Origin of the sequence: Gilliamella sp. wkB195 (assembly GCF_001690445.1) — a bacterium.
GTDB lineage: Bacteria > Pseudomonadota > Gammaproteobacteria > Enterobacterales > Orbaceae > Gilliamella > Gilliamella apicola_E.
Genome location: NZ_LZGP01000011.1, coordinates 403,701 through 445,408 on the forward strand (window position 1 = coordinate 403,701; position 41,708 = coordinate 445,408).

At 34.6% G+C, this 41,708-nt stretch carries 34 protein-coding genes, 3 tRNA genes and 2 rRNA genes (1 of these 39 only partly in view); 12 read left to right on the forward strand and 27 right to left on the reverse strand.

All coding sequences use genetic code 11. The features are described 5' to 3' along the window. The 3 genes in view from A9G08_RS03940 to A9G08_RS03950 are tightly spaced (at most 1 nt apart) and all read right to left on the reverse strand, a layout consistent with a single transcriptional unit that may run on beyond the window. Window positions 1-269 carry the beginning of an NADH-quinone oxidoreductase subunit 5 family protein gene (locus A9G08_RS03940; protein WP_065562423.1) on the reverse strand. 1,579 nt of this gene lie to the left of the window's left edge, so only the first 269 of its 1,848 coding nucleotides appear in the window; the start codon lies at window positions 267-269; the stop codon falls past the left edge of the window. Then, window positions 266-568 carry an NADH-quinone oxidoreductase subunit NuoK gene (gene nuoK, locus A9G08_RS03945; RefSeq protein WP_065562424.1) on the reverse strand — a complete coding sequence of 101 codons (303 nt, stop codon included), beginning with the start codon at window positions 566-568 and terminating at the stop codon, window positions 266-268. Before nuoK ends, A9G08_RS03940 begins: the two co-directional genes overlap by 4 nt. 1 nt (window position 569) lies before the next feature. Beyond that, complete coding sequence (locus tag A9G08_RS03950; protein ID WP_065562425.1) at window positions 570-1,061, reverse strand: NADH-quinone oxidoreductase subunit J; 492 nt, start codon at window positions 1,059-1,061, stop codon at window positions 570-572. Between the two features lie 324 nt (window positions 1,062-1,385). Between A9G08_RS03950 and ppc the strand changes: the two genes are divergently transcribed. Continuing rightward, on the forward strand, window positions 1,386-4,028 hold the full coding sequence (gene ppc, locus A9G08_RS03955) for a phosphoenolpyruvate carboxylase (RefSeq protein ID WP_065562426.1): 2,643 nt from the start codon (window positions 1,386-1,388) through the stop codon (window positions 4,026-4,028). Window positions 4,029-4,042: 14 nt separating this feature from the next. Here ppc and A9G08_RS03960 read toward each other — a convergent pair whose 3' ends face one another. The 5 genes from A9G08_RS03960 to aspS all read right to left on the reverse strand — a co-directional run bounded on the left by A9G08_RS03960 (window position 4,043) and on the right by aspS (window position 9,469). After that, window positions 4,043-5,113, reverse strand: a complete 1,071-nt coding sequence (locus tag A9G08_RS03960) for an SEL1-like repeat protein (protein WP_065562427.1) — start codon at window positions 5,111-5,113, stop codon at window positions 4,043-4,045. A gap of 192 nt (window positions 5,114-5,305) precedes the next feature. Beyond that, window positions 5,306-6,769 carry a 4-hydroxy-3-polyprenylbenzoate decarboxylase gene (gene ubiD, locus A9G08_RS03965; protein ID WP_065562428.1) on the reverse strand — a complete coding sequence of 488 codons (1,464 nt, stop codon included), beginning with the start codon at window positions 6,767-6,769 and terminating at the stop codon, window positions 5,306-5,308. 50 nt (window positions 6,770-6,819) lie between these two features. Beyond that, window positions 6,820-7,236: a hypothetical protein gene (locus A9G08_RS03970; protein ID WP_065562429.1), complete on the reverse strand. Its 417-nt coding sequence runs from the start codon at window positions 7,234-7,236 to the stop codon at window positions 6,820-6,822. A 15-nt stretch (window positions 7,237-7,251) separates the two neighbouring features. Beyond that, window positions 7,252-7,701: a dihydroneopterin triphosphate diphosphatase gene (gene nudB / locus A9G08_RS03975; RefSeq protein ID WP_065562430.1), complete on the reverse strand. Its 450-nt coding sequence runs from the start codon at window positions 7,699-7,701 to the stop codon at window positions 7,252-7,254. A 10-nt stretch (window positions 7,702-7,711) separates the two neighbouring features. Next, window positions 7,712-9,469, reverse strand: coding sequence for an aspartate--tRNA ligase (aspS, locus tag A9G08_RS03980; protein WP_065562431.1), 1,758 nt, complete (start codon window positions 9,467-9,469; stop codon window positions 7,712-7,714). A 285-nt stretch (window positions 9,470-9,754) separates the two neighbouring features. On the opposite strand from aspS, the gene A9G08_RS03985 reads away from it, so the two are divergent. From A9G08_RS03985 to dusC, 6 genes are all read left to right on the forward strand, one after another. After that, complete coding sequence (locus A9G08_RS03985) at window positions 9,755-10,300, forward strand: cysteine hydrolase family protein (RefSeq protein WP_065562432.1); 546 nt, start codon at window positions 9,755-9,757, stop codon at window positions 10,298-10,300. Window positions 10,301-10,332: 32 nt separating this feature from the next. Then, entirely contained in the window at window positions 10,333-11,109 is a 777-nt protein-coding gene (locus A9G08_RS03990) for a DUF3100 domain-containing protein (protein ID WP_065562433.1), read from the forward strand. Window positions 11,110-11,119: 10 nt separating this feature from the next. Beyond that, window positions 11,120-11,569, forward strand: coding sequence for a hypothetical protein (locus A9G08_RS03995; protein ID WP_065562434.1), 450 nt, complete (start codon window positions 11,120-11,122; stop codon window positions 11,567-11,569). A gap of 20 nt (window positions 11,570-11,589) precedes the next feature. Then, window positions 11,590-12,909 carry an amidohydrolase gene (locus A9G08_RS04000; protein ID WP_065562435.1) on the forward strand — a complete coding sequence of 440 codons (1,320 nt, stop codon included), beginning with the start codon at window positions 11,590-11,592 and terminating at the stop codon, window positions 12,907-12,909. Between the two features lie 71 nt (window positions 12,910-12,980). Continuing rightward, a complete protein-coding gene (locus A9G08_RS04005) occupies window positions 12,981-13,760 on the forward strand; it encodes a molybdopterin-synthase adenylyltransferase MoeB (RefSeq protein ID WP_065562436.1) in 780 nt (259 codons plus the stop codon). Further along, complete coding sequence (gene dusC, locus A9G08_RS04010) at window positions 13,751-14,701, forward strand: tRNA dihydrouridine(16) synthase DusC (protein ID WP_065562437.1); 951 nt, start codon at window positions 13,751-13,753, stop codon at window positions 14,699-14,701. The genes A9G08_RS04005 and dusC overlap by 10 nt, the downstream gene beginning before the upstream one ends. Here the strand turns inward: dusC and A9G08_RS04015 are convergent. The 5 genes from A9G08_RS04015 to A9G08_RS04035 form a co-directional block, all read right to left on the reverse strand. Beyond that, window positions 14,698-15,633 carry a hypothetical protein gene (locus A9G08_RS04015; RefSeq protein WP_065562438.1) on the reverse strand — a complete coding sequence of 312 codons (936 nt, stop codon included), beginning with the start codon at window positions 15,631-15,633 and terminating at the stop codon, window positions 14,698-14,700. The two genes, dusC and A9G08_RS04015, sit on opposite strands and share 4 nt — an antisense overlap. Before the next feature lie 31 nt (window positions 15,634-15,664). Then, window positions 15,665-17,200 (reverse strand): murein biosynthesis integral membrane protein MurJ, encoded by a 1,536-nt coding sequence (gene murJ, locus A9G08_RS04020; RefSeq protein WP_065562439.1) that lies wholly within the window; start codon window positions 17,198-17,200, stop codon window positions 15,665-15,667. Window positions 17,201-17,338: 138 nt separating this feature from the next. Next, complete coding sequence (locus A9G08_RS04025) at window positions 17,339-18,694, reverse strand: citrate/2-methylcitrate synthase (protein ID WP_065562440.1); 1,356 nt, start codon at window positions 18,692-18,694, stop codon at window positions 17,339-17,341. A gap of 17 nt (window positions 18,695-18,711) precedes the next feature. After that, complete coding sequence (gene icd, locus A9G08_RS04030) at window positions 18,712-19,974, reverse strand: NADP-dependent isocitrate dehydrogenase (protein WP_065562441.1); 1,263 nt, start codon at window positions 19,972-19,974, stop codon at window positions 18,712-18,714. Between the two features lie 19 nt (window positions 19,975-19,993). Then, entirely contained in the window at window positions 19,994-22,258 is a 2,265-nt protein-coding gene (locus tag A9G08_RS04035) for an aconitate hydratase (RefSeq protein ID WP_065562442.1), read from the reverse strand. Window positions 22,259-22,650: 392 nt separating this feature from the next. Here A9G08_RS04035 and A9G08_RS04040 point away from each other — a divergent pair, with 392 nt between their 5' ends. Together A9G08_RS04040 and pepT are read left to right on the forward strand one after the other, a co-directional pair. Next, window positions 22,651-24,210, forward strand: coding sequence for an AbgT family transporter (locus A9G08_RS04040; RefSeq protein ID WP_065562443.1), 1,560 nt, complete (start codon window positions 22,651-22,653; stop codon window positions 24,208-24,210). Window positions 24,211-24,231: 21 nt separating this feature from the next. After that, window positions 24,232-25,461 carry a peptidase T gene (gene pepT, locus A9G08_RS04045; RefSeq protein ID WP_065562444.1) on the forward strand — a complete coding sequence of 410 codons (1,230 nt, stop codon included), beginning with the start codon at window positions 24,232-24,234 and terminating at the stop codon, window positions 25,459-25,461. A gap of 52 nt (window positions 25,462-25,513) precedes the next feature. On the opposite strand, the gene A9G08_RS04050 is transcribed toward pepT, so the two are convergent. The 9 genes from A9G08_RS04050 to znuA all read right to left on the reverse strand — a co-directional run bounded on the left by A9G08_RS04050 (window position 25,514) and on the right by znuA (window position 36,853). Then, window positions 25,514-27,619 carry a TonB-dependent receptor gene (locus A9G08_RS04050; protein WP_065562445.1) on the reverse strand — a complete coding sequence of 702 codons (2,106 nt, stop codon included), beginning with the start codon at window positions 27,617-27,619 and terminating at the stop codon, window positions 25,514-25,516. 317 nt (window positions 27,620-27,936) lie between these two features. After that, a tRNA-Lys gene (locus tag A9G08_RS04055) sits at window positions 27,937-28,012 on the reverse strand. Between the two features lie 136 nt (window positions 28,013-28,148). Next, a complete protein-coding gene (ybgF, locus tag A9G08_RS04060; protein ID WP_065562446.1) occupies window positions 28,149-28,892 on the reverse strand; it encodes a tol-pal system protein YbgF in 744 nt (247 codons plus the stop codon). 67 nt (window positions 28,893-28,959) lie between these two features. Beyond that, complete coding sequence (pal, locus tag A9G08_RS04065; RefSeq protein ID WP_065562447.1) at window positions 28,960-29,433, reverse strand: peptidoglycan-associated lipoprotein Pal; 474 nt, start codon at window positions 29,431-29,433, stop codon at window positions 28,960-28,962. Window positions 29,434-29,604: 171 nt separating this feature from the next. Continuing rightward, entirely contained in the window at window positions 29,605-30,900 is a 1,296-nt protein-coding gene (tolB, locus tag A9G08_RS04070) for a Tol-Pal system beta propeller repeat protein TolB (protein WP_065562479.1), read from the reverse strand. 358 nt (window positions 30,901-31,258) lie between these two features. Then, window positions 31,259-32,068 carry a bifunctional DNA-formamidopyrimidine glycosylase/DNA-(apurinic or apyrimidinic site) lyase gene (gene mutM, locus A9G08_RS04075; protein ID WP_065562448.1) on the reverse strand — a complete coding sequence of 270 codons (810 nt, stop codon included), beginning with the start codon at window positions 32,066-32,068 and terminating at the stop codon, window positions 31,259-31,261. A 13-nt stretch (window positions 32,069-32,081) separates the two neighbouring features. Further along, complete coding sequence (mrcB, locus tag A9G08_RS04080; protein ID WP_065562449.1) at window positions 32,082-34,406, reverse strand: bifunctional glycosyl transferase/transpeptidase; 2,325 nt, start codon at window positions 34,404-34,406, stop codon at window positions 32,082-32,084. 123 nt (window positions 34,407-34,529) lie between these two features. Continuing rightward, window positions 34,530-35,891, reverse strand: coding sequence for a murein DD-endopeptidase MepM (gene mepM / locus A9G08_RS04085; protein WP_065562450.1), 1,362 nt, complete (start codon window positions 35,889-35,891; stop codon window positions 34,530-34,532). Between the two features lie 29 nt (window positions 35,892-35,920). Then, window positions 35,921-36,853 (reverse strand): zinc ABC transporter substrate-binding protein ZnuA, encoded by a 933-nt coding sequence (gene znuA / locus A9G08_RS04090; protein ID WP_065562451.1) that lies wholly within the window; start codon window positions 36,851-36,853, stop codon window positions 35,921-35,923. Window positions 36,854-36,947: 94 nt separating this feature from the next. On the opposite strand from znuA, the gene znuC reads away from it, so the two are divergent. From znuC to A9G08_RS04105, 3 genes are all read left to right on the forward strand, one after another. After that, on the forward strand, window positions 36,948-37,718 hold the full coding sequence (gene znuC / locus A9G08_RS04095) for a zinc ABC transporter ATP-binding protein ZnuC (protein ID WP_065562452.1): 771 nt from the start codon (window positions 36,948-36,950) through the stop codon (window positions 37,716-37,718). Beyond that, window positions 37,718-38,518: a zinc ABC transporter permease subunit ZnuB gene (znuB, locus tag A9G08_RS04100; protein WP_065562453.1), complete on the forward strand. Its 801-nt coding sequence runs from the start codon at window positions 37,718-37,720 to the stop codon at window positions 38,516-38,518. Before znuC ends, znuB begins: the two co-directional genes overlap by 1 nt. Window positions 38,519-38,637: 119 nt before the next feature. After that, on the forward strand, window positions 38,638-40,161 hold the full coding sequence (locus tag A9G08_RS04105) for a YifB family Mg chelatase-like AAA ATPase (protein WP_065562454.1): 1,524 nt from the start codon (window positions 38,638-38,640) through the stop codon (window positions 40,159-40,161). A gap of 4 nt (window positions 40,162-40,165) precedes the next feature. Here the strand turns inward: A9G08_RS04105 and A9G08_RS04110 are convergent, their stop codons facing one another. From A9G08_RS04110 to A9G08_RS04130, 5 genes are all read right to left on the reverse strand, one after another. Then, window positions 40,166-40,504 (reverse strand): DUF413 domain-containing protein, encoded by a 339-nt coding sequence (locus tag A9G08_RS04110; protein ID WP_065562455.1) that lies wholly within the window; start codon window positions 40,502-40,504, stop codon window positions 40,166-40,168. 134 nt (window positions 40,505-40,638) lie between these two features. Next, a tRNA-Trp gene (locus A9G08_RS04115) sits at window positions 40,639-40,714 on the reverse strand. 8 nt (window positions 40,715-40,722) lie between these two features. After that, window positions 40,723-40,799: transfer RNA gene (locus A9G08_RS04120), tRNA-Asp, on the reverse strand. A gap of 32 nt (window positions 40,800-40,831) precedes the next feature. Next, window positions 40,832-40,947: ribosomal RNA gene (gene rrf / locus A9G08_RS04125) — 5S ribosomal RNA — on the reverse strand. A gap of 151 nt (window positions 40,948-41,098) precedes the next feature. Continuing rightward, window positions 41,099-41,708 (reverse strand): 23S ribosomal RNA (locus A9G08_RS04130); the annotation flags it as partial.

Below are 41,708 nucleotides of genomic sequence, written 5' to 3' on the forward strand. Positions count from 1 at the left end.
AGCGATAACCCATCCAAAGTTAAGGAAATCGGAACTTCAAAATCACCGACAGAAAACCAAGTCCATAGATTTCTTGTATAAACGAGTGTCATATCTGGGACGGTATTGGTAGAAAAATCAATACATGAAAATATTGTTATTAAACCAACAATAAATATAGTACTAATTCCGATTAACTTAACATTAATGGATTGTATTTGTCGCCCAAAACAAACCTGTATTAGAAAAGATAGTAATGGAACAATGATAGTTAAATAAAGTAAATTCATCCTTTCATTTCGCTCAATGAATCAATATTAAAGTTTTTACGTCGATAAATTAATTTAACAAGTAAAGCAAGCCCGACACATATTTGAGTTAAGACAGTAATTACCGCTAAGATAGCTAAAACCCCACCATCTGATTGCTGCCAATAACTACTCGCGACAAACAAAGCTGCTATTGCTCCATTGTTCATAATAATAAGGCTTAATAATAAAAAATAGAGATTTCGTCTAATCATTACACCTAACAGCCCGATTACAAACAAGATAGAAGCAAAAATTAGCCCATGCATAAGTGGTATCACGTTATTTCTCCGAAAACATTCGATGCATAAAATGATAAGATATAACTACTGCACCTAATAACAAAAATGCAGCTAACTCCGTCATCAAAATATAAGCATAAATAGACATTTGATGCATTAATTCATGTGTTTCTTTAAGTTGTGAATAGTCAGTGCTTACTACACCATATATAAGAATAACTAACAATATGAATGCTAAAACTAATGGCCCCAGCCAAATCTTAGGACTAATGCCATGTTTATTATTTTCAACATTATCATTACGAATTTTAAGCTTTAAAGAAACACCCCAAAAAAGGATTATGCCACCGCAAATAAAAAAGAGGATATATAAAGCAGCTGAAATATATGTCTGTAACAGAATAAATATTAATGCTGATGCAAAAAGTGAAATAGCGAGATATAAAATTGCCTTCTCTACCCTTCTACAAAAAATCACTTTTAAACTAGCAATAATAGCTATTATCGATGCAATATAAAAAACAACGATCATTAGATAATCCAATACTTATTCATAATGACATTAGTATATACCCAATCGACGACAATATACAGTTTACTAACGTTTCGTTAATACAAAAAATTCTTTCTAAATAATTTATTATCTTTATATAGTCAACAGAATGTTATTTTTACCAAATATAATAAAAACGATGGAAATAATAAAAACTATAAGATTTTATTATTTAAATTCAATACAACATTGTTATAAAGTATATATCCTGAGCAATTAACTTATATTTATACCTTTTTCTTTAATTTTTGGTCATACAGCTTAAAGGCTCTTAGGCAAAATATAAACAAAGTAGAGAATAGAATGAATAGCCAATACTCATCAATGCGAAGCAACGTCAATATGCTAGGTACATTATTGGGCGATGCAATTAAACGAGCAACAGGGAATGAAACTTTCGATTTGGTCGAAAAAATAAGGCAGTTATCAAAATCAGCTCAACAAGGTAACAAACAAGCACATAATGAATTACTAAAATTGATTGAAAATCTTAATGATCAAGATTTACTCCATGTTGCACGTGCGTTTAATCAATTTTTAAACTTAGTTAATACTGCTGCTGAGTATTATGGAATTTCACCACATGGGGAAGCATCGAGCAGCCCTAAAAAAATGACCGAATTATTTAAAACACTTAAAAATTTAAATTTCGCGCCTAAAACAATTGAACAAGCTATTGATAATTTATCTATTGAGTTAGTGCTTACTGCACATCCAACTGAAATCAATCGCCGAACAATGATTAATACTTATACCGCTATTAATAATTGTTTGTCACAACTTGATCATAACGATTTAGCGGATTATGAAAGAGAACGTATCATGCGTCGCCTTAAACAACTTGTTTGCCAAGCATGGTACACCGACGAAATTCGTAAAAAACGCCCTACTCCTCTTGATGAAGCTAAATGGGGATTCTCTGTAATTGAAGATAGTTTATGGGAAGGCGTCCCGTTATTCTTACGTGAGTTTAATGACCAATTAGTTGATGCATTCAATGCTGAACTATCTGTTGAACATGTTCCAGTGAAATTTACCTCTTGGATGGGGGGAGATCGAGACGGCAACCCAAATGTAACAGCTAAAGTTACAGGAAGGGTGATGTTGCAAGCTAGATTAAAAGCAATTGAACTATTTTTAGCTGATATTCAAATTTTAGTTCGTGAATTATCAATGACTGAATGTAGCCAATCAGTCATTGACTTATTAGATGAACAAAATAAAACAGCATCAGAGCCTTATCGGGCTGTCATGAAGCAGTTACGTTCACGTTTAACTAAAACCCATAGCTACATAGTTGCATTATTAAATAATGAACAAGTTTTAGCACCTAATGATCTTTTAATAAAGAATGAACAATTATGGACACCACTTTATACATGTTATGAATCATTAATTGAAAACGGAATGTCAACTATTGCTCATGGCCCACTATTAGATACATTAAGACGTATTAAAAGTTTTGGATTGCAATTAGTTAGATTAGATATACGTCAAGATAGTTCAGTGCATACTGAAGCGTTAGACGCCTTAACTAAAGAGTTAAACTTAGGCAGCTATGCTTCATGGTCAGAAGAAGAAAAACAAGAATTTTTATTAACTGAATTACAATCTAATCGACCATTACTACCCTATAATTGGCAACCAGATGAAATGGTTAAAGAAGTATTAGATACTTGCCGTGTTATCAAAAAAGCAGGTGAAGAATCGATTGCGTCTTATGTCATTTCGATGGCAAAAGCACCTTCTGATGTCCTAGCTGTTTACTTACTTTTAAAAATTGTTGATTGCCAAAAAAATATTCCTGTTGCACCTTTGTTTGAAACCTTAGAAGATTTAAATAATGCAAAATCTGTTATGCAAAAGCTTTTAGATATTCCTTGGTATCGTGAAAAAATCAATGGCAAGCAGATGGTTATGATTGGCTATTCTGATTCAGCAAAAGATGCAGGAACTCTCGCAGCATCATGGGCACAGTATCGTTCACAAGAAGAATTAGTTAATTTATTTGAACAATATAATGTTAACTTGGTGTTATTTCATGGTCGTGGAGGTTCAATCGGACGGGGAGGCGCTCCTGCTCATGCCGCTTTACTGTCACAACCACCAGGATCATTAAAAGGTGGCTTACGTGTTACAGAACAAGGTGAGATGATTCGATTCAAACTTGGTTTACCTGAAGTTGCACTTAGTAGCTTAATGCTTTATGCATCAGCTATTTTACAAGCTAATTTATTACCACCGCCTGAACCGAAGCAAGTCTGGCGTGATATTATGGATGAAATGTCTGATTATTCATGCCAATGTTATCGTAGCTACATAAGAGAAAAAGCTGAATTTGTTGATTATTTTAGATCAGTTACACCAGAAACCGAACTTGGAAGATTACCTCTAGGCTCTCGACCACAAAAACGTCGTACCGGCGGAGGAATAGAAAGTTTACGAGCAATTCCGTGGATTTTTGCTTGGACTCAAAATCGCCTAATGGTTCCATCATGGCTAGGTGCAGGAAGCGCACTTAGGCAAGTTATCAATGAGGGCAAAAAAGAACAACTTAAAGATATGTATCATAATTGGCCATTTTTTAATGCCCGCTTAGGTATGTTGGAAATGGTTTACGCTAAAGCGGCGCCGAATATTCATGAGTACTATGAACAAAGGCTAGTTTCTCCTACATTATGGCCATTAGGAGAGGAGTTAAGAAATTTATTAACCGAAGATATTAATACCGTATTAACGATTACTGATGATATTAGCTTGATGGCAGACTTACCTTGGATTGCGGAGTCTGTTGCATTACGTAATACATATATTGAACCACTTAATTTATTACAAGCAGAATTATTAAGTCGTTCCCGTAAAAATGACAACGAAAATACTATAGTTGAACAGGGATTAATGATTACCATTTCTGGTATTGCGGCAGGAATGCGAAATTCAGGATAAGAAAAAAGGGCTTATTAGCCCTTTTTATTTTTTTTAGCTATCTCTTCTAAATAAGCCTTAGCGTCGGTATCCCCTTGCTCACTAGCTTTAGTAAACCAATAAACTGCTAGGTTATTATTTTGTTTAACGCCTTCACCTTCTAGATATTTAATACCTAAATTATATTGCGCATCAACACTTCCTTGCTTGGCTGCTTTGGTATACCAATCTATTGCTTTTTGTTCATCTTTAGGAACACCCCCGCCAACATCATACATAACCGCTATATTATATTGTGCATCAGCGTTACCACCTTCAGCAGCTTGAGTAAACCAATATGCGGCTTGAGTGTTATCTGGTCTTGTTCCTGTTCCGGTTGCATACATAATGCCTAAATTGTACATTGCTAGTACATAACCGCGTTCGGCAGCTTGAGTATAAAAATAAAGGGCAGCAACATTATCCTGAGTTAAACCGTCACCAGTTTGGGACATTAATCCTAAATAGTAGTGTGCTTCTGGATTGTTATCTTTTGCGGCTTTACTAAACCAATCAGCTGCTACCAGGCGATCTTTATCAACGCCATCACCTGCAAAGTACATAATGCCTAAATTTAAATAAGCATCATAAATACCTTGATCGCCAGCTTGGGTAAAATAATCAATTGCGGTAGACGTTTTTTTTTCTACGCCTTCACCATTTTTATACATCAAAGCTAAATTATATTTAGCTAAAGCATAATTTTGATCGGCAGCCAATTTAAACAATTTGAATGCCTCAGATAAATTAGCTTTAGTCCCTAAACCATTTTGGTACATATAAGCTAAATTATTTTGAGCTTTAGCTAAACCTTGATCAGCGGCTTTCTTAAACCAGAAAAAAGCCTTTAGATCATTAACCTCAACCCCTAAACCCTGCTTATAAATTGTTCCTAGCGTATATTGTGATTGCATATCACCCTTTTCAGCAGCAATTAGCAACGAAGGAATTAATGAACTAGGGTCACTTACTTTTAGCTCAGTATCCGATTGTGTTTTAGCTTCGCTTGCAGCTGCTCCACAAGAGATAGATAACATCAAAGCCAATATAATTTGAAGTTTTTTCATAATTTTTTAAATGTCATAATATTAGCAATAATTATACATAATTGATTAAAAGGGGAATAGTTTTGTTTTTTTAAATATACTTTTTTTTATTATTTAATTGAAAGTTAAAGTTATTTAAATATTGTAAATATTATTAAATCGCTTAATCGGACTCATTATAAAAAAATATAATTAATTATTTAACAAAAGCTATCACAATCCAAGTTCATCCCAAATTTCATCAATATGAGCAACTACTTTAGCGTCTTTAGTAATAATTTTACCCCATTCACGATTAGTTTCACCCGGCCACTTGTTAGTTGCATCAAGTCCCATTTTAGAGCCTAAACCGGAAATAGGTGAAGCAAAATCCAGATAATCAATTGGCGTATTATCAACAAATGTTGTATCTCGATGTGGATCCATTCTTGTCGAAATAGCCCACATAACATCTTTCCAATCTCTAGCATTAATATCGTCATCACAAACAATAATAAATTTAGTATACATAAATTGTCTTAAATAAGACCATACACCCATCATCACTCTTTTGGCATGCCCTGGGTATTGTTTTTTGATTGTGACAATGGCAATACGATAAGAGCAACCTTCAGGAGGTAGATAAAAATCAACAATTTCAGGAAATTGTTTCTGTAATAAAGGGATAAATACTTCATTTAATGCTAAACCCATTACAGCCGGCTCATCTGGAGGTCTACCCGTATATGTAGAATGATAAATTGCATCTTTACGTCTGGTTAAATGTGTAACTGTAAAGACAGCAAATTTTTCGACTTCATTGTAATAACCAGTATGGTCACCATAAGGCCCTTCAACAGCTTGCTCATGGGGATCAATATAACCTTCTAAAATAATTTCGGCGGTTGCAGGAACTTCTAACTCATTTGATAATGATTTGACCACTTCTGTTCGGCTATTACGCAATAATCCAGCAAAAGCATATTCTGATAAGGTATCTGGTACTGGTGTTACTGAACTTAATATTGTTGCAGGATCAGCCCCAATAGCTACACTAATAGGAAATTTTTCATTTGGATAAGATTGTTGCCATTCAGCAAAATCAAGTGCCCCACCTCGATGTGACAACCAACGCATGATTAATTTATTTTTACCTAGTAGCTGTAATCGGTAAACACCTACATTTTGACGATCTTTATGTGGTCCTTTAGTTATAGTTAGTCCCCAAGTTACAAGTGGAGCTACATCATCTGGCCAACAATGCATAATAGGCAATTGAGTTAAATCGACCTCATCATTTTTAAATATTAATTCCTGACAAGGCGCTGAGGAACAGCGTTTTACCGGCATATTTAGAACTTGTTTATATTTAGGTAATATATTAAAAAATTGTCGAATACCTTTAGGTGGCTCTGGTTCTCGCAAAAAAGCTAGTAATTCACCAATTTCTCTTAATTCTGTAGCCTTTTCTCGCCCCATTGCCATAGCAACTCGTTTAGCTGTTCCAAAAAGATTGCAAAGTACAGGAATGTCATAGCCAATTGGGTTTTCAAATAATAGAGCTGGTCCCTGAGACCGTAAAACTCTATCAGCAATCTCGGTCATTTCAAGATAAGGGTTAATTGGATAAGTAATGCGTTTTAATTCACCTTGCTGCTCAAGGTAATCTAAAAAATCACGAAAATTAGACAACGACATTATTACTCCTTTTAACTCTCGCTATTGAAATACTAATTGATGAAGATTAACTAATCTTCATCAAAGTTCTCACTATATATGGGAAGTTGTTTTGTTTGATTACATTCAACGATTTTAGGTAATAATGCTTCAAATTGTTTTTGGTCAACTTCAATAATTTCGTTTTTATCAACTTGATAAAATAGATAATATTCTGATTTTTCATCAGTTTGTATCGATGCTAACCAATAATTACGATCTTCACTATTTTCATTTGTAAAAATTTTAATAATGCTATTTTCTCTTTTTTCAGGTTGATTATGTAACTTGTAATCAATAATTTTTTCAGCAATTTGTGAATCATATTCATCAAAAATTAAAGCTTCTTCTTTAGTTACTTTGCATTTTTTTATATTCATTTCTGCATGACTGATAGATATTACAAAAAACAAGCTGAATAACGAAATAACATAATGGCTAAGTTTCATTTTGGATCTCTTGTATTAATTTTTATCAATTGAGCCAATTTTACTAATAGCCTCACAATTATTTGGCGATATAGTAAGATTGGCTGCACTATTTATAGTTAACCATTGATAAGATAAATGTTCAGTAAGCAATGGCGTTATTTCATCATTAAGAGCTAAATAAAACCAATGTTCTTTATTTATCTTTACTTCTGGTGCGTACCGATATCTAAACTGAGGAAAAATTTCAAACTCAACCGTATGTTTTGCATCAATTAATTTAAGATTTTCTCCGCTAATATCTATACCGGTTTCTTCAAAAACTTCACGAATTGCCGTATCTCTAGGTAATTCATTATCTTCCATACTACCTGTAACTGATTGCCAAAAATTAGGATCATCCTTACGTTGCAACATAAGAACACGCAAAGTCCGTTTACAATAAATAACAACTAATACTGACTCAGGGTTCTTATATTTTTGCATATAAATATCGCTATTTTTTGCTCACTTCTATACCTAATTCCATTAAAGCTGTAGGATTTGCAGGACTAGGCGCATCAGTTAATAAACATGTTGCTGCTGTCGTTTTCGGGAAGGCAATAACATCTCGAATATTATCTGTTCCAGTTAACAGCATAGTTAATCTATCTAGGCCAAATGCTAAACCCGCATGAGGTGGCGTACCATATTTTAATGCATCAAGTAAAAATCCAAACTTTTCACGCTGATCATGTTCATCAATTCCTAAAATAGAAAAGACAGCCTGCTGCATTTCACTGCGATGAATACGTACAGAACCACCGCCAACTTCATAACCATTGATTACCATATCATATGCATTAGCTACTGCATTTTCAGGATTGCTAATTAATTGCTCTGGGGTAAAATCTTTTGGTGATGTAAATGGATGATGCATTGCACTTAAGCCTTCGTCAGTATCCTCAAACATAGGGAAATCAACAACCCAAAGTACCGCCCACTTACTCTCATCGGTAATACCTAAATCTTTACCAACTTTCAAACGTAATGCACCTAATGCATCACTCACCACTTTATAACTATCCGCACCAAATAATAAAATATCACCATCTTTAGCATTGGCACGATTAAGTAATGCTCCCATTTGAGGTTCATTAAAAAATTTAGCTACTGGGCTTTGCACACCTTCAAGGCCTTTACTACGATCATTAACTTTGATCCAAGCCATACCTTTAGCACCATAAACTGAGATAAATTGCGTATAATCATCTAATTGTTTACGTGTTAGTTGGGCTCCATTTGGAACGCATAATAAAGCCACTCTTCCTTTAGGATCATTTGCTGGTGTTGAAAATACTTTAAAATCGATATCTTTAACCAAATCCGCCACATCAATAATTTCAAGCGGATTACGTAAATCAGGTTTATCACTACCATAACGACGCATTGCCTCAGCAAAAGTCATAATTGGGAATTTGCCTAAATCAATATTTTTAACATGCAACCAAAGTTCGCGTATCATTTTTTCCATGATTTCGCGCACTTGTTCAGCTGTCATAAACGAGGTTTCAACATCTATTTGTGTAAATTCTGGTTGGCGATCGGCTCGTAAATCTTCATCACGAAAACATTTAACAATTTGATAATAACGATCAAACCCAGACATCATCAGTAACTGTTTAAACAGTTGTGGAGATTGAGGAAGCGCATAAAACTCACCATTATGAACTCGACTTGGAACAAGATAATCTCGAGCACCTTCTGGTGTTGCTTTGGTTAACATCGGTGTTTCGATATCTAAAAAACCATGCTCATTCATAAATGAACGGACAAATGCCGTAATTTTTGCGCGAGTTTTAAATATAGTCGCCATTTCTGGACGGCGTAAATCTATATAGCGGTATTTTAAACGCTGTTCTTCACTATTATTTTGGTTGAAATCAAGCGGTAAAACATCACTACGATTAAAAATCACAAGCTCAGTCGCCAGTATTTCAACCTCACCAGTTACCATATCTTTATTAATTTGGCCCTCTGGTCGTGCTCTTACTTTTCCTTTAATTTGAATACAAAATTCATTACGTAATTCGCCAGCTAATTGATATGCTTGTTGATAATCAGGATCAAAAAAAACTTGCACAATTCCTTCACGATCACGCATATCAATAAAAATCATCCCACCTAAATCTCGGCGTTTATTGACCCATCCACATAGTGTGACTTCTTGATTAATATAACTTGCGTTTAGCTGTCCGCAATAAATTGTTCTCATTAAAAATATCCTGTGTACAGTTATCAAAAATAATAATTATTATAGAGCAATTTATCAGGGTATAAAGACTATGTTTGAAAATAATCACTATTTAATTTATTTATACTCGATTTATTATAATAATTTTACTTTATACATTTTTTTACAAACTATTTTAAATTCAATTAGATAATAAATATAAAATCGTTTTATCTTGATAAGCTTTTAAAATGATTTATTTAAGAGCTTGTCTTATCAGATATTTATTACTAAGCTTTAGTATTATTTGGATATTACTCATATGATATGAAAGCTTTAATTTCAATTGACTATACTAATGATTTCATCGCTGACGATGGCGCTTTGACTACAGGTTCTGCTGGGCAACAAATTGAGCCAGAAATATTAAATTTAACTAAATCATTCATCCAAAATAATCAATTTATCGTTTTTGCAATTGATTCTCATGACCCTTCGGATAAATATCATCCAGAAAATAAACTCTTTCCCCCTCACAATATTATTGGAACTTTTGGGCAACAGTTATTTGGTAATTTACATCCTCTTTATCAAAAACATCAGAATTCAGATAATATTTATTGGATGAATAAACGACACTACTCGGCATTTTGTGGTACGGATCTCGATCTACGCTTACGCGAAAGACATATTACTGAAATCCATTTAGTTGGTGTCTGCACAGATATTTGCATATTACACACAGCGATTGATGCCTATAATTTAGGCTACAAATTGATTATTCATCAAAATGCAGTTGCTAGCTTTGATCCAATCGGACATCAATGGGCTTTAAAACACTTTCAAAACACTTTAGGGGCAACCGTAATATAAAATATAGATAAAAATTAAAATAAGGAGCAGGAATGGAAGTTTTACGAGACTATAAATTGCATATAATTGCACTGTTAGTAGTAATTATTTGCGAACTAATCGGTAAACAATCAATATGGATTATCGCCGTTTATCCAATGTTATATGCAATGATCTTCGGCGGTGTAATCAGCCTACCAAAGCTAAAAATATTAACTAATAAAAATATGCAGCATGCCAGTTTAGTGATGATGGTTACATTAATATTACTTATTGCAAAGCTTGGTGTAGCTGTAGGTCCTAAAATTGACATGATTTTAAACGATGCCAAGTTAGCCCTAATTTTTCAAGAATTAGGCCATTTTGCAGGAACAATTTTACTTGGATTACCATTAGCTATGTTATTAGGTATGAAAAGAGAGGCAGTTGGTGCAACCTACTCTGTTGCTCGCGAACCTAATATAGCTATTGTTGCAGATAAATATGGGCTAGATTCACCTGAAGGACGAGGTGTTATGGCTATGTATGTATGTGGGACTCTTTATGGTGCAATTTGGATGAGTATCCTTGCAAGCATAATAGCACAATTGAATATTCTTCACCCTTATGCTTTAGCAATGGGAGCTGGAGTAGGTAGTGGGAGCATGATGGCTGCTTCATTGGCACCGATAAGTGATTTATATCCTGACTTATCAGAAAATATCAATGCTTATGCAACAACAGCGAACTTAATGTCTGGTATTGTAGGCATATATATTTATACACTATTTTCTTTGCCTTTCGCTTCTTTCATGTATAACACTTTAGCTCGCCTTCGTCGCAATAAATAAGGAATCGAATATGAAAATTTTAGAAACAATTTTTGTACTTATTTTAGTAGCCGTTATCATGGCAGCAGGTAACACTGTAGGATATAAAATTGATTTTATGCTATCGCTTCAAGCATTAGCTGTGTTAGTTGTCATATCTATTGCAGGATTATTAATAAGTAAATTACCTGTTTTAAATAAACTTCCTGTAATTCTATGGGTATCCGTTGTTGCTGCTATTGTATCAGCACCGATATTCCCATATCATCAAGAAGTGGTTGCAATTACAGATCAAGTCTCATTACTTGCTGTTTGTACACCAGTACTTGCTTATGCGGGACTAGCGATTGGTAAAGATCTTGCGCTATTTAAAAATATATCTTGGCGTATCATTCCCGTATCTTTAGCTGTTTTTTCTGGTACGTTTATTTTTGCTGCCCTAATTGCTCAAATTACTTTACATTGGGAAGGCGTTATCTAATTTGGATAAGGATTTTATTTATGACTAAAGAAGAACTAAAGAAAAAAGTCTGCGATGCAATTGCAAATCGAAAAGCAGATATCAAGTCGATTGCTGAAGCAATTTGGTCAGAGCCAGAACTTGGTTACAAAGAACATAAAACAGCTAAAAAAGTAGAAGACGCTTTAGAGAAATTAGGTGTTCCATTTAAAAATAAATTAGCCTTAACTGGTGTTAAAGGTCGATTAAAAGGTGGGAAAGGAAGTAAATATAGCATTGCCATTATTGGCGAGCTCGATGCAATTATTTGTGCCGACCACCCTGCCGCAGACGAAACTTCAGGAGCGGCTCACTGTTGTGGCCATAATGCGCAAATCGCTAATATGATGGCTGTCACTATGGGGCTAATTGACTCAGGTGCAATGCAATTTTTAGCCGGGGATGTGGTACCATTTGCTGTCCCTGCAGAAGAATATGTTGAAATTACCTATCGAAACCGATTAATTGAAGAAGGCAAAATCAAATACATTGGCGGAAAACCAGAATTGATTTCACGAGGTGATTTTGATGATGTTGATATGGCATTACAAATACATTTAACAAGCGTCCCAAATGAACGTCAGGATGGTTTTATTGAAATCTCAACCACAAGTAATGGTTTTATCGGTAAATTAATTAAGTATAAGGGAGAGGCAGCTCATGCGGCGGCAGCCCCTCATGCTGGCGTAAATGCTTTAAATGCAGCTATGATGGGGATGATGGGTGTTCATGCTATTCGCGAAACCTTTCAAGAAAAAGATTATATTCGCTTCCATCCAATTATTACCCAAGGTGGTGACTTAGTAAATGTTGTACCAAGCGATGTAAGAATGGAAAGCTATGTACGAGCAGGTAATGTTCCTGCAATGATTGATGCTAATGAAAGAATCAATCAAGCATTAAAAGCTGGTGCAATGGCTGTTGGTGCAACTTGTGAAATTAAAGATTTACCAGGCTACCTACCGTTACATAATAACCCAACACTTAATGACCTTTTAAAGCAAAATGCTGAAAATTTAATTGGTGAAGAAAACGTTTCAATCGCACCTCATATGACTGGAAGTACAGATACTGGCGACCTATCTCATATTATGCCAGTAAGTCACCCTTGGATTGGTTCGGTTAGAGGTATTTTACATGGAAAAGACTATACCGTATTTGATGAAGATATGGCCTATATTCGCCCTGCTCAAATGATGGCTTGTACCATTATTGATTTGCTCTATGATGATGCGAAACCAGCCGAAACATTAATGGCGAATTACAAACCGTTAATGTCTAAGGAAGAATATTTAAAATTCCTATCGGGTTTTGACAAATAAAGTTAAAAACTTGGCACAATCTTGTGCCAAGTTTATACTATCCACTTCATCATCAACCTTTATAACTTCATATGTTAACGCTTACCGACCAAGAATTGTTTCGTTATGACAGGCAAATAGCTTTGCATGGTTTTGATATTGATAGGCAGCAAGTTTTAAAAAACAGTACAGTTTTAATTATTGGATTAGGCGGGTTAGGTTGTGCTGCATCCCTCTATTTAGCTGCATCTGGCATAGGCAAAGTGACTTTAATTGATTTTGATACCATATCCGAATCAAATTTGAATCGACAAATTTTATACACGCCAAAATCCATAAATCAATATAAGGTTGATATAGCTAAGCAAAAATTAAGCCAAATCAATCCAAATATGATTATTGACACCATTAATCAGAAGCTGGTTGATAGTGAATTAATGACAGTAATCAAACAGCATGATATCGTCATTGATTGCACTGATAATTTAACGAGTCGTGAACAAATTAATCGTTGCTGTTTTCAAGAAAAAAAACCTTTAGTTTCAGGAGCTGCAATTCGAATGGAAGGTTTACTGACTGTATTTAATTATGAAGATGATCAACCATGTTATCATTGCTTAAGTCAATTATTTGGTCAAAACCAGCTTACTTGTATTGAAGCAGGGGTAATGGCGCCATTAGTCGGTATGTTTGGTTCAATTCAAGCACTAGAATCCATCAAAGTACTTACCAAGTATGGGAAACCTCTAGTTGGGAGAGTATTGATGGTTGATGGCATGACGATGGAATTTAACCAAGTTACATTTGCTAAACAAAGTAATTGTATTATTTGTGGAAATCAACATACTACACAGGCCATAAAATGCAAATAAATCGAATTATTTTAGCACCAATGGAGGGAGTGCTTGATTATCATGTTCGAGAAATCTTAACTGAAATTAATAAGTTTGATTATTGTGTAACTGAATTTGTAAGAGTGACCAACCATAAATTATCTAATCGAACTTTCTTCCGACTATGCCCAGAACTTCATAATGATGGCAAAACAATATCAGGAACGCCTGTACGTATCCAGCTACTGGGACAATCACCTGAATGGGTAGCTGAAAATGCCGTTAAAGCTATCGAGTTAGGCTCTTATGGTGTAGATATTAATTTTGGCTGTCCGGCTAAAACAGTAGTAGGCAACCATGGCGGTGCTTATTTATTACAATATCCGAATCAAATATATAACATTGTGAATCAAGTTAGAACAGCAATAGGTTCTAATCCCGTATTATCAGTTAAAATTCGATTAGGATGGGAAGATAAATCCCGCTGTTACGAAATTGCAAAAGCAATTGAAAATGCAGGAGCAAATGAAATTGTCATTCATGGTAGAACAAAAATAGATGGATATAAAGCTGATAAAATTGATTGGTCAACAATTGGAAAGATAAAACAAAAACTAACCATTCCAGTTATTGCTAATGGCGAAATTTTTTCTATTGAAGATGCCTACAACTGCATAAAACATAGCCAAACAAATGACATCATGCTTGGCCGTGGGATACTAAATATTCCTAATTTAGCTAATAAAATTCGTTATAAACATTCATCATTAATCTGGCAAGAAGTCATAAAAATACTACTTAGTTATGCGATGACGGCTATTGACGATGTAAAGCCACTTTATCATTCTGCTCGAATTAAACAATGGTTAGCTTATTTAAAACAGCATTATCCAGAAGCATCGGTATTACTGCCTGAAATAAGACAATTAAAATCACAAACTGAAATCTGTGATTTTTTAAAAACTAAATTAAATAATTAATTCGATTCATTTTGACTCTTTTTAAAATTTGTCATACCGAAATAATATTTAGTTACTTTATTAAGAATTAGACAAATCAATAAAATAACCAATAATACTAAAAATAATTTACTAATATGGTTAAATATTGTCACAAACGAATCAATATAGTATTTGGTTGGATTGTTATTAATGATGGTAAAGGTAATATAAACAACGGCTAAAATTAAAATATTTGATATTGATACACTTTTAAAAAGTTTTATATATAGAACTTTATCAGAAAAAATATGAAACCATCGTTTACTCAATACAAGACCCAATAATAAGGCACTCAGATAAATAGTAGTAAAAAAAATAGAAACATCAAATTTATCTAAAAGAGGTTGGTAAAGAAGGTTAAAACCTTTAAGAAATATAAAGCAACTAAAAATAGAAAAAAGAATAAAGTGAATTTCAGAGGAATTTTTTTTAGTCAAAACAAATTCATTTTGATCTTTAACAAAATAAATTTTAGAAAAGCCAATAAAATAATACAAAAGCAAGGCTTCGAGTGAATAACGAATAATAGCAAATGCTAAACTGAATAATATTGAATAAAGATGATAATTTTGGAGTTTAACGTTTGTATTAATTGCAATGAAAGATGCAATAATTGAATAAATCAACATTAAAATGATTAGTAAAGTTATATTAGCTTTATTAACAATATGAATACGGAAAGAATAAAAGAAGACCACTAAAAGACCAAAAACCCATAATGCTTCTATAAAACTTTTTTCCAATAAAAACCGAAATAAAAAATCTGATTCAAAAAAGAAATACCAAAACATATTATCTGGAATTGAAGCATTGTGTTGCAAATATAAAAAAGATGTATTCAAAAATGTGCTAAATAAAAAATAAACTAAACATCCTGTTAACGGCAATTTAAAAAAAGATACTTTTTGCATTTAACTTCCTTGTTATCAATACCACAACTTATTAAATTCTTTTAATAAAATGTTTTATTTTAAAGCCCATCAAGGCCAACGAGCCAAAATAGATACAAATACCAACAATAACTAGCAAGAATAAATATCCAATTCTTGTTAGCATTGAACCTGTAGACCAATCGGGTAATAACTGAGCTCCAAACCACAACGCTACTGACATCAATAAAACAGCAATAATAACCTTGAGTAAAAATCGATACCAACCTGGTTGTGGTTGGTAGAGTTTCTTCTTACGAAGTTGCCAAAACAATAAACCAGCATTAAAACATGCTGCAAGTCCAATTGATAATGAAAGGCCTGCATGTTGTAAAGGTCCAATAAAAGCCAGATTCATCAATTGCGTTAAAATAAGGGTTATTATTGCAATTTTCACCGGTGTTTTAATATCTTGTCTGGAATAAAATGCGGGGGCTAATACTTTAATCAAAATTAATCCAAGCAAACCAATTGAATAAGCGACTAATGCGCGTTGAGTCATCAAAGTATCATTTAAAGTAAATTGACCATACTCGAAAAGAGTTGATATTAATGGTTTAGAAATAACACCTAATGCCACAGTACTTGGCAAAGCTAATAAAAAACAGAGGCGAAGTCCCCAATCTAACAACTCTGAATATTGTTTGTGGTCACCTTTGGCAAAACTTTTGGCTAAAGATGGTAACAAAATAGTTCCTAATGCAACACCTAGTACACCTGCAGGAAATTCCATTAATCTATCAGCATAATACATCCATGAAACAGAACCTGATATCAAAAATGATGCAAATATTGTATTAATAATTAACGATATTTGACCGACTGATACACCTAAGATAGCGGGCCCCATCTGCTTTAACACTCGCCAAACACCACTATCTTTAAAACTAATACGAGGCAAAACCAACATACCAATCTTTTTCAAATAAGGTAGCTGATATAGCAATTGTAAAATTCCCCCCACCACAACAGAAACAGCTAATGCAAGCACTGGTGGATTAAAATAAGGGGTTAAGAATAAGGTAAAAGCAATCATGCTAATATTTAACAATGTTGGCACAAATGCAGGTACAGAAAAACGATTCCAAGTATTAAGTATAGCACCCACTAATGATGCAAGTGAGATAAAAAAGATATAAGGAAAAGTAATTCGTAGCATAATTGTTGCAAGTTCAAATTTATCTGATGATTCTTGCATAAAACCTGGTGCAGTTATCATTATAATAAATGGTGCAGTTACAACACCAATTAAAGTAACGATAGCTAATACCAGTGTTAATAAACCTGCGATATAAGCCACAAAAGTACGTGAAGCCTCAATGCCTTGCTGATTTTTATATTCAGCTAAAATCGGTACAAAAGCTTGGGAAAAAGCCCCTTCAGCAAAAATTCGTCGAAGTAAATTGGGCAGTTTAAAAGCAACAAAAAATGCATCCGTAGCCATTCCCGCTCCAAAAAAACGGGCAATAATAGCATCACGAACAAACCCCAAAACGCGTGAAACCATTGTCATTGAGCTAACTGTAGCTAAAGATTTTAAAAGATTCATATACGATTTATGTACCAAGTACATAGTCAAAAACGATTAATGAAGCATAGTCTACAAACTATTGTTCTAAATCACCATGATTTTTTAATAAACAGCCATTTTAATATCACCGTCAGAATGATACTGACGGTATATGTATCAACGATCTTTCAAAGGAATAAAAGGCATAAGTTCGCCAATGTTTTTATAGGCAGGACGTATAATTCGACGATCATCAAAATTAAGTTCTTCAATGCGATGAGCACACCATCCAACGATTCGCGACATAGCAAATAATGGCGTGTAAACTTCTTTTGGTAACCCAATCATGTCATAAACAAAACCTGAATAAAAATCGACATTAGCACAGACTTGTTTTTTAGTTCTGGCATTTTTACGATTAACTATTGCATGAATCGCACGTTCCTCAAGTAAGTTTAGAAAGTTAAATTCTTTTTCTCGGCCTTTTTCTTGAGCAAGTTTATGGGCCATCTCTTTTAGCAACATGGCTCTTGGGTCTGATACGGTATAAACCGCATGACCAATACCATAAATTAACCCTTTTCGATCAAACACTTCTTTATCTAAAATACGTTGTAGATATGCATCAATTTCATCTGCATCAGTCCAATTTTTAATCTCTTCGGCAAGATGTTTAAGCATTTTTCCTACTTGCAAATTAGCCCCACCATGCAATGGACCTTTCAATGATCCTATACCTGCAGCAATAGATGAGTAAGTATCGGTACCCGTAGAACTCGTTACGCGAACGGTAAAAGTTGAATTATTCCCGCCACCATGTTCAGCATGAATAATCATGGCTAAATCAAGTACTCTTACATCAAGTTCTGTGTATCGACCGGATCCTTTCATCATATAGAGAAAATTTTCTGCAATTGAAAAATCTTCGTGTGGATGGCGGATATGCAGTGATTTACCTTTAGCACTATGACTTAACATATTGTAAGCATAAGCAATAATTGCTGGGAATTTAGCAATTAAATCGATGGATTGACGCATTAAATTATCACGTGAGGTATCATCAGGTTCAGGATCATAAGTATACATTTCAAGAACAGTTCTAGCCAAAATGTTCATCACATCATGGCCTTCAAGTTCCATTATGGCAATCTTAGTTTGTTTTTCTAACGCCATCGACTCACAGAGTAAACGTGAAAAATCTCGTAATTCTTCTTTATCGGGTAAGTAACCAGATAATAATAAATAGATAGTTTCTTCAAACCCTGTTCTTCGCTCTTGTTGAGCATTATGAACCAGCTCTTCAATATCAATTCCTCGGTATAATAATTTACCGGCAATTGGTTTTAGTGAACCATCTTCTAAGCGTTCATAGCCTAATACATCACCAATTTTGGTTAATCCAACTAATACACCAGTATGATCTGCATTACGTAATCCACGTTTTACATTAAATTGTTCGAATAACTGCGATTCAATTTTACTAGTATTTTTAATGGTTTCCGATAATTTATAAACCAAGAACTTTTCTTTCATTAACCATCCCCTTTGAATTATAAATTATCGATTACTGCTTGAGTAAATTCAGTTGTTGATAATGATTGTCCATTTTGCATAAAGCGTGCTAAATCAGTTGTTGCTTTACCTAATTGAAACAAACTTTCCATCGCATTAGTGATTAATTGTCCTACTTCATGCCAACCTAAGTATTCAAACATCATCACTCCTGACAATATAAGTGATGATGGATTGGCTTGATTTTGACCTGCTATATCAGGTGCGGTACCATGTGTTGCTTCAAATATAGCATGTCCGGTTAAATAATTAATATTAGCACCTGGCGCAATACCAATACCACCAACCATGGCAGCCAGCTGATCCGATACATAATCACCATTGAGATTTAATGTTGCAACAACAGAATAGTCCTCAGGTTTTAATAATGTATTTTGTAAAAATGCATCACAAATAACATCTTTAATAATTAATTTAGAGTTTGCTTTAGCGGTTTGTAATGCTTGTTCCGCTGCTGCTTTACTTTGGGCCTTCTGAATTTTTGCATATTGATTCATGGTGAAAACTGCGTCAGCAAATTCTCTTTCCGCAAGTTCATAACCCCATTGCTTAAATCCACCTTCGGTAAATTTCATAATATTACCTTTATGAACTAGGGTCACAGACGGTAATTTATGTTGTAACGCATACTTGATTGCTGAGCGTATTAGGCGTTCAGATCCCTCAATTGAGACAGGTTTCACACCAAAAGCTGAGGTTTTAGGGAACCTAACTTTAGTTACTTTCATTTGTTCAGATAAAAAATGATAAAACTTTTCAGCATCATCAGAACCTTGTTGCCATTCAATACCGGCGTATATATCTTCGGTATTTTCACGAAAAATGGTCATGTTTACTTTTTCAGGATGCTTTATTGGTGATTCAACACCTTTGAACCAACGGACAGGGCGCAAACAAACATAAAGATCTAATTCTTGTCGCAATGCAACATTTAGTGAGCGAATCCCTCCGCCAACAGGTGTCATTAATGGTCCTTTGATACCGATAAGATAATTTTTGAAGGCAATCATGGTCTCTTCAGGTAGCCATGATCCATTTAAATTAAACGACTTCTCACCAGCAAGTACTTCTTTCCATTGAATACTACGCTTACCTTGATAAGCTTTTTCAACTGCTTTATCAAAAATAGCTCGAGCAGCGTGCCAAATCTCTTTACCCACACCATCACCTTCAATAAAAGGAATCGTTGGATGATTTGGTACAACTAATTGTCCATTTTCAATTGAAACTTGCTGATTCATATTGTCTATTCCTCTTATTTTACTTAACTTCTTCTTTTAACTTATTCAATGCACTACCTGCCTTGAACCATTCAATTTGTGCTTGATTGTAAGTGTGCGAAACGGCGAAAGACTCTTTACTACCATCACGATGATGAAGGGTTAATGTTAGATTTTTTCCAGGAGCAAAATTACTGAGTCCAGTAATGCTAATTTGATCATCTTCACGAATTTTGTCATAGTCATCTTTATTGACAAAGGTTAAAGCAAGCATACCTTGTTTTTTTAGATTGGTTTCATGAATACGAGCAAACGATTTAACTACGATGGCTTTAACATTTAAAAAACGTGGTTCCATTGCAGCATGTTCTCTTGATGAACCTTCACCATAATTCTCTTCAGCAACAACTATTGACCCGATTCCTTGTGATTTTAATTTACGTGCTAATGCAGGCACCTCAACATAATCTCCCGTTTGAGCATCCAACACACAGTTCGTTTTTTGATTAAAGGCATTAACCGCACCTATTAGCATATTATTTGAAATATTATCTAGATGACCACGAAATTTTAGCCACTTTCCAGCCATTGAAATATGGTCTGTGGTACATTTACCAGTTGCTTTAATCAATAGTGGTTGCGAAATAATATCTTTACCATCCCAAGGAGTGAAAGGTAAAAGCTGTTGTAGTCGATCTGAATGAGGATCGATACGAACTTCAACTGCACTACCATCAGCTATTGGCCCAATATACCCAGCATCATCAACCGCAAATCCTTGTTTTGGCAACTCATCACCGAGTGGCTCAGGAAGTTTCACTTTTTCACCTTTAACATTAATGAGATGGTCAGTAAGTGGATTAAAGCTTAATTTACCTGCAATTGATAATGCCACTACAATTTCTGGGGAACAAACAAACGCATAAGTGTTTGGGCTACCATCATTACGTTTAGCAAAATTACGATTGAACGAGGTGACAATCGAATTTTTGTGTTCATCGGCAACTTCATCACGACGCCATTGCCCAATGCAAGGGCCACATGCGTTAGCCATAATAGCAGCACCTGCTTGTTCAAAACGACTTAAAATGCCATCACGTTTAGAAGTATATTTAACTTGCTCTGAGCCAGGATTGATAATTAATTTTGCATTTACTTTTAAGCCTAATTTATTAGCACTATCAATAACTGAAGCTGCGCGCATCATATCTTCATAAGAAGAATTAGTACATGATCCAATAAGTCCAACTTCCATATTGTCTGGATAATCGTGTTCTTTAACGGCAGAAGCAAGCTCTGAAATAGGATAAGCTAAGTCAGGTGTGAATGGACCATTCACATAAGGTTCTAAGGTCGATAAATTAATTTCAATAACTTGGTCATAATAATTTTCAGGTTGCTTTAAAATTTCTTTATCAGGATTGAAACAATCTACCAATGTATTAGCTAAATCCACTACTTCTTGACGACCAGTCATGGCAAGATAATCAGCAGATTTTTTACTGTAAGGGAAGATTGAGGTTGTTGCGCCAACTTCAGCTCCCATATTACAAATTGTTGCTTTACCAGTAGCTGATAACGACTCAGTACCTTCTCCAAAATATTCAATAATTGAATTAGTACCACCTTTAACGGTTAAAATACCAGCTAGTTTTAAAATGACATCTTTTGGTGATGACCACCCAGATAATTTTCCAATCAGCTTTACACCAATAATTTTTGGCATTTTTAGTTCCCACGGCATACCTGCCATCACGTCAACAGCATCAGCGCCACCAACACCAATGGCAATCATGGATAGGCCACCTGCATTAGGGGTATGCGAATCGGTACCGATCATCATACCACCAGGAAAGGCATAATTTTCAAGCACTACTTGGTGAATGATTCCTGCATCAGGTTTCCAAAATCCGATGCCATATTTGTTCGAAACATCACGTAAAAATTGATAAACTTCATGGTTATTACTTTCAGCAATGATGAGATCATCATGGGCATTTTTATAAGCTTGAATAAGGTGATCACAATGGACTGTTGAAGGTACCGCAACTCGTTTACGACCAGAATTCATTAATTGTAATAGTGCCATTTGTGCCGTTGCATCTTGCATAGCGACACGATCTGGAGAAAAATTTACATAATCTTCCCCTCTTTTATAAGCTTTAAGCTCTTCACCTTCAGCAAGATGGGCATAAAGGATTTTTTCCGTCAAGGTTAATGGTTTTCCAATTTTCTGGCGAATAAGATCAATTTTTTGCGGGTAATGTTGATAAATATCTTTTATTAAATCAATATCGAAAACCATAATTAAGCTCCCATTGCTTATATTATAATATCCTTTAGAGCCTTACTCACAATCAGGATGATTGAATATTTATTCTTTTTTTATGATTAAATATTCAGACAATATAGCATTATTTTTGTTTTATGCAATCTTGCAGTAATACTTATTGTTAACTTTGATTAAAAACAATAAATTTAAATGTCATCGTTAACAGGAATTCTATACTAGCGAAATATTCAATATTATGCACATTAAAGAAAATTCAAAATTAGTAAATCCCATAAGTAAAAATAATGTAAAAAAAGTTGAGGAACGGGGTTTTTTAAGTCATTAAAATCGCGCCAACGCATTGTTTACTTACATTATTAAACTATGTTACATTGTTTTCCCGAATAATATTTACACTTTTTTTCATGAATCAAATAAAAAATACGTCACCATTAAAAACTGGTGGATTTTTAAATACAATAGAACGAATTGGAAACAAAATTCCTGATGTTACAACTCTTTTCTTTTATGCATTAATAATTTGTCTGGTTGCTTCATTATTACTTTCTTTTGTCAGCTTTAATTATATTAATCCAGTAACGCAAGAAAAACTGGCAGTAGTAAATATGTTAGCACCAAACCAATTAGTTACCTTTTTTACAAAACTTGTATCAAATTTTGTCTCATTTCCACCTCTTGGAATTACTATTGTAGCTACATTGGGTATTGGTATTGCTGAAAGCAGTGGCTATATTCATGTTCTGCTCAAAAAATTATTAGCTATCACACCTAAAAAACTGGTTACTCCATCAGTTATTTTTGTCAGTATGGTTTGTCATATCGCGTCAGACTCTGCTTATGTAATTTTAATGCCTGTGTCAGCAATGATGTTTTATGCGACAGGGCGTCACCCATTAGCGGGGATTGCTGCTGCATTTGCAGGATTAGCTGGAGGTTTTAGTTCAAGCTATACCCCGTCAATTATTGATCCAATAATGCAAGGCTTTACACAAAGCGCCGCTCAAATTATTGACCCAACATATCAAGTCAATGTTCTTTGTAATTACTTTTTAAGTTTTGGTGGTACTTTCTTTGTATTGATAGCCTGCTGGTTTGTTACAGATAAGATTGTTGAGCCTCGCTTAAATGCCACAATGCCTTTAAACAATGATATTCAATTAGATAACATTGCTGATTCTCCTGAGATTTCACCAATTGAAAATAAAGCATTTAAAATTGCATCAGCTGTTTTTTTAATTATTGCTGTCAGTTTAGTATTGGTTTTATTACCAGAAGATTCATTATTACGCGCACCCGATGGTAGTATGACGAGTAACAAAGCTCCAATCATGCAAATTATTGTGCCGTTGTTATTTGTATTTTTTGCAATACCAGGCTTAATTCATGGCTTTATCACTGGCGCATTTAAATCATCGCGAGATATAGTCAAATCAATGGAAAATATCACTAAGTCACTTATTCCATTTATTGTTTTTGCTTTCTTTTGTGCGCAATTTTTATATGTATTTTCAAACTCACAAATTGGTACCTTAATTGCTATTGGCGGAGCTGAGTTTTTAAAAGCATTACATTTGCCATCAGTGGTAACTATTTTTGGCGTAATCATTCTAACTAGTCTGCTTAATGTGTTAATCACTTCAGCCTCTTCCAAATGGGCTATTTTAGCGCCGATTTTTGTTCCGATGCTTATGTCAGTGGGGATCTCGCCAGAATTAACCCAAGCTGCTTATCGTATCAGCTCAGCAGTTAATGTCAGCACGCCTATGTTTGCTTTTTATCCTTTGATCATTGCTTATTGTCAGCAGTATTGTAAAAACACTGGTGTGGGTACTTTGAGTTCGATGATGATCCCATATACGGCAGCTCTCCTAATTGCTTTGACAATAAATTTATTACTGTTTTGGTTTTTAGGTCTTCCTATCGGTTTTGATAGTGGTTATGTCTATCCTCCAATAACTAGTTAATCGCAGATAAGGATTTTAATCATGAATATTACCGAACAATTAGTTAAACGATTTTTACGTTATGTAAGTATTCCAAGCCAAAGCAAAGCTGGCTCGGCAGTTGTGCCCTCTACTCCAGGACAAACTAATTTAGCAAAACAACTTGAACAAGAGTTAATTGATTTGAAGTTACAAGATGTTCACCTTGATGAACATAGTATTGTGACAGCGAAATTAACCGGTAACCAACCTAATGCGCCAAAAATTGGCTTTGTTGCGCATCTTGATACTGTAGATGTCGCACTGTCAGAGAAGATTAATCCACAAAGGGTGACTTTTACTGGTGAAGATATCTTATTAAATAAAGACAAAGATATTTGGTTTAAGGTGGCAGAACATCCAGAGTTGAAGAAGTATCTCAATGAAGAGCTGCTCGTTACAGATGGTACCAGTGTTCTAGGCGCTGATAATAAAGCAGCAATTGCAATTGTCATGACCATGTTAGATCAGTTGCAACAGCAAAATTGCCCACATGGTGATATTTATGTTGCTTTCGTGCCAGATGAAGAAGTTGGGTTAAATGGCGCCAAAAAACTGGATCTGCAACGTTTTAAACCTGATTTTGCTTATACCATTGACTGCTGTGAATTGGGTGAAGTCGTTTATGAAACATTCAATGCTGGCTCGGTTACGTTTGAAATTGAGGGTGTATCTGCTCATCCTATGTCAGCAAAAAATGTCTTGATCAATCCAATTCGCATCGCGAATGATATTATTAACTGTTTTGATAGCTTTGAAACACCTGAACATACCGAAGGTAAAGAAGGATACTTTTGGTTTAATGATATTATTGGTAACCAAAGCACAACTACATTAAAAATGAGTATTCGTGATTTTGATTTAACTCGATATGAAGCTCGTAAAACTTACATTCAAGATGTGGTTAGTTTTATTAGTCGTAAATATCCTAAAGCAAAAATTGAATGTCAAATTACTGATATCTATAGCAATATTGCTAATTATTTAGGTGATGATCGTCGTTGTATTGATTTGATTTACCAATCATTTGAATTATTGGGTATTAAACCAAATACTATCGCCATGCGTGGAGGAACAGATGGTTCAGCACTATCAGCAAGAGGACTCACCACACCAAACTATTTTACTGGTGCACACAACTTTCATTCTTGCTTTGAATTTTTACCACTATCATCATTCTTGAAATCATTCGAAGTCACGATGAAAATTATTGAATTAGCGGCGAAAGTTTAAAGATAATCAACAAGAGGGAATACCATTCCCTCTTAAAAATACTTATCGAATATTATAATTTATAACTTGCAGTTAATAAAAATGCGCGAGGAGTGCCTGGCATACTACTTGAGCGCCAATATTTTTTACCCAATAAATTGGTTAATGCTAAGGTTAGATCAACAGATCGTGTTTGATAACCGATTGCGGCATTCCATGTTCCATATCCAGAGCGTTTAACGAGGTTTTTATCATCATTATACATTGAACCTTTATAATCAAATCCCACTTCCGTGAACCAATCTTCATGTGGAAGGTAGCGAACACTTAGATAGCCACTATGTTTAGCTGTATTAGATAGGTATTTTCCTTGGTTAGCTGGTGTTTTTTTATCTTTATGCACTTTAGCTTGTTGATAACCAATACCGCTATTGATATACCAATTTTTACTTAATTGTCCAATAGCACTCAACTCTATCCCCTGACTGCGATCACTACCTCTAACTTGCCAATTATAAGGATCATTGACCGAGTCAGGTTGATACCTAACATTATAGAGTTCAAGATTATAGAGTGCGATTTGAGTAGAGAGCTTATCATTAAACCAATCGCTTTTGATACCGATTTCATACTGACGTGAATACTGAGGCTTATCATCATAAACAGTTTTAAAATCTGTAGCTATGGTTATTAAACCTCTACCACCATAAGGTGCAAAGTTTTTACTATACGAAGCATAAAAGCTTTGAGACGCAATCGGTTGCCAAATTAATCCAATACGTGGACTTAAAGTGTGACCATCATATGACCGATTTTGATGATTCAATTTGTTATCTGAAGCAAATTCATAATTATCATAACGTAATCCTGCAAGTAATTTCCATTGTTCTGTAAAGCTGATGAGATCCTGCCAATATAACCCTTTAGAAGTAGCTTTATGATTAGTTTTGGTATTCAATGTTGTGAAGTGAGGCTTTTTAGAGCGCCAATGAGGATGATAAGGATCCACTGCTTCAGGATATTGGCTAGCTAAAGCTAATCGTGGTTCCCTTTTTTCAATGTTATATTCAACCCCAATTAACATATCATGGGCAATACTTGCAGTATTAAATTTACCGGCTAAATCAAGAGTATTACTGTAGGTTTTGTTCGAAGTTTCTTGCCAAGCTCGACGGAATTTTAATTTACCTTTGTAATTACACGGCTTACCATTGTTTAATTTCCCATTCCAATCACAATAATTACCAGCATAAAGATGATCGAAATTTTGGTCTGCTTTACGATACATATTTGTTAATTTAATAGACCAATGATGATCAAATTCATATCCCATCACCGAACGTAACGAATTAAAATTATCTTTCACATAATCATCTGGGTGAGCATAGGCCGTTTTGATTGAAACACCTCTTGGTAAATCATAATAAGCCGGCGCCCTATCTGGTTTACGCCATAATTTATCATTTGTATATTGTACTAACCAATTAAATCCGTTTAGATTATCATACAAGACGCTTGGCGAAACCATTGTATCTCGTTGTTTAATGCCTTTACGAAAGCCTTTATCTGATTGGTGATCTATAGTCATTCGTATGGCAAGCTCATCACTTAAAACATGGTTAACATCTATCATTCCACCATATTTATCCCAAGATCCCCCTCGTAAACTCAAGGTAGACGGTGAATCAAAATTTGCCTGCTTACTGATCATATTTATGATTCCACCACCTGAACCTCGACCATAAAGTACCGAAGCAGGTCCCTTTAAAATTTCAATTCGCTCTATATTAGCTGTACTTTGTCTAACTTGTCCGCTAGCACGGACACCATCTCGGTAAATATCGCCAGAACTGGCAGAAAACCCTCTAATTTTGATACCTTCATCTCGCATATCATAAGTTGCATCGACTCCGGGTAATTTATTGACAATAACACTGAGGTCATTTTGTCCATAAATTTTCTGTTGTTCAACATTAATCGAATTAATGGTTTGAGGAATATCCTTTATTTCAAAGGATGTTTTAGTTGCAGTTGATGATAGTTTTATACGCTGATCATTATTATCCTTAGCGACTACCTTCATAGTTTCAATATCATCATTAACTTTATCTTGGGCGTAAGCTATAAAAGTAAATAAGCCCAAACTACATGGCAAGACTAATTGATTAACTAATTTCATTATTTTTCCTATTGTTTGATTAATTTTAAAACAATAGTTGTTAATGATAATGATTGTTATTTGCGATTACAACTTTTTTCTATCTTGACGACTTTCAATATAAACCTTAAATCATATTTTTATAAAAATATAAATTTGATTTGAAAGTCACTAAGTTAATTAGTGGATGATATGGTAATATTTTGATTATTTGATTTTTTTATGAAACATCTTCTAATAGCTAACAGTGGATTTTATTAAAATAGATTTTTAATCAGATCACCAAACGACAAGTTTAGTATGTCTAGTGGAGGATAAATTCATTATGTAAGAGGAAGTGGTGGGTCGTGAGCGATTCGAACGCTCGACAAACGGATTAAAAGTCCGCTGCTCTACCGACTGAGCTAACAACCCATTTTGATAGAATTACTTTCTGCTTTATTACTTATCACTTCAAGCAATTTCGGGTTGCTATAATACTTATAATTATAAGGCGGTGCAACCCTTTTATTGCTATTTTTATTCAATAGCTGGTTATTTATACACTTTATTATAACGATGCTATTTTTTTATTTGCTAGCTCAACTGTCTTTTTATCTTTAGGGTATTTATTTACGACTTGTTGAAATACAGTTTTGGCATTCTTTTTATCACCTTTATCAAGTAAAATTAAACCCACTTTGTAAAGGCTATCTGCTGCTTTTGGAGAAGATGGAAAATCTTTTACTACTGTTGCGTAATAAAATGATGCATTATCTTTTTTACCTTTTTTATAACAAAGTTGACCAAGCCAATAATTTACATTTGCACGGTAACTTGTCTTTGGGTAGGCTTTTAGATAATTTTGAAAGGCTATAATTACGTCATCACTCTGTTTGTCATCATTAATATATTGCATGACGTAATTATAATCCGCTTTATCATCACCTGAAGTAGACCATCCAGATAAACCTGAAGATGATGATGGCGATGCCCCAGCATCAGTGCTTGATGTTGAATCAGAACTGTCACCTTGGGTTTCATCATTTGGATTTGATGAGAATCCTGTCCCATTAGTCATTTGCTGTAATATCATTTTTTGGCGTTCAATTGTTTGGTTAAGTTGATGCTTAGTTTCTTCCAATTGACCACGAAGTGTATCTACATCAGATTGTAGATCATTAATTTTTTGTTGATTCTGGATTATCAACTGTCCTTGTGCTTGTATTGTTCTATCCACATCAGAACTACCAGCAGCACAACCATATCCAGCAAATAATAAAAATAAGGACAATGTGAGTATTTTTTTATACATATTATATAAACTCGACGTGAACTTAAACATAAAAAACGGCTGATAAATCAGCCGTCATAAGATGGGATTAATATCCAGCGTAAGTAATTACTGCACGACGGTTTTTAGCATAAGCTGCTTCGTTGTGACCTAATACTGCTGGTTTTTCTTTACCATAAGAAACGATTGAAAGTTGTTCACCAGAAACACCGTTACTTTGTAAGTAAGATTTAACTGCTGCTGCACGACGTTCACCTAACGCGATATTGTATTCTGGAGTACCACGTTCATCGGCATGACCTTCAATAACAACATTTAAGAATGAATTTGCACGCATAAAGATTGAATGTGCATTTAATAATGTTGAATATTCTGATTTAACATTGTATTTATCATAATCAAAATAAACTGTATTGATTTGTTGTAATTTTTGTAATTGAGCTAGAGCTTCTTTAGATAAAGAACCGTTACCTGCTTTGCTGCTGCTGTTTGAAGAACATGCTGTCACAGCAATTAATGGTAAAGCAACTGCAGCTACCTTAAGAAATTTAGAAAATTGCATTGAATTAACTCCTTTGTGTTTAAATAAATTATTATTTATATTTTGTATACTTCTAACCAACTTCAAAGTAACACCTGTTACCAACTAGAAAGATTAGAAGTATATATTATAACGACCTTCACATTTACACAATTTTAATAATTATATTATTGCTTAAAATTTAGTCGTTCCTCATAAATAAGGTGACCACGATGGGAATTTTACTTGTCCATCAGTCGCTGGTAACCTTGCTTTAAAATTACCATCAGTTGAAACAAGATTTAAAATTGTACCTAAACCTTGCGATGAACTGTAGATAATCATAGTGCCATTTGGAGCAATACTCGGTGTTTCATCTAAAAACGTATCAGTTAATCGTTGATAAGTATTCGTTTCTAGATCATATCGAGTAATATGTTGCTCACCATTATTAGTAGAAATCACAGCAATAAACTTACCATCTGGAGATACGCGAGCATTTTGATTCTGCGTATTATCCCAAGTTATACGTTGTGATGCTCCACTATTAATGTTAATTGAATATAGTTGAGGACGTCCCGCCTGATCAGATGTATAAACTATAGTTTCATTATCAGGCATCCATGAAGGTTCAGTGTCATTACTGCGGCTAGAGGTAATTTGTGTAATTTTCTTAGTTCTTAAATTCATCATATATAAATTTAAGCTACCCCCTTTTGATAAGGCAAAAGCTAATTTGCTACCATCTGGTGAAAATGCTGGTGCACCATTATGCTGTGGAAAGGATGCAATAGTTTCAACTGCACCACTTTCTAATGTTTTTAACACTAATGCAGAACGACCACTTTCAAAAGTTACATATGCTATTTTTTTGCCATCAGGTGACCATGTTGGTGACATTAATGGTTCTTTTGAACGGTGTACGGTGACTTGATCAAATCCGTCATAGTCAGATACACGTAATTCATGTGTATAAGGACCCTTACTATTTTTAACAACGTAGGCAATACGTGTTCTAAAAGCACCCTTTATACCAGTTAACGCTTCAAAGATTTCATCACTTGCAGTATGGGCTGCATAACGTAACCAACGTTGTTCAATAGAAAATTGATTTTCAACTAAGACAGCGCCAGGACGTTCAACAGTATCAATTAATTGATAGGTGATAAGATATTTTCCTGATGCATCAGGTTGTATTGTTCCGACCACAACGGCAGAAATACCAATATTGCTCCAAACACTAGGATTGACTTCAGAAGCGGTAGTTGGTTTTTGCGGCATTGCTGCTACATCAATTGGATTAAATTTACCACTATTGCGTAAATCAGAAGCAATAATATTATCCACAACTTGTGGAGGTTCACCGCTACCTGTCCATTTAAATGGTATGACCGCAATTGGTTTAGCAGAACTTACGCCATCAGTGATTATAATTCTAACTTCAGCAGTAGCTATCATTGTATATAAAAAAACAAAACAAGCTATCAAAAAGCGAGAAGCAAATTTGATCATCTTAAATTCCTTAATCAAAAAGAAATATATTTAAGTTAAAATAAGTATAACAACCGTATTTAGATACAAAAAGATAAACCTTTTAACAATTAAATGGTGTCACTCTTTACAAAATATAAATATCAGCGTGAAAGATAGCCGAAATTGCGTAACAAGTCCATAGCTATTTGAGTAAAAAAGATTTTTCTATATAAATTATTTATTATTCTTATATTCGCAATTACTGTCACTTATTTACTATACTATTCTGATTTGTGAGGAGTTAAAAGTAATCGCCAAAGATTTTTATTTAAATTAAATATAATCAGGCTAAAGAGATTAAAGAATGATCAATAAGAATAAATTTTCAAATTTGCTATTTTTGGCATTTTTCACAATAGAATGTATTGCGTTGGCCTATTCGATGAGACTTTATGTCAGATTTACAAATTAAACACTTTTCGCCTTCTCTACCATATACTTGGAGCTTTTGTACAAAATAACCCGGTTTACCATCAGATTGAACAAAGTCTTTAAGTGTAGTACCACCTTGTTCTATAGATTTGGTGAGCACTTGTTTAATTGCTGTGACTAATCGTTCAAATTCATTTAAAGTTAAACTGTTTACTTTCCGATGCGGATTAATTTTTGCCATAAATAATGATTCTGAAGCATAAATATTACCAACACCGACCACAATATGGTTGTCCATAATCCAGCTTTTTATAGGAATATTTCGATTAGTCGCTTTTTCGAAAAGATAGTTTGCTGAAAACTCCTCGCTTAGAGGTTCTAATCCTAAATGCTTCAATTGTTTAAGATCATCAATAGAATTAGTCCAAAGCCACGACCCAAAACGCCTTGGGTCGGTATAACGTAATGTCACACCATTTTCTAATACCAAATCAACATGATCATGTTTATCTGGTCTTTGGTTTGATTTTACTATGCGTAAGCTACCAGACATACCTAAATGAATTACAATCCAATTTTGCGTCAACTGTAATAATAAATATTTAGCACGTCTTTTGATATCTATGATTATTTGACCTTGAGCATCGGAAATAGCCACATCAATAGGCCAACGAAGCTTGGGTTGTCGAACAACAACTTGTTTGATAATTTGGCCTTTTAAATAAGGTAAAATACCACGCCGACTAGTTTCTACTTCTGGTAATTCAGGCATTTAATAATCTCATTTAATTATTGAACATGTCAGTAACCCAGCTAGGAGCCGATTGATTTGTCTCAGTTTGAGAACTAACAGCACATAAACTTTGCGGATTGACCGTCCATGCAGGTAAAGTCCTTACTCCTCCTCCATCGCACTGCCATTGGCCACTACTATCAATAGGTACCATAAAGATATTTTGTGGTACTGGAAGTTGTAATTTTTTCGGTGGATTATTTTGTAAGTATTCACTATATATTTTTAATGCACCTGTAGCGCCTGTTAATTTCATAGGTGAATGATCATCAAGCCCTATCCAAATGATTGCAACATTTTTTCCATCAATACCAGTAAACCAACTATCACGCGAATCATTACTTGTTCCAGTCTTGGCAGCTAAATTGAATGATCCATATTTAGCTTTCAATGAACGTGATGTTCCTGATTCAACGACTTGTTGCATAGCGTAAGAGGTTAAATAAGCGGATTGCTGAGAAACCGCTTGAATTTGTTGCGGGTAATTTTGATAAACAAGTTCACCTTTATCAGTTAATACATACCGTAGTATTGTGAGCGGTGCACGTTGGCCATTATTGGAAATAGTTTGGAACATTTGTGCTGTTTCTAATGGTGTTAACTCTAGAGCACCTAATAAGCGAGAAGGCAAATTAGGGATACGATCTTCAGGTACCCCCAATGCTTGTAAAGTCGTTTTAGTTGCGTCTAAACCTAATGACATACCTAAGTTAACTGTAGGTACGTTAAGTGAAAGAGCTAATGCATCAATTAACATCACTTTATCGCGAAACTTCCGATCAAAATTCTTCGGTTGCCAATAACCGCCGTTATCAAGTTTGATTGATAATGGGTTGTCGTTTAACCAAGTATTAAGCTGATAACGTTCTGGCTGACCTAATGCAGTTAAGTAGGTTGACGGTTTTGCCAGTGAACCAATTGCTCGTCTAGTTAACCACGCTCTGTTATAACCAGGGTAACGTGGCTCAGCGCTACCAATAATAGAACGGATTTCACCTGTTTCACGACTCACAATAACCATTGCTGTTTGTAATTCTTTATTAGTCGATTTACGTAACGTTTCTATTTCATCCGTAACCGATTGTTCTGCTGCAGCCTGAGCAACTGGGTCGAATGTGGTGAAAATTTTCATTCCTGACAGGTGGTCTGCTTTATCACCCAACTGTTTTCTCAGCTCACTACGGACAACTTGCATAAATGCTGGTTGCGGTGATATCACTCCACCTTTTGGTAAAACTGAAAGTGGGCGTTGGCTAAGTAAATTATATAATTCCTCATCAATAATTCCTTGTTGCTCAGCAAGTTTTAATACAACATTACGACGTTCAATTACTTGTTGCGGTTGAGTCCAAGGATTATAGTACGAAGCACCTTTTACCATGCCTACTAATACAGCTTGCTGGTCTAATGTCAATTCATTAACTGGGCGACCAAAATAATAGAGGCTTGCTAATGGGAAACCATGAATTTCTTCACTACCAGCTTGACCTAAATAGACTTCATTTAAGTAAAGTTCTAAGATACGTTCTTTGCTATATCGAGCATCTAAAATGATAGCCATATAGGCTTCACGTATTTTACGACTGATACTTCTCTCATTAGTTAAAAAGAGGTTTTTAACCGTTTGTTGTGTTAGTGTGCTTCCACCTTCAGTTCGGCCTGTTGTTAAATTAACATATATGGCTCGACCAATAGAATATAAACTTACACCATGGTGGTCATAAAAACGTTTATCTTCAGTTGCAACTAAGGTTTTTATTAACGAGTCAGAAAATTCTCTTAAAGGCACAAAAAGCCGTTGTTCACCATTTGGGGAATGCATCATCGTTATTAATTTAGGATCAATCTTAAGTAAGCCAAAATCACGACCTGTGTCTAAATTAGATATGCGATCTATCCTGTTTTCATAGAAAGTAATTTTGACACGAAAAGCTTTTTCTTCACCATCAGGAAAAGTAAATGGACGACGGTAAATTTCAACAGCACCATTTTGAACAATAAATTCACCTGGTCGAGTTGCTTTACTATCTTGCTGACGATATTGTGCACCTTTTAGCAAAGTAACAACATCACTAAGACTATAATCACTATCTGGCTCGAGGTCGACTATCTGTCCATAGACAGCCGCAGGTAATTCCCAAACATTACCATCTATACGCTCTTTAATTTGTTGATCTAAGTAAATCCCATAAACGACAGTTACAGCAACAAAGATAAGACATAATTTGAAAAGCAACGACCAAAGTCGACGCCACAATGATTTCTTATTTTTTTTTGAAGCTTTTTTAGTCGATTTCTTTTTAGTTGGTCTGTTCAAACTGCACCCAATATTAAGATTAAATAAAATTAACTTATAATAACATAACTTTTAATGGAGTATTGAGCTTCTTATCAATAAGATATTTTAGTTTAAATAATATAGTTAAATATAGAAAATCAATTAAAAACTAAGTTGTGGCTGAATATTTTTAACTTTTTCTATAAATGCTTTTTTAGACTTACCGGTTAAACCTTCATTAATCGGTAAACTTGCTGTTAATGGATTAACAGGTTTATTATTGATATGTAATTCAAAATGCAAATGTGGTCCTGTAGAACGCCCTGTATTACCAGATAAACCAATTTTGTCACCCTGTTTAACTTGTTGACCTGGTTTTACTAAAATTTTGTCTAAATGCATATATGACGTCATATATTGCCTACCATGGCGTATAGCAACATAGTTACCTGCTGAGCCACTGTATTTTGCAATAACAACTTCCCCATTTCCTACAGATAATACTGGCGTTCCTCTAGATACTGCAAAATCAACACCATTATGCGGTGTAACTATTCTTGTAACTGGATTTAACCGACGAGGATTAAAACCTGATGACACTCGAGCTTTTTTAGCTAAAGGATATCGGAAAAAACTTTGAGATAAACTACCTGCATTAATATCATAGTATTTACCATCATCAGCTAGAATCGCATAATAATCTTTAGATCCATTTTTAATGCGAACACCAAGTAATTTACTATTGGATAAACGATTTCCATGCATTTCACGAGATAAGTATACCACGAATTTGTCGCCTACTTTTAAACGTCGAAAATCTAAACGCCACTGCAATGCACGTGTAATAATTCCAATTTCATTACTCGTTAAACCAGCTTTACGCGCATCAGCTACAAAACTGGATTTCAGCTCACCTTTAATAACATTATTTTGTGAGACACCTTCTACAGTCTCAGTACTTTCTATAAATTGATTGCCTGACTTTTCAAAAATTCGAACATTATTAGTTGATATTGTCCAGTTAAAAGTGAGCAAATTGTGATTATCATCGGTCGTCCAACTAACCTGCTGACCAATTCTCAAATTGGCTAGTTGTTTATACTTACCTGTTAACTGTGCAATATCATTTTTATTTACATTATAACGATTCAAAATATCGTGTAATGTATCACCACGTGAAATGGTATATTGCACCGTGTTATCTTTTTCTTCAGCAAGATCATCTAATTCGTCTTTAGCTATATCATCTTCAGGAACATCAGACGACTCTGTAACATTGTCAGTTTTAGATTTATCACTAAGCATATCAATTCGCCCATCGCCAATAACAAGCGAAGACGAAGGCGTATCTGTAACTGTAGTTTGAGCTTGAGAATTTAGAGGAACGTACACTGTGCGATCTAAATTTAAAGGGCGCCACAATATAGTTATAAAAATAACAACAACAAGGGCTCCTAACACTGAAAAATAGGGAATTTTGAATTTATTTTTTGCAATATTAGGGGATTTAATCTGCTGTGCCAAAATTAACCTTAACTATCTTATAATCTAAACTATTTTTTATCTAAACAATCCAACAGCTCCTGAGTTAATGTTAATAAAAAGTGTGAATAGGCACCTTTTTCGACAATGATACCTGTCCCTAATGGATTTAATTCACCAATTTTAACATTTGTACCATTTACTAACTTCTTTATAACTGCAGGGCTAAACTGTGGCTCTCTAAAAACACAGACTGCTTGATGTTCCGCTAGCTTTTTTTGAATTGCATAGACAGTTTGAACGCCAGGCTGTACTGCTGGGTTTATGGTAAAACTTCCTAGATTTTTTAATCCGAACTGTGATTCAAAGTACCCATATGCATCATGAAACACAAAATACCCTCTATTTTGTACGCTAATTAGTTTTTTTGCAATGTTTTGTTCTGTTTCTGATAGATTTGTAATGAATTCGTTCAGATTTGCATCAAGCAACTGCACTTTATTAGGATACAGTTCTATAAGCTTATCATGGATTGATTTTGCAATAATTTTAGCAATTTTTGGCGAAAGCCATATATGTTCATCATATTCACCATGATGATGATCATTATCATCATGAGGTATTTCTTCATCGTGATGATTGGTTCTAAGCAAACTCTTAATTTCGGGAATATCCATTAATTCTATCTGCTTGTGTTCACCAACATTTTTTAAAACCGTTGGCATAAAAACTTCCATATCTTCACCAACCCAAATTATTAAATCAGCATTCTTAATTTTAGCCAAATCGGAGGGTTTCAATGAATAAGTATGAGGAGATGCGCCATCCGGCAATAGTATATCTGTATTTGTTACACCTGATGCAATTGCTTCAGTAATAAAACCTATCGGCCTTACTGAGGAAATTACAGTAGCATTAACATTATTTGTTAATCCAATAACGATTAGCGTAAGTTGAGCAAGAAAACGTAGAACTTGCCTGATGTTTTTAGTTAAATTTTTCACTTTGTCATCCAATATTTATAAAATATGATGGAATAAAACCACATTATTGTTATAATATAACATAACATATTGATCGGCAAGGACTATCGATATCATGACACAATTAATGGCTCTAAATAATATTTCGGTTAAAATAAATCAACAAAAAATATTATATGATGTTTCATTGACGATTAACTTAAGCCAAATTATTACGATTCTAGGTCCAAATGGTGCAGGAAAATCAACACTCGTCAAAGTTATTTTAGGATTAATTTCACCTACAACAGGCACCATTGAACGTGCTTCTGATTTGACTATCGGTTATGTCCCTCAATCAATAAATTTGAATCCAACTTTACCTATAACCGTCAAACGGTTTATGCAGCTAAATAAACAATTAAGTTATGATGATATCATCCAAACATTATCTTTAGTAAAAGCTCAATACCTGATTGATCGATCTATGCATCAATTATCAGGCGGGGAGTTACAGCGAGTGCTACTTGCTCAAGCATTAGCAAAACGCCCAAAACTACTTATTTTAGATGAGCCTACACAAGGTGTAGATGTAAATGGACAAGTGCTATTGTATGATTTAATTATTGATGCTAAAACGAAGTTTAGTTGTGGTGTTGTAATGGTTTCACATGATTTACATTTAGTTATGGCAAAAACAGATGAAGTAATTTGTTTAAACCATCATATCTGTTGTTCAGGAACACCGGCTAGTGTCTCAAACGATCCAGAATTTGTTTCTTTATTTGGACCTCACGGCGCATCACAATTCGCTTTATATAAGCACCATCACAATAATGATTGTTGCCAGCATTACAATGATCATAATCGAAAAATTATATTACCTGATTCAAGAGGAACAAAATAATGATTGAGTTACTCTTACCCTCTTTACTTGCAGGTTTATGCTTATCGTGTTTAACAGGTCCATTGGGTACATTTGTTGTTTGGCGAAGAATGTCTTATTTTGGAGATACTTTATCCCATGCAGCATTATTAGGCGTTGCTTTTGGCTTCCTTTTTGATATTAATTTATTCTATGCCGTCGTTTTAGTGACTTTGATATTAGCTATCGGGCTGTTATGGTTAGAATCTCAAAAACAACTACCTGTTGATACATTACTGGGTATTTTAGCTCATAGCGCTCTTTCACTTGGTTTAGTTGTGATAAGTTTAATGAATAGTATACGCATTGATTTGATGGGTTATCTATTTGGTGATCTTTTATCTATAACAATGTTTGATGTTTATCAGATTTTAATTTGTGTAGTAATAATTGGAATTCTGTTGATATGGCGTTGGAATCAATTTTTATTTATCACTGTTAGTGAGGAACTAGCTTTTAGCCATGGCATTAATGTACCACTAACAAAATTTATGCTTACAATACTTTTAGCATTAACAATTGGTATTGCTATGAAATTTGTTGGAGCTTTAATTATTACTGCACTATTAATCATTCCTGCTGCTACAGCAAAATATTATGCTAAAAACCCAGAATCAATGGCATTTTTTGCAATATTAATTGGGATGCTATCTATTTTGGGTGGGATTCTGTTTTCATTAATTTATGATACTCCAACAGGTCCTTCTGTTGTATTAAGTAATACTTGTTTATTTTTTATATCATTATTTATTTCTAAATTCTTTTTAAGAACTAAAAATTAAAATATCAGTAAAATTAGAAAATTTATTGCGAGAGAACACGCATTTTTAGTTTTCTGTTTGTTCACATTATTTAATTACTAATAAAGTGCTAAAAATCAGAAACTAATGAAGACAAAACTATGTCTCTCGCAATTATTTATACAAGAGCCTCTATTGGAATACAAGCACCTCAAATTAATGTTGAAGTACATATTAGTAATGGATTACCAGGTTTCGTTCTGGTTGGTCTTCCTGAAGCAACGGTTAAAGAATCTAAAGACCGAGTTAGAAGCGCTATTATTAATAGTGGCTTTACATTTCCAGCAAAAAAGATAACTGTTAATTTATCTCCAGCAGATCTTCCTAAAGAAGGTAGTCGCTTTGATTTGCCTATAGCTATCGCTATTCTTGCAGCAACCGAACAAATACCTAACGATAATCTAGCTAAATATGAATTTTTAGGTGAATTAGCCTTATCTGGGGAGATTAAGGCTGTAAAAGGTGCTATTCCTGCTGCTATATCATCTAAAAAAAATAATCGTACATTGATTATTTCTAGAGAAAATCAATCTGAAATATCATTAATCCATCATAATAATACGTTAATTACGCATAATTTATTAGAACTATGCCAATATCTATACAATGAAATTAATTTACCTACTGTTGAATACAGAGAATACAAAGATGATGATGAGCAAATAATTAACCTACAAGATATAATTGGTCAAGAACATGCTAAAAGAGCCTTAGAAATTGCCGCTGCAGGTGGACATAATCTATTGTTAATTGGTCCACCAGGGACTGGTAAAACGATGCTAGCCACTCGGTTAACTTCATTATTACCATCATTATCAGATGATGAAGCACTTGAAAGTGCAGCAATCACCAGTCTTGTTAGCGCTAATGGTTCAATTCAAAATTGGCGTAAAAGGCCATTTAGAGCCCCACATCATAGTGCATCAGCAGCAGCTTTAGTTGGTGGCGGCTCAATTCCTAAACCAGGAGAAATTTCATTAGCCCATAATGGAGTGTTATTTTTAGATGAATTACCAGAATTTAACCGTAAAGTATTAGATGCCTTAAGAGAACCCATTGAGTCGGGAGAAATTGTTATATCTAGGGCAAATGCAAAAATAAAATTTCCAGCAAAGTTTCAACTCATTGCCGCCATGAACCCTAGCCCTACGGGTCATTATCATGGAACTCATAATAGGACAACACCACAACAAATTATACGTTACTTAAATCGACTTTCTGGTCCATTTTTAGATCGTTTTGATATATCAATTGAAGTACCATTACTACCTAAAGGTACACTAAGTCAAAAAGTTAGTGTAACTGAACCAACTGATAAAGTGAAAAAAAGAGTTATAGATGCTAGAAAAATTCAAATGATAAGAAATAAAAAGTTAAATAGCCAATTATCACCAAAAGAAATTCAAATTCATTGTTTGTTAACTGATGAAGATAATGAGTACTTAGAACAGGCTTTAATTAAATTAGGACTTTCTGCTCGAGCTTGGCATAGAATATTAAAAGTATCTCGGACTATCGCCGACTTAGATTGTTCAAAGAGCATAGAACGAAAACATATTTCAGAAGCACTGAGTTATCGTTCTATGGATAGATTATTAATTCAAATGCACAAAAATATTGGCTAATAAATTAATCATCACTATCGACAAAGTCATCACTCACGTCAACTTGAGGTTTTCCACCTGATAACGTGTGAAAACGTTTTGGTTTGTTAATTTTAGAAAGGTACTTTATCCATGTTTTTTCATAATCTGTAACTGGTTCCTTTTTCCCTTTACAAACTGCAACAAAAGATTTCTCTTCTGATGTAGTTGGCTTTTTAGTTTCTGCATCGAGATCTCTAAAAGCACAACCATATTTTTCTAAGATCTGTGCTTCTTTGATAGTAAAATCGCCATGACGAGAAAATCCTCTTGGATAATTCTTATTATCAAAAAAACGTTGTTGACTTACAAAACTTTCAGCCATGTTATATCCTCTAGATTATAAAAGTTGTTGGGCGGGAATTATAATTGACAAAGTTAATCTGTAAACAAAATTTTTTTATTTATATAAATAAAATTGAATAAATGACTAAAATTAGAACAAATCTATTATTTTTATGGCAGGGGCGGAGAGTCTCGAACTCCCAACACCCGGTTTTGGAGACCGGTGCTCTACCAATTGAACTACGCCCCTAGATAAGGTGGCGGAACGGACGGGGCTCGAACCCGCGACCCCCTGCGTGACAGGCAGGTATTCTAACCAACTGAACTACCGCTCCACCGTATTTTTTGGTGTGTTTATAAATTAAAAGTCTGGCGGCACCCTACTCTCACATGGGTAATACCCACACTACCATCGGCACTACGGCGTTTCACTTCTGAGTTCGGCATGGGGTCAGGTGGGACCACCGCGCTATTACCGCCAGACATATTCTGTCTTCTCTTTTTCAACTGATGATGATTATCACATATCTTCACCAATCGCTCAATCCGGAACAAACTGTTTTATTAATCTTTAACCATCTTTCGATGATTTCTTAATCTCAACTTCGCGTATCCCAAAACAACTCCGAGTTGTAAGGTTAAGACTCTCGGTTCATTAGTATCAGTTAGCTCAATGTATCACTACACTTACACACCTGACCTATCTACGTCTTAGTCTCAAACGGACCTTACTGAATCTCTTCAGGGAAAACTCATCTCGAGGCTAGTTTCGTGCTTAGATGCTTTCAGCACTTATCTATTCCGCACGTAGCTACCGGGCAATGCAATTGGCATCACAACCCGAACACCAGCGGTGCGTTCACTTCGGTCCTCTCGTACTAGAAGCAAACCCTCTCAATTTTCCTACGCCCATGGCAGATAGGGACCGAACTGTCTCACGACGTTCTAAACCCAGCTCGCGTACCACTTTAAACGGCGAACAGCCGTACCCTTGGGACCTACTTCAGCCCCAGGATGTGATGAGCCGACATCGAGGTGCCAAACACCGCCGTCGATATGAACTCTTGGGCGGTATCAGCCTGTTATCCCCGGAGTACCTTTTATCCGTTGAGCGATGGCCCTTCCATTCAGAACCACCGGATCACTATGACCTACTTTCGTACCTGCTCGAGCCGTCACTCTCGCAGTCAAGCTAGCTTTTGCCATTGCACTAACCTCCTGATGTCCGACCAGGATTAGCTAAC

Bases quoted from the DNA above. Each gene is read 5' to 3' on its own strand.
- A9G08_RS03960 (WP_065562427.1), bottom strand. From the start codon at position 5,113: ATGAAAAAACTTCAAATTATATTGGCTTTGATGTTATCTATCTCTTGT.
- A9G08_RS04025 (WP_065562440.1), bottom strand. From the start codon at position 18,694: ATGAAAGAAAAGTTCTTGGTTTATAAATTATCGGAAACCATTAAAAAT.
- A9G08_RS04040 (WP_065562443.1), top strand. From the start codon at position 22,651: ATGAATCAAATAAAAAATACGTCACCATTAAAAACTGGTGGATTTTTA.
- A9G08_RS04000 (WP_065562435.1), top strand. From the start codon at position 11,590: ATGACTAAAGAAGAACTAAAGAAAAAAGTCTGCGATGCAATTGCAAAT.
- dusC (WP_065562437.1), top strand. From the start codon at position 13,751: ATGCAAATAAATCGAATTATTTTAGCACCAATGGAGGGAGTGCTTGAT.
- znuC (WP_065562452.1), top strand. From the start codon at position 36,948: ATGACACAATTAATGGCTCTAAATAATATTTCGGTTAAAATAAATCAA.
- A9G08_RS04105 (WP_065562454.1), top strand. From the start codon at position 38,638: ATGTCTCTCGCAATTATTTATACAAGAGCCTCTATTGGAATACAAGCA.
- murJ (WP_065562439.1), bottom strand. From the start codon at position 17,200: ATGAATCTTTTAAAATCTTTAGCTACAGTTAGCTCAATGACAATGGTT.
- A9G08_RS03950 (WP_065562425.1), bottom strand. From the start codon at position 1,061: ATGATCGTTGTTTTTTATATTGCATCGATAATAGCTATTATTGCTAGT.
- ybgF (WP_065562446.1), bottom strand. From the start codon at position 28,892: ATGTATAAAAAAATACTCACATTGTCCTTATTTTTATTATTTGCTGGA.
- A9G08_RS04035 (WP_065562442.1), bottom strand. From the start codon at position 22,258: ATGGTTTTCGATATTGATTTAATAAAAGATATTTATCAACATTACCCG.
- ppc (WP_065562426.1), top strand. From the start codon at position 1,386: ATGAATAGCCAATACTCATCAATGCGAAGCAACGTCAATATGCTAGGT.
- mutM (WP_065562448.1), bottom strand. From the start codon at position 32,068: ATGCCTGAATTACCAGAAGTAGAAACTAGTCGGCGTGGTATTTTACCT.
- A9G08_RS03985 (WP_065562432.1), top strand. From the start codon at position 9,755: ATGAAAGCTTTAATTTCAATTGACTATACTAATGATTTCATCGCTGAC.
- A9G08_RS04005 (WP_065562436.1), top strand. From the start codon at position 12,981: ATGTTAACGCTTACCGACCAAGAATTGTTTCGTTATGACAGGCAAATA.
- A9G08_RS03995 (WP_065562434.1), top strand. From the start codon at position 11,120: ATGAAAATTTTAGAAACAATTTTTGTACTTATTTTAGTAGCCGTTATC.
- aspS (WP_065562431.1), bottom strand. From the start codon at position 9,469: ATGAGAACAATTTATTGCGGACAGCTAAACGCAAGTTATATTAATCAA.
- icd (WP_065562441.1), bottom strand. From the start codon at position 19,974: ATGAATCAGCAAGTTTCAATTGAAAATGGACAATTAGTTGTACCAAAT.
- znuB (WP_065562453.1), top strand. From the start codon at position 37,718: ATGATTGAGTTACTCTTACCCTCTTTACTTGCAGGTTTATGCTTATCG.
- A9G08_RS04110 (WP_065562455.1), bottom strand. From the start codon at position 40,504: ATGGCTGAAAGTTTTGTAAGTCAACAACGTTTTTTTGATAATAAGAAT.
- pal (WP_065562447.1), bottom strand. From the start codon at position 29,433: ATGCAATTTTCTAAATTTCTTAAGGTAGCTGCAGTTGCTTTACCATTA.
- A9G08_RS03990 (WP_065562433.1), top strand. From the start codon at position 10,333: ATGGAAGTTTTACGAGACTATAAATTGCATATAATTGCACTGTTAGTA.
- A9G08_RS04050 (WP_065562445.1), bottom strand. From the start codon at position 27,619: ATGAAATTAGTTAATCAATTAGTCTTGCCATGTAGTTTGGGCTTATTT.
- pepT (WP_065562444.1), top strand. From the start codon at position 24,232: ATGAATATTACCGAACAATTAGTTAAACGATTTTTACGTTATGTAAGT.
- ubiD (WP_065562428.1), bottom strand. From the start codon at position 6,769: ATGTCGTTGTCTAATTTTCGTGATTTTTTAGATTACCTTGAGCAGCAA.
- nudB (WP_065562430.1), bottom strand. From the start codon at position 7,701: ATGCAAAAATATAAGAACCCTGAGTCAGTATTAGTTGTTATTTATTGT.
- A9G08_RS03970 (WP_065562429.1), bottom strand. From the start codon at position 7,236: ATGAAACTTAGCCATTATGTTATTTCGTTATTCAGCTTGTTTTTTGTA.
- A9G08_RS04015 (WP_065562438.1), bottom strand. From the start codon at position 15,633: ATGCAAAAAGTATCTTTTTTTAAATTGCCGTTAACAGGATGTTTAGTT.